Source organism: Gammaproteobacteria bacterium, assembly GCA_016200485.1.
Taxonomy (GTDB): Bacteria; Pseudomonadota; Gammaproteobacteria; order Tenderiales; family Tenderiaceae; genus JACQEP01.
In genome coordinates, this window is the sequence record JACQEP010000007.1 from 173,015 (window position 1) to 216,119 (window position 43,105).

Below are 43,105 nucleotides of genomic sequence, written 5' to 3' on the forward strand. Positions count from 1 at the left end.
TCCGGAAAAGTTGCGCCAGCATCGAATTCTGATTGATGGCGATCTGGAGCATGACCGCGGTTTATTGCTGCAAATATTTACCAAAACGGTGATCGGGCCTATCTTCTTTGAGATCATTCAGCGCAAAGGCAATGAAGGTTTTGGTGAAGGAAATTTCCGCGCCCTGTTCGAATCCATCGAGCGCGATCAAATCAAGCGAGGAGTCATCTGATGGGGCGCGGGATCAATTTGCCACGGAGTGAAGGCGCCAGTTCACGCCAAGCGCATGTCGACTTGCCGCAGGGGACGTATGAGCGCGAATTGGGGCGCGAAGGATTCTTTGGGCCGGCGACGGAGATGTATCATCGCCATCCGCCGACGGCATGGATAAAGTTTGAAGGTCCGTTACGTCCGCATGCTTTTGACACCACAAAACTCGCCAATGCCGGTGAAGATTCGTTCTGGCAAGCCGCCGGGTTGCTGGCCAATGCCCATACCCAAATTCGATTGTGGCGCATGCAAGGCAAGATGGATCATCTGGTGCGCAATGCCGATGGCGATGAGCTGCTGTTTCTTCATCAGGGCAAGGCCGAATTCTTTTGCGATTATGGCCACCTTTCTGTGACTGAAGGTGATTATATTGCGATTCCGCGCGGCACGATGTGGCGGATCGAAGCGGATGGACCGTTGATTGCGTTGGCAATCGAAGCTACTAATGGCAGTTACTCCCTGCCGGAAAAAGGAATGGTGGGGCATCACGCGATCTTCGATCCAGCGGTATTGGATACGCCGCACATTAATGATGCGTTCAAGCAGCAACAGGATGAGCGTGAATGGCGCGTGGTCGTTAAGCGGAGCAATCAGTTGACCACAATTACCTATCCCTTTAATCCGTTGGATGCTATCGGCTGGTGTGGGACATTAATGCCGTTGCGGGTAAATTGGCGGGATATCCGGCCGCTGATGAGCCATCGTTACCACTTGCCGCCTTCAGCGCACACCACTTTTGTCGCGCAGCGATTTGTGGTCTGTACCTTCTGTCCGCGGCCGATGGAAAGTGATCCCGGCGCGTTGAAAGTGCCGTTCTTTCATAGCAATGATGATTTCGACGAAGTGATTTTTTACCATCAGGGCGAGTTTTTCTCGCGCGACAACATTCATCCCGGCATGATCACGTTTCATCCCTCTGGCTTTCCGCATGGTCCACACCCCAAGGCGCTGGCGGCGGGAGTACAGGCAAGCCGTAAAGATACCAATGAAGTGGCGGTGATGATTGATACGCGTGATGCATTAGGAATGCTGCCATCGGCCAGCAGCATCGAATGGACTGACTATGCCGATTCATGGAAGGAATCAAAAAAATGAAACTGGGTACCCTTAAGGAAGGAGGGCGCGACGGTACCTTGGTAATCGTGGATCGTGATCTACAGCGCTATTGCAAAGTATCGGTAATAGCAGGAACGCTGCAACAGGCGCTGGATAATTGGAAAATGGTCGCGCCGAAACTGGAACAGCAATATCATGAACTCAATAACGGGCGCATCAAAGGCGAGCCCGTCAATTTCAAACAGTTTGCCGCGCCATTGCCGCGCGCCTATCAGTGGCTGGATGGTAGCGCCTATCTGCCGCATGTCGAGCGCGTACGCAAGGCGCGTGGCGTCGACATGCCACCGAGTTTATATGAAGACCCGCTGATGTATCAGGGTGGTTCGGATCAGATGCTGGGGCCGCATGATCCGATGACTGGCGATGAAACCTGGGGTATCGATTTCGAGGGTGAACTGGCAGTCATTACCGATGATGTGCCGCCAGGGGTTGGTCGCCACCAAGCCGCGACGCATATCAAGTTATTGGCACTGGTAAATGATGTCTCGCTGCGCAATCTTATTCCTGCGGAATTGGCCAAGGGCTTTGGCTTCCTTCATGGAAAACCGCCCACTGCCTTTGCGCCGGTAGTGGTTACGCCTGATGAGCTGGGAGATGCCTGGCGCAATAATAAAGTTCATCTGCGCTTACAAACGATGCTCAATGGCCAATACTTTGGCGATCCCGATACCGGCGAGAATATGCAGTTCGATTTTGCACAGCTGATTCAGCATGCTGCCAAGACGCGTCCGCTGGGCGCCGGAACGATCCTTGGCTCTGGAACCGTATCGAATGCCGATCAGGCGCGTGGTTATTCCTGCATCGCCGAAAAACGTATTGTAGAGAAGCTCGAAACGGGCGAATCCAAAACGGTGTTTCTCAAGCATGGCGATCGCGTGCGGATGGAGATAATCGATCAGCAAGGGCATTCGGTATTTGGCGCGATAGAGCAGGTGGTGCAGGTATGTCAGAACTAGCACTCTATACGTATTTTCGCAGTTCAGCAGCCTATCGGGTGCGGATTGCACTTAATCTCAAGGGTTTAAGTTATGAGCCGCATTTTATTCATTTGATAAAAGCATCAGATGACCAATGGGCGGAGTATCGCAAAATCAATCCTCAAGGCTTGATTCCGATGCTTATTGATAAAACTGCGGATGCTTCAATTCCACAATCACTGGCGATACTCGAATATCTGGAAGAATGTTATCCAACACCATCTCTGTTACCAGTATCGCCTGCCGAACGGGCCTTTTCACGCTCGCTGGCCTTGCTTGTCTGTTGCGAAATTCATCCGCTCAATAATTTGCGGGTCTTGGGATATTTGAAAGACATATTTCATATCGACGAAGCAGCGAGAATGACTTGGTATCGGCACTGGATTGCAGAAGGGCTGGCATCGTTTGAGGCTCGCCTTGCTGCGCGCAAGCCGCTGGGACCGTATTGTTGCGGTGATGCGCCGACAATGGCGGATGCGTGTCTCATCCCGCAACTCTACAACGCGCAGCGCTTTGATTGTGACTTGACGCTATATCCGATTTTGAAAAAGATTAATGCCAATTGCATGGAGCTGGAAGCCTTTAGCAAGGCCGCCCCCGAGAATCAGCCTGATCACGAATAAAGAGAGGGTTTGTTTATGTCAGACACCGCCATTTACGCATTTGCCAAGAAAAATGGAATCGAAGGGCTTACCGAGTCGACATTAAAAGCCATTATGACGCAGGAGTCGGGCTATAGCCTTGAGAAGGCACGAAAGTTCCTAAAATTCCAGGGACGTATCGATCAGGAAATGCTGCGCCATCGGGTGATTACCCATAATGAATATTGCGCCTGGTTTGAGCAGGGAGCGCAGAATAAAGAACAGATCAAGGCCTTTGTGGCGCAGTTTTCGACATTCTCAAATCTGTTCTTGATTGCCCAGCTTAAAAAAACCATCAATGCCGACACGCTGGACGGGATGCGCGCCTCGAAAGAAATCCTCGCCAATGAGATCGGCGTCGTCTTTAACCACAGCAAACCCGGTGCTGCACGGGTGGCGGAAGGTGTTGATCCAGAGATTGTCTCGACCGAGGGCACAGTCGAAGGCGGGACATTCCGCTTCAAGGCGGCGCATTTTGAATGGTTGTTGCACATGGCCGAAAAACTTGGCATGACATTTAACGATATCGGAAAACGACGTCATGGTACCAAGCCGACTTTATTCTTCTGCGATGAGCTGGCCAGGCTTTATGGCAGCGAAGACTACATGACCTCGCAGGCCGCAAGTTACGCCGTTGAAAATTGGGCTGCAGCCGGTTTCTGGGACCAATTGGTGGAGGGGTTTGAGAAATACAATCATAGCAACGGTGCCGCGCTGCCACTCGGATTTTTTGTCTGGCATGCCAAGATCGAGGCGCAACATGCGGCGCACACTCAGGAGGAGCTGGAGGAGTTATATTTCTCGCGCGCTATTGATGAAGAGAAATTCATTCGTGACGGTAATGAAATGTTGGAAGGTGTGGCTGCCTTTTGGGATGGTCTGGAGGAACAAAGAAAGAAATTAACTCATTAGCAAGTTGATAAAACACTCCCTATTTCAGGGAGAAGGCTGGGGTGAGGGGGCTATAGTAGGGGCGGGTTTTAAACCCGTCCCTACATGAATGATTCCCTTATCAGAGTTTTCATGTAGGATCAAAGTATCACTAGCAAAGGACTGCACTTATGGAACGCGTCACTGCAAAGCGCGCTATTTCTACTCTCTTATTGGGTATGCTTGTATTGGTTGCCAGTGCCGTCGCAGCCGAACTGACCGGCACCGAAATCATGCAGCGTGCATACGAATCAAATCGTATTGATGATCAAATCGCAACACTGACCTTTACGTTTATCGATGCCGACCATGCCGAAAAAAAGGTTGTGTATACCATGGCGTGGAAAAATAGCCGCGGCCAGGATGGCTACGACAATAAGGCCATGTTCTTTACCGAAGATCCGCCTGACAGGAAAGGCATTGCGTATTTAGGCTGGCTGCGTCCGCTCGGCAGCTCAGCGCAGGATGACGAATGGATTTATTTACCTGAAATGCGCATGGTGCGGCGCATTGCCAAGCGGGGGCCGCATTATACCCATGATGATGAAGAGTTTGGCCATTCATTGCTTGAACGTGATCATTTGCAACCAAGGCCTGTTGAGCTTGACGATCATCAGCTATTGAAGATCGAAGTCGTAAATGGCGTTAACTACTACGTGGTTGAGAGCCGGCCAAAACAACAAGGGTTTGCTTATCCCTACCGCAAAGTGATTTCCTGGGTTGAACAGGAAACACTACGTCCGATGCAAGTGCATTACTTTGATATGGAGGATAGTCCAGCCCTGGATATTAGTTTCGAGTGGATTCAGATTGACGGCAAGTGGATCTGGAAACGAGTGACTGCCATTGAGCCCACTCTTCATGCCAAGACAATCTTGGAAATCAGTGACGTTAAGATCAATTCAGGGCTGAGCGACAGCATGTTTACATCCCGTCTCCTAATGCGCGGATTTGTGCGGCCTTAACAGTCATTGAAAAATACTTAGTCCCTTCTCCCTGGGGGGGGAGAGGGTTAGGATGAGCGAATCATTCATATAGGGACGGGTTTAAAACCCGCTCCTGCCCCGCTGAAAGGCTTGCAAAAAAATATCCCGTGACTCCTGTCATTTGGCGGTTAATGCGTTGTCCTCAAAATGAATCCCCTTCGAGCCATGGCGCATGAAGGTACGAATGTTCGCATGGTCATCGCCGTTAGGATTCCTCAAGACATCTTCCCGATAAAATTTCCCATAGCAGGCCAGTGTTTCGCATTCATTCAGCTTGTTTAACTGGGCAAAGGCAAAGATCCGGCACGAGCCTTCGTTTTTGCCGGCCTCATTGATTACCGCATCGCCACCCACGCCATTGGTAAAGCGGGTGGGGGTGTAATCGTAATGCGCATTGATAACGGCGATCACATCATTGAATTCAATAGTCTCGGGATGTTGTTTGAGTCTGGTGAGAAGTTCTTGAATCGACATGGCCGAATTATTTTCCCTTGAGATGTTTGATTAAGAAGCTGTCCAATTGATTGGCGAATGCCTGCCGGTCGCGCTGGCTGAGCACACTAGGGCCGCCAGTATGGATGCCGCTGCCGCGCAGCTCATCCATGAGATTACGCATCGCCAGCCGTTGTTTAATCGTATCCTCGGTGTAAAGTTCACCCCGGGGATTGAGCGCGTGGCCGCCTCTTTTAATCACTGCCGCCGCCAGCGGAATATCGGCCGTGATCACCAGATCACCCGCGCCCACCTGGCTCACAATTTCGTCATCCGCGACATCAAAGCCTGATGCCACCTGCAAAGTCTTGATGAACTGTGATGGCGGCGTGCGCAAGGGCTGATTGGCAACCAGAATCAGTTGCACCTGCGTCCGTTCGGCAGCACGGTACAGAATATCCTTGATCACGCCGGGGCAGGCATCGGCATCGACCCAAATGCGCATATGAGATTCTCTATGTGTTGGAAGCTGCGCGGCGAATTATTTTTAAAACTTCAGTGTTGGCATTGATGTGTGTTAGCTCAATGTCAGCGTGAGCGTTTTTGAAAACCCGAAACACCTCGTCGGCAAAGGCTTGGCCGATGGAGTCCACGCCTTCGAAGTCCAATACCACACGCTTGAATCGCTCCACTCTGCTTAATATGCGTTTGGCTTCAGAGCGGGAGACGAGTTGTTCGCCCTCGTAAAGAGCGAGTCTCACCGGTACGATTGTTTTATCGAAATGATAGTCATCAGGGCCACTGCTGAATTCATCAAATATTGTTTTCAGGTTCTTTTCGCTGCCTGTGGATATCTCCATAATAACTTCGGTGCCCTTCGTCAATTTTTCTTTGTGCAACAGATAATCTTGGTCGTGGTGATCATCATGGGTAAATGCCAAATCACCCGAGAGAATAAAGAAAGTGTCGAAGGCTCTTGAGGTAAAGAAGATGCCTTCGCCGGTGTGATTGACAGGATCGGTGGTCAGCTTGCCCTTGCTCAGCTCCAGCAGTGACTCGCGAGGGTCGGGAAGATGTAACAATCTGGCGATGCGGAGAAATATCCCTTCGCCGTCGTCCGCGATCATGATGGAAACCTGGGATTCTGTGCGCTCGGCGTTGACGGTGATTGTGCTGCCTTCGGAGTGGTCGATGGCGTTGTTGAATATCTCCGTGAAACCATAATGACAGATGTCCTCGATATTTTTTGGCAGGCCATTGAATACAAAATAAAAGTCACGGCGGTAGGCGGTGGATTCATCGATGGCGCGAATATCGTAAGTTGCGGTGTGCCAGCGATGTGGGCCAAGCGAGTACTTGCGGGCACGAGTGCTGCCCTCGGCGCTCAGATAGCGGTGTTTGACCAGATGGCTAAGGTGGCCATGCACGGCCTGACGGCTGATGCCAAACAGGGCGGTCGCGGACTGAAGATAATCCAGCCGTCCGGACTTGATGGCTTCCAACAAAAACAGGCGTACAGCCGTCGCTTTTTGGGTTTTAGCTAAAGGTGAGTACATGGCCTGATTGTAAAGTTTTTGCCGGAGGTGGGAGTGGTATTGTAAAGTTTTTTGTTAGTTATTGTAAAGTTTTTGGGTGCCGGGCCCGTCCCATGCCCCTTCTGGCCAAGGGTTTACCGTTTCAACTTCGCAACGCCGCCGCTATGGCCCATCAATAAGGGTCCCGATCCTGAGGCCCCGCTATCTGGTCTATAGGTTCCGAGCGTAAATACAGTGACAACATTCGGCGCAATGCGCTTCGAGACTGTGAAAGTATTCAATTTTCTGGCTATACAAGCACGAAAAATCAAATGGTTACAAACCAAAAACTGTCGTTTTTACCAATACTTTCACAGTCTCTTCGCTATTGGCGCCCTACCATTTCACTGCCATTGCACCTTACGCGTGTTTTCCACACTGAACTTCGGCGGCAAGACGCTCAAGGTTCTGCTCGTTGGCGGAGGCCACGAACTCGGCTATGCGCTGGTAGTGCTCAACAGTGTCAAAGGTCTGACGCCACTTCACCTCGGTGCCGCTAGCCTTTGGTTGGAGCTCGATGGTCAGTATGAAGTGATGTCCGGACAGGTGCTCGATCTCGAAGATATTGTCGGCTTCGATGCGGGTGAAGCGGCTCTCATTCGGATAGTCCTTACCATCCGGCCCGTGCATTGTTAGAAGCCACTTTCCGCCGGGACAAAAGTCGAACTGGTGAATCGAGTTGGTGAAGCCTGCTGGCCCCCACCATCTGGCAACGCGAGCAGGATCACTCATCGCAGCAAAGACCTCGGAAGGGCTAGCTGAGAGCAACTTACTTCTGGAGTCTGAGCGGTTCTTCAATGGTTCCATCTGATGCCTCTCGTGGCTGCTGTGGGTCGTGTCGCCTAACGAGGCTGTAGAAAACTGTTTTTGCGAAATTCATAAAAAATTCAGCCTCCTCAGAAGCGCTGTACTCAACGATCTCATGTTAAACAATGGTTTTGGCATCCCTAAAATCACAAAAAATTCGGTTTCTTGGAGTTTTTCTACAGCCTCAACGCCGGAGTTCAGCGTCCCTTGGAGCGCGTTGTTAGCGCGCACAGTTTGTAGACAGCATATTCACGTCGCATCTGTAGCCATCTTGGCGCGCCGGGTCAATTCTTTCGCGCTTGGCTCGGCCTGGCTAAGCGAGCCAAGCTGAATATCTCCAGCTGGAACATAGGTGCTCATCACAACGCCAGTTGTTGAAACCTTCGAAGCCACGAGCCGCAGTGCACATGGCCTTGCACCATTTCCAAACAATCGCTTTCCACGGCCAAGAACTACCGGGTACGTCCATACGTTGTATTCGTCAATGAGCGATGCGGCGTGTAGCGTCTGAATCAGATTGCCGCTGCCGATGATTTGAAGGTCGTGTCCGGGCTGAACTTTGAGCGCGGTTATGGCTGAAACGATGTCACCGCCAAGTACCGACGAATTGTTCCATTGCAATGACTTCAAAGTGCGGGACGCCACATGCTTTTTTGCCGCAGTGAGCGTCCTCGCAATCGGGTCATCCTCTGGTTGGTAAGGCCAATATGCCTCGAATATTTCGTAGGTTTTACGACCGAGTACAAGCTCTCGATCTTTACCATCGAAACCTGACGCAGAAAGATCCATCCCTGCGTCCCCGAAAGCGAACAACCAACCACCTAACGTGAAATTTCCGGTTGGATCTTCGGTCGGTCCTCCTGGTGCCTGCATGACACCGTCCAGTGATGTAAATGTGGACGCAATGAGTTTCCTCATATAACTCTCCTGCGATTGCATGACATTGTGCGCGCTAACGCAATGCTCGGCAGGCGAAGCTCCGCTGGAGCGGAGGGTTAAGTAAGTTTTCGATATTAACGGAGTCTAGCCCCATGATTACAATAGTTGTGGCGCCGTACAACGCCGCAAGCGCGGAATCCAACAGCACGCTTTGACAGCGGTGCTCACTATCCGCGGCGATATCGCGCCGCTTGTCGACCTGGCTTGTCAGTTGCTAGTGGATTTGGCGACGAACTTGATATGAAAAGGGTCCTTCGGTGGACCGATAATGGGCCCCTCCAATTGGCACGGATGTGCGTTCCCCTCACTGTCCGTGCAACTTCCGCTGCACGATGCATGCTCTGGGTTGTCGTTCTCTGTCTTGCACGAACTAGTCGTCGCACCAATGCAACCGCAGGCCATGAAGCCGCCGATGCCTCCGTTCTGTTTCAGCAGCACAAAACCATTGTTCTGCCCGCCAGCACCCTCGACTACCTGGATTTTCACACCGGAAGCCAACCTCAATTCGTTCGGTCCGACCACTTCATAGTCGGGCGTCTTTGTACCAACCTCCACCGGAGCCATCACCACCTCGGTCATGGTCGGTGAAGATTGCTTGGCACAGCCGCCAAGAGCACCCAGTATTACCGCCATCGCCACAAGCTTTTTCAAGTTGGTGTCCTCCGATTTTACTCTGCAATACGATCCTGTTCTCTAGGAAGATAGTCTTCCTTTTCATTAAGTCAACGAGTGATAACAGGGCAGCCCAATCGTCCCGTATTATTTTTCCAGCTTTTGCTACTTTTCCCAGTATCTGTTCCGCGCATAACGTCGCAAATTCAGCCGACCCAAGACCGCAGAGCGACGATAGGAGCGGCGCGGTCTTGGGTCGGCTGAATTTGCCTTGTTATGTTGCAATTTTCTACCACTGTTCTTTCCCGACTAGAATAACGTCCAGTTCCTTTAGTAAGTCTTCACCGCTTTCATCTAAGTGGTTTTTTCTCATTGATGAGCATAGTTTCACGAATATTTCCGAATTTTCTTTAGAACTCATATTGGCTCCAGCCTCTTCAAATCTTGCTAATGCCAAAATGACTTCTTTTGAACCATAAACACAAATTCTACTCTTTGCATTAGCTGCTCTAGAAAAGAGCCGTGCCAATTCACTTTTATTACTTCTATCCACATGCACGCTTTGCGAAATACACTCAAGGTAGTCAACATATGCATTGGTTTTTGATACCAAAGCTTGTTTCTTATTTTCTGACTTTTTAGCGTGGTAACTCTGGATTTAAGCGCCAACGACTATACCAATGATTGGAAAAATTGATGTCAATATGCTTAATGATTCGCTCACGGTGATTAACTCATTTTTGCAACATAACAGTGTAATAGATAGATTCCGGAATATTGGAATAGACGGAATCCGTCTATTATGGTTACTGGTGCTGGCTTAGTGCCCATACTTTCCCTGGTAGTTGCCCTCATATGGCCATCTGAAATCCCATATTCCGTTAATTGTAATCAACAGCTTAGAGAATCCGATCGCGCGCCGTCAAGCTGTTAGGGGGTGGCTGTGGACTTTTAAAACGGGTGTAAGTTGGCCAATGCTATACGGAACGATCGTGAAGGGGGCTGCCAAAGCCCTAAGCGAGCTTTGGCAGCCAGTTCTATGTCAACGTTTCAACTTCGCAAATGCCGCTGCCATCGCCGACTCCGGCGCAGTAGCGGGCTTCACCTGTTTGGGCACTGGTTTACCCGCAGGGCGGGCTCCGCCCAAAGATTCGGCGCGTGGTTCGCTGACTTCTTTTTTCATGCTTAAACCGACTCGCCGCCGTTGCAGATCAACTTCCATCACGCGTACTTTGACTACGTCACCCGCTTTAACTACTTCGTGCGGGTCTTTGACGAATTTGTCGGCGATTTCGGAGATGTGTACTAAACCATCCTGATGCACACCGATATCGACAAAGGCGCCGAAGTTGGTGACGTTGGTGACGACGCCTTCGAGCATCATGCCGGGTTTGAGATCCTTGAGATCTTCGATGCCTTCCTTGAAGGTGGCGGTGGTGAATTCGGGGCGCGGGTCGCGGCCCGGTTTGTCGAGTTCGTTGAGGATGTCGCGCACCGTCGGTTCGCCGAATTTTTCATCGGTGAATTTTTTCGGATCGAGTTTTTTCAAAAAGCTGCTGTCGCCGATCAGCCCGCGCAGATCGCGGTTCGATTGCTCGGCGATGCGTTGCACGACGGGATACGCTTCCGGATGCACAGCGGAAGCATCGAGCGGATTTTTGCCGTTCATGATGCGCAAGAAACCGGCGGCTTGTTCGAAGGCCTTGGGGCCGAGGCGTGACACTTTGAGTAATTGCTGGCGATCGCTGAAGGCACCGTTTTGGCTGCGATAATCGACGATGTTCTGCGCCAAGGTGCTGTTAAGTCCGGCGATGCGCGCCAGCAGCGCAACAGATGCAGTATTCACATCAACGCCCACCGCATTGACGCAATCTTCAACTACGGCTTCCAGTGAGCGTGCGAGCTGTGTTTGATTGACGTCATGTTGATATTGGCCGACGCCGATGGATTTTGGATCGATCTTCACCAGTTCTGCCAGCGGGTCTTGCAGACGGCGGGCGATGGAAACGGCGCCGCGCAGCGTAACATCGAGATCCGGAAATTCACGTGCTGCGAGCTCAGAGGCGGAATAAACAGAAGCACCCGCTTCGGAGACCATGATCTTGGTCAGTTTCAGTTCCGGATGCAGTTTCATTAAATCAGCCGCGAGTTTGTCGGTCTCGCGCGAGGCGGTGCCGTTGCCGATGCTGATCAGATCGACATTATGTTTTTTCGCCAGCAAGGCCAGCATGTGGATCGATTGATCCCACATGTTTTTCGGCGCGTGCGGGTAGATCGCTGTCGTGTCGAGCACCTTGCCGGTGTTGTCGACAACGGCGACTTTAACGCCGGTACGCAAGCCAGGATCGAGGCCCATCGTCGCACGCGGGCCAGCAGGTGCGGCGAGCAACAAATCTTTCAGGTTACGAGCAAAGACGCTGATCGCTTCAGTCTCGCCCTGCTCGCGCAATTGGCGCTTGAGTTCCATGTCGATGTGCATGGAAAGTTTCACGCGCCAGGTCCAGCGTACGGTTTCTGCCAGCCAGCGATCGGCAGCGCGACCTTTGTCCTGAATGCCAAAACGTTCGGCGATCATTACTTCGCCGACACTGCTTTGTGCTTCCGGCGCATCAATTTCCAGGGTCATATTTAATATGCCCTCAGTGCGGCCGCGGAACATGGCCAGTGCGCGGTGCGAGGGAACGTTTTTGATCGGTTCGCGCTTGTCGAAATAATCGGAAAATTTCGCGCCTTCTTGTTCCTTGCCCGAAACAACACTGGAATACAATTTGCCGTGTTCCCAGGCGTAGTTGCGCAGGCGGCCGACGAGTTCGGCGTCTTCGGCGAAACGCTCCATCAGAATTTGGCGTGCGCCATCGAGCGCTGCGGTGGCATCGGCCACGCCTTTATCGGCATCGATATAGCTGGCAGCGCTGGCCTGCGGGTCCAGCGTCGGATCATTAAGCAGGGCATCGGCCAGCGGCTCCAGTCCGGCCTCGCGCGCGATCTGAGCCTTGGTGCGGCGCTTAGGCATGTAGGGCCGGTACAGGTCTTCGAGCCGAGTCTTGGTGTCGGCGGTCAGGATGTCGGCCTTGAGGGTGGGGGTCAGCTTGCCCTGTTCCTCGATCGATTTGAGCACGGTAGCGCGGCGCTCTTCCAGCTCCCGCAGGTAACCCAGGCGTTCATGCAGGGTACGGAGCTGGGTGTCATCCAGGCCGCCGGTGACTTCCTTGCGATAACGGGCGACGAACGGGACGGTCGCACCCTCGTCCAGCAGCTGGACTGTGGCAATCACCTGGGCTTCGCGCACGCCGAGTTCTCCGGCGATCCGTTGTTCAATGCTGAGCATGCTAAATATCCTTATTTTACAGATAGTTGTGTTGTGGCTGAGGGTTCTTGCTTACAGGCATTATACCGGAGGCTGGGATGACCACCAGGCCTCAAATACTCGCTATGTAGACCATTTCACTATTCCGTGATGTAGGTCACAGTTCTTGTATAAAAGATATGGTCTTATGAACGTGGACCAATAAAGTAACCTAAGGAGGTTAGCCATGGATCCCCAAGATATTTCTTTCTTATCAGTTCTGATCGCTTGCCTGGTTCCGGTTGTAATTGCTGTTCTCGCTGTGATGGCTGACGAGCATGATGCCCAACACGGAGGCTGGCATAAGAAACACATTTAGCAAACAGCTAAATCGTTTGAAAACAGGCCTTAGGCGCGGGTAGTCGCCTGAGGCCTTGTCTTTTCTGCGCTAAGAAATTCCCCCTGTAGCCTGTAAGCCCGCATGAGGCGAATGTCCTTATTCCATTTCGTTTTGTCGAAATGCATCACCTGGCGTTGATGTGTAAGATAGTCGCGATAGAGGTGAATCATGTCCCGTAAACCATCCACCAACAAGCCAGGCGTTCAACGCCGGCGTTTGGAACAGCTGGCCAGTGAATTCCAGAAGCAGTATGTCATTCCCCATTGTGCGTCGTGCTCACGACCGTGCTGCATGTTGACCGATGTGGTGCTCGAATTTGAATGGCCACATTTTGTGTCGATTTATAATATTGCTGCGTCGCAGCGCGAATTTGACAAGACATTGCGTGATGGCAGTGGTCCGCAATATGTGCGCAAGATGGATGGCATCTACTATACGCACGGCTCACCATGTCCTGGTTATGATCAGCAGGCAAAAACATGCAAGCTGTATGGCAGTGATCTCAAGCCTGAGAATTGCAGTGATTTTCCGGTGTATCGTGATGGCGATGTTTTAATTGCCGATACGCGCTGTGAAGCGGTGGATATCACCGATTTGTTGCGCTATTTACGACAAGCGCTACCAGATTTTGAAATGCGCAATGTGCCTGATGAAGAGTTTCCGGTGATTAACCGAATTAGCTTTCGCACCAAACGGTAAATTGATGTGAGTGAGTAATATGCGCATGATATTTTCTGAGTGCAATACTCAACTAATGGTCTATAATCATATTAAGAAGGAGGCAGAAGATCCACAACGAACCGATAGGAGGTGTGCCATGGAAATCACATCATTTTGGGTGATATTGGCGATGTGTCTGGTTCCGGTAGCGTTTGCAGCATTTGCTGTTGAAGTTGACGAGCTTCTTGCCATGCACTATGGCTGGCACCAAAAACACATCTAGTTAACAGGCTGTTTCATACTGGGCCTTGGATGCCGAAAGGCGTCTGGGGCCTTGCAGCGCTAAGATATCTTGTTCCCTGCCGCTTGTAAGTCAGCATGATAAGACGAACGTACCAGTGGTCCGCTGGCGATATGGCTGAATCCCAATTCCTGCGCGACTTGTTCCAGTTCTGCAAATTGTTGCGGAGTGACATAGCGCTCAACAGGCAAGTGATGGCGGCTGGGTTGTAGATATTGTCCGATGGTCAGCCGGTCGCAGTCATGGGCACGCAAGTCGCGTAGCACTTCAATGATTTCATCATCGGTTTCGCCGAGGCCAAGCATCAAGCCAGATTTGGTTGGAATCGATGGATAACGCCGCTTGAATTCTTTGAGCAATTGTAGCGAGCCTTGATAATCGGCGCCGGGGCGTGCCTGTTTATATAAGCGTGGCACGGTTTCCAGGTTATGGTTGAAAACATCGGGTAACGACTGGCCCAGTATTTCAAGCGCAATTTCCATCCGTCCGCGAAAATCCGGCACCAGGATTTCAATTTGGATCTTGGGCGAGGCGGTGCACACGGCTGCAATGCAGGCAGCAAAATGTGCGGCACCGCCATCGCGTAAATCGTCGCGATCGACCGATGTGATCACTACATATTTCAAATTCATCGCGCGTATCGTTTCAGCCAGATGTGCGGGTTCATTGGCATCAAGCGGATCAGGGCGGCCATGGGCGACATCGCAGAATGGACAGCGGCGGGTGCAAATACCGCCCATGATCATGAACGTCGCCGTGCCATGATTAAAACATTCGCTCAGATTGGGACAGGAGGCTTCTTCGCAGACAGTGTGTAATTTTGCGCTGCGTAATAGTTCCTTCATGCTCTGCACCTCAGCGCTGGTCGCGGCTTTAACGCGGATCCAGTCTGGTTTTGCCAGCGGCGTATCTTTAGGGATCACTTTAATCGGGATGCGCGCAGTCTTCGACTCACCTTTCAGTGGTCCCAGTTTGTCGCGGTAGTGATCGTTGTCGCTCATGTGTTAGTTATCGCCAGTTGCGATCGAAAAATTAGTATCAGTGTAACCAAGCCGTTGCGCCAGCAGCTGGCATAGGGGCTGGCTTATGTCGTCGATGGCATTGGGCCCGCTAAGATCGCTAAGTTGCGTCACTTCCAGTCCTTGATAACCACAGGGATTAATGCGTTGGAAGGGCTCAAGATCCATGTTCACATTCAGTGCAAGGCCATGATAACTACAGCCGCGGCGCACGCGCAGGCCGAGGGCGGCAATTTTCTTTTCGTCGACATACACGCCAGGTGCATCGCGGCGGGCATGGGATTCGATTTGATAATCGGCCAGCAAATTGATCAGCGCTTGTTCGATATGTTCCACCAGCGGCCGGATGCCGAGATTACGGCGCCGCAGATCCAATAATAAATACACCACCAGTTGGCCGGGGCCGTGATAAGTGACTTGGCCGCCACGATCAATGTTGATAATGGGGATCTTGCCGGGGGCAAGCAGGTGTTCGCGCTTGGCGTTGAGACCCAGGGTGAATACGGGCGGATGTTCCACCAGCCACAGTTCATCGGTTGTTGCGGCATCGCGCTTGTCGGTGAACGACTGCATCGCTCGCCAGACGGGTTCGTAATCGGAAAATCCAAGTTGGCGAATAAGAAGTGTATTGCTGGTCACGGCTTAAAAGACCATGAGAATGCGTTCGTGTGCAGTGAGGGCTAGATAAATCGCATCCAGCTGTTCGCGGCTGCGCGCGGTAAAGGTCACGGTCACGGAAAGATATTTGCCGTTGGTGGAGGCTTTAGTCTGTACGGCCGCTTCGCTTAAATCCGTAACATACTGTCGAATCAGGCTCACGACCAGGGCATCAAAATCGGCGCTGGCCAGCCCCATGGCCTTGATGGGGAATTCGCAGGGAAACTCTAACAGGGTATCGGGGCGTTGTTGCATGTTTAATGCGCGCGACCGGCGGCAACTTCATTTTTGTAGTCTTGATACAGCGCCAGCATGCGTGCCCACATCGGGCCGGGGCGGCCATTGCCCACCTGCAGATCATCAACGCGCGTAACAGGCAGGATTTCCTTGGTCGAGCTGGTCATCCACACTTCGTCGGCGCTCGCAAGATCATGCGTTGTTAATGGGCATTCAGCATGTTCGATGTTGTTGGCGGCGGCCAGCTCCAGGATCAGATCGCGGGTGATACCGGGCAACAGAAAGGGGCCCTTGGGCGGCGTTTTCACCACATTATCTTTGACGATGAACAGATTGCTGGCCGCACCTTCGGTCACTACGCCGTCACGTACCAGGATCGCTTCCTGGGCGCCGGCGTCGATGGCCTGTTGTCGCAGTAATACATTGGGCAACAGCGTGATGGCCTTGATGTGACAATAACGCCAGCGGATATCTTCCACGGTGATGGTGCTGATGCCGTTTTCAAGAATATTTTGTGGCACCGGCGACAGCGGGTTGGCCATGGCATAGATCGTGGCCGGGGTGTTGGCCGGGAAGGCGTGATCGCGGGGTGCGACACCGCGTGTCACCTGAAAGTAGACCGATAAATTGCCGCCGTTGTTACGTTCGACCAGCGTTTGCAGCAGGTGTGTCCACTCGGTGATGGTGAGTGGATTCGGAATGCGAATGCCGTCGAGACTGTTTTGCAGGCGTGCGAGATGCTCATTCAGGCGAAACAAACGTCCGCCATAGACGGGAATGACTTCATACACGCCATCGCCAAAGACAAAGCCACGGTCCAGTGCGGGGACCATGGCTTTCGACTGTGGCAGGAACTCGCCATTGAGATAAACAATTCGATCGGCAGGATTCATCGATATATGCTTATTCAAGCATCAACAGCGCTTTGTCTTTCAGACGGGTAAATATCCCGCCCTCTTCAATCTGTTGCAACGAAACCAGCGGTACCTCGGTAATGATCTTGTCGCCAAGGTTGACGATGACACTGCCGTAAGCGGCGCCTTTTTGCACCGGCGCCATGATGGTAGGTTTGATTTTCATGGCGGCTTTGAGCTGGCTGTATTGGCCGCGCGGAATGGTGATGTAAAGTTCGCGCGCGATGCCTAAGGGGAGTTGTTGTTCGGCGCCTTGCCAGACGCGTATCGTGGCCAGGGTTTCTTGCGAGGAATAGAGACGATGGGTTTCATAGAAGCGGAAACCGTAGCCCAGTAGTTTCTGCGATTCGCGGGCACGAGCGTTATCGTCAGCTGTGCCGAGCACTACGGAGATCAGGCGCATGTCATCCTGCTTGGCCGAGGCCACCAGGCAAAAGCCGGCAGTTTCGGTATGGCCGGTCTTGATGCCATCGACCGTGGGATCCTGCCACAACAGTTTGTTGCGGTTCATCTGTGTAATGCCGTTATAGGTAAATTCCTTGAGCGCATGCCAGGCGTAATGTTCGGGGAAGTCGCGAATCAGGGCGCGTCCCAGGCGCGCAATATCCAGCGCGGTACTGTAATGCTGCGGATCGGGAAGGCCGGTAGCGTTCATGAAATGGGTATGGGTCATGCCCAATTTTTGTGCGGCTTGATTCATCATTGCGGCGAAAACTTCTTCGCCACCCGCGACATGTTCGGCCAGGGCGATGCTGGCGTCATTGCCTGATTGAATGATCATGCCTTTGAGCAACACTTCCAGTGGGATGCGATTACCGACTTCAACGAAGGAGCGTGAACCTTCCATGCGCCATGCCTTTTCGCTGATCAATACCTGGTCGTCGAGTTTGACTTTGCCCGCTTTGAGTTGAGAAAACACAATATAAGCCGTCATCATTTTTGTGAGACTGGCCGGCTCCATTCGTTCTTCGGCGCGATTGGCAGCAAGAATGCGCCCACTGTGAAAATCAACCAGGGCATAAGCACGTGCTTCGATGGCCGGTGGCGGCGGTGCACTTAGATCAGGTTCTGCTTTGGCCAGTGGTGACAGGCATAAGGCAGCGACCAGGAGGGTTGCTTGTTGCAATAAAGAGTGAATTCGACGGCTGCGAATAGCAAGAGCTTTGATCATGGTTGAAAGTGTTTGCTTGAGAGTTGAGAGAGAAATCGGTAACCCATTAACTACTATTTGAGTCTATTTTATCGGCAATGTTCCGCGAATTATACCGCGTTCGAGGGTCAATCGGCGATGACTTTGGTTTTGGTAATCCCGATCGCGGCCAGTTTGGTGGCCAGTTGCTCTACTTCCACCTCATTCGTCAGGGGGCCGATGCGGACCCGGTAAAAGGTTTGCGGCAGGTGGTTGCTCTCGGTGACCTGGATCGGTAGCGGAGCAAGCATAATCAATTGGTTACGCAGGTTTTCGGCATTCAGGCGTGAGCTGAAGGCGCCCACCTGCAGGTACATGTTGACGCTGGGCGGGGCAGGTGTGGCAGCCGCTGTTTCCAGTTGCGCCGGTGGTTCCGGGGTGGTGGTCGTCGGCGCTGGAACAAGAGCGATTTCGACGTCTGCATTGGCCATGACCGTTGCCGGAGTGGCGCCAGCGGGCTCCACGGTGCGGATTTCGACATCGCCGGTCCCGGTCTTGGTGATGCCGAGCTTCAAGGCGGCGACGTAAGACAGGTCGATGATACGGCCCTCGTGAAAGGGGCCGCGATCATTCACGCGCACCACGATTTTGCGGCCGTTACGCAGGTTGGTGACTTCGACATAACAGGGGATGGGCAGCGTTTTGTGGGCAGCGGTCATGGTGTACATGTTGTAAGGTTCGCCACTGGAGGTGCGCTTGCCGTGGAATTTGGTGCCGTACCAGGAGGAGATGCCGCGTTCAACGAAGCCGGTGCTGCTCTTGAGAATTCGGTATGGCTGGCCATAGACCGCATAAGTCTCAGGATTGCCGTACTTGCTCAGCGGTTCAGCTTGCTGAATGGCGTCTGGAATCTGATCGACATCGATTTGCGCCATTTGCGCGCTATCCGGCGCACTGTCTTGATCGTTGCTCTGGCCGGTCGAGCCCGTGCGTGGCAGCGGGCCGCTACAGGCGCTCAGCAGTAATAACAGTGTGGCGCCGAGTGTGATGGGGAAATAAAAGGTTTTCACGCTACATTTTGCAGCGTGAAGGGTGGTATCTGATGGTCCACGGAACACCTTCGCGTTCATTTGCGGTTTTCGCGGATAAAACCCATGGTCAGGATTATAGCGCAGGCTCAGCCACGGCTTGGCGTTGCAGCTGATCGGCATCGCGGATGCTTTGGCTCAGTTGATAAACCGCCATGGCATACAGAGGGCTGCGATTGTAGCGGGTGATGGTGTAAAAATTCTGCAGACCGAGCCAGTATTCATTGCCTTCAGCGGCTTGCAGGGTGATCAGCGCTGCCTTGGTGGTGTCGGGAAGTTGGGGGGCAATGCTATAGCCTTTGCTGCGCCATTCGCCGAGCGTGAGCTTCGGTTTGAGATCGGTGCTTTCAGCAGTGGCGGTTGGATTTTCAGTCGGGAAGGTTACCAGCGGCTGGTTGCGCTCCCAGCCATTGGTGGCCAGATAGTTGGCGACACTGCCGATGGCGTCAGCCGGGCTATTGATAATGTCGCGCACCTTGTCGCCATCGAAATCAACCGCAAACTTGCGATAACTGCTGGCAATGAACTGTCCGTAGCCCATCGCTCCGGCATAAGAGCCGGTAAGCGCCAGCGGATCGAGCTTGTTTTCGCGGGTGAGCAATAAATATTGTTCCAGTTCCTTGCGGAAGAATTCGCCGCGCGGCGGATAGTCAAAACCCAGCGTTACCAGTGCGTCGAGGATGCGAAATTTTCCGGCATGGCGGCCATAACGAGTTTCAACACCGATAATGGCGGTGATGACTTCGGCAGGCACGCCGTATTCCCGCTCCGCGCGCTGCAAAATGTCACGATGTGTGGCCATGAATTCCGCGCCTTCCTTGATGCGGGCGTCGGTCAGGAATATCGGGCGGTATTCGAACCAGGGTTTGCCCTCGGCGGGACGGGTGATGGCGTCAATGGCGTCCTGGCGGAATTCGGATTGCGCCAACACTTGTTCCAGCGCGCGGCGCTCAAAGCCGTGTTGTTGGGTGACGCGATTAATGAATTCCTGCACCTCTGGGCGCTGCACATCGGTGGCGTGGGCGTTGACGGCGAGCGCGGAAGTGAGGCAAAAACAGGCGAATAATAAACGGTGCATGCTGCAAATAGTTCCTGAAATTAAGTAGTGACCAGACGACGATGGGTCTGGATCGACATTAGGATACCGAAGCTGGCCAAAATGGTCATCATCGACGTGCCGCCGTAGCTGATCAGCGGCAGCGGGACGCCGACCACCGGCAATAAACCCGATACCATGCCTATATTAACGGCTACATAGACAAAAAAGGTGAGCGTCAGGCTGCCGGCCAGGATGCGATTGAAGGTGTCCTGAGCCTGGGCAGCAATATAAAGGCCGCGCAGGATAATGAAGAGATACACCCCGAGTAGCAGGATAATGCCAATCAAACCAAATTCTTCGCCAAAGACGGCGAAAATAAAGTCGGTGTGCCGCTCCGGCAGATATTCAAGCTGTGATTGCGAGCCGTTGAGCCAGCCTTTGCCATAGAGGCCACCGGAGCCGAGCGCAATCTTGGATTGGATGATGTGGTAGCCCGAGCCAAGCGGATCGTGTTCGGGGTCTAAAAAGGTAATGATGCGCTCGCGCTGATAATCATGTAGCCCAAAAAACCAGACCAAAGGTGCCAGTGCCGCAAGCGCGACGCCGATGCCGGTGACCAGACGCCATGAAATACCGGCCAACAACAGGACAAACACGCCGGAGGAGGCGATCAGCAGGGCGGTGCCGAGATCGGGTTGTTTGACGATCAATCCCACCGGCACCAAGATCAGCGCCACCGTAGCGGCGATTAACTTGAAGGTGGGGGGCAGGCTGCGATCCGCCAGGAACCAGGCGAGCATCATCGGGAGCGCCAGTTTCATGAACTCTGCAGGCTGAAAACGAAACAGACCAAGATCCAGCCAGCGTTGAGCGCCCTTGCCGATGGTGCCCACCACCAATACCGCTATCAGCGTGATGACGATGAAACCGTAAATCCAGGGTGCCCAGCGTTCCATGTGATAAGGCGGAATCTGGGCGACGATAAACATTACACCAAAGGCGAGCAGCATGCGCACGGCATGGGCGAGTACCATATCGATGTCGCCGCTGGTGGCGCTGTAAACGACGAAAAAACCGATAAACGCCAGTGTCAACAAGCCGTAAAGCAGTGGCTTGTCCATGTGCATGCCCGGCACAATGAATTTATGGCGGCGGCCGGGCTCAACCCAGGCGCCTGAATCGCGAGTGCCGAGACTGCTCATGGTTGATAGCCCTCCAGATAAGCATCAATGATGGCGGTGGCCACAGGCGCGGCGGCGGTGCTGCCGTGGCCACCGTTTTCGACAATCACGCCGACAGCGATTTTAGGTTTGTCGGCGGGGGCGAAGGCGATAAACAAGGCGTGGTCGCGCAGGTGTTTGGCGACGTCAGCTTCCACGTATTTCTGGTTTTGCGCAATACCAAACACCTGCGCGGTACCGGTCTTGCCCGCAATTTGGTAGGTGCGTGGTTTGGCCTGGCGATGGGCGGTGCCCTGCGGTGCCTCGATGACGCTGACCATGCCACGGGTGACGGCGGCCCAGTTGTCAGGGTTGTGAATCGCGGCGGGGGCGGGCATGGGTTCGGGGCGGACGATCAAATCCTCTTTTTCCATACCTTTGACATGATCGAGTAAGTGCGGCTGCACCGGACGTCCCCCGTTGCCAAGGATGGCGGTGGCGACGGCCATCTGCATGGGGGTGACCAAATTATAACCCTGGCCGATGCCAACGCTGAGCGTTTCGCCACCATACCAGGGTTGATTCATTGTTCTTCGCTTCCAGGCGCTGGAAGGCAGAATACCTTTCAGTTCACCGCCAACGTCGATGCCAGTGCGGCGGCCAAAACCAAAGCCCTGGAGGAAATCGGCCATGCGATCGATGCCCAGCGATTGCGCCAAATCATAAAAATAGACGTCACAGGATTGAGAAATGGCTTTTTCGAGATTGACGGTGCCGTGGCCTTCTTTTTTCCAATCACGATAACGGCGCGAATCGCCCTTGAGGCTGAACCAGCCACGACAGAAGACTGCACTTTCAGGGGTGTGTTCGCCAAGCTCCAGACCAGCGAGAGCAACAAAGGGCTTGAACGTCGAGCCTGGGGGGTATTGGCCTTGCAAGGCGCGGTTGTACAGTGGCCGTGATGGAGATTCTTGCAGTGCCTTGTAGGTATCGGCATCGATACCGTTGACGAACAGATTGGGATCGAATTCACCTTTGCTCACCAGCGCCAGCACTTCGCCGCTGGTCGTGTCGATGGCCACAACCGCACCGCTTTCCGGGCCCATGACGTCGCTGGCGATTTGCTGCAGACGCATGTTGAGTGTGAGCACCACATCCTTGCCGGGCGTGGGTGGCGTGCGATCCAGTACCCGCACCATGCGGCCGTAGGCGTTGGTTTCGATGTTTTGATAGCCAACCTTGCCGTGGAGAATGTCTTCGTAGGCCTTCTCGACACCATTTTTACCCATGTGAGTCGAGGCGGCGTAGTTTGCCTGGTCGATTTTCTCCTCATCCTTTTCGCTGATGCGACCCACATAGCCGACGGCGTGCGCGGTCAGTCCTGCGAACGGGTAGTAGCGCTGGAGTTTGGCTTTAATTTCTACGCCTGGCATTTTGTGCAAATCAATCGCAACGGCGGCGACTTCCTCATCGCTGAGATTATCGCGGATAGCAACAGGCTGGAAACGAACGCGCTGTTTATAGCGATCGCGGAAGCGTTTCAGATCGCGGGCGCTGATCTGAATTTTTTTCCCCAGAATGACGAGCGTCGCTTCCAGCTCCTTGATGTGTTCCGGCACGATCTCCAACGAATAGGCGGGGCGGTTCTCGGCAAGAATGACACCATTACGATCGTAAATCAGGCCGCGTGTCGGATCGACAGGGACCAGGCTGACGCGGTTATTCTGGGAGAGGGTCGAATACAATTCATGGGAATAAATTTGTAAATAGATCAGACGTACGATAATGATAAAGATGACGATGCCAATAGAAACGGCGGCGAACAACGCCCGGCTGGTGAACAGCTGACCTTCGCGAATATGATCCTTGATGGTGATTCTAGCCATGGCGTTCTATCAACTCGCCGTACTGCGTGGTTTGATCAATGTTGAAATCGTCGAGATCGCCGCGAATCATTTGACACCGAAGTGGCGGCGCAAGTCTCTCAGGATCAGATAAACCCAAGGCCATAGCAAAGCGCTGCTGAGTGCGGGCAGCCAATATATCCAGCTTTGATGCTTTACTCCGGCAACACCATTGGTCCACAGCACCAGCATCTGGTTTAGCACGATCAGCGCCATCACGCTCAATGCCTGCTGCCACATCGGGTAGACGCGAATCTGTTGATGGACCTTGACGGCGAGAAAACTGATCAGCGCCATGCTCAGCGCGTGCTGGCCAAGCATGGTGCCTCTGAGTATGTCGGCGAACAGGCCGACGAGAAAGCCGGTACCGACGCTGACGCGATGCGGCAATGCGATTGCCCAGTAGATCAGCACCATGGCGATCCATTCCGGACGGAACAGGACGACCCAGTCCGGTAACGGGATGATGGTCAGCATCATCGCGACGAATAGCGTGGCGATGATCACGATACGGCCATGAGGGCGGCCAAGTTGAGCCATTAGCGTTGCCCTCCGGTCGCTGGCGGGGTCGGGACCGAAGCCGGTTTTTGTGCTGCAGGTGCCGAGGGTGCCGTTGCAGGCTTGGTCGCCGTGGGCGATGTGCTCTTGCCCTGCGTGACAGTGACTGCCGGCGTTGCGGTAGTGTTGTTGACACCGGGTTTTGTGTTGCTGCTCTGTGGCGGAGCCGGTTTCGAATTGATGTTGCTTGCGGCGGCCGATCCCGTTGTGGCGGGCGCAAGATTCTGAGTAGTAGTGGCTGGCGTGTTTGCGGGTGATTGGCTTTGAGTGCCTGCTGCATCGCTGGCAGGCGTGGTTGCAGTGGTTGCCGTACTCGTTGCCGGTTTCTGCGGTTGCAGGTTGGGCCATACCAGCAGCACTTCATTGTTGCGTTCCAGTTCCGCGCTAGGTTTGGCAATAACTTGTGCAAACGATTCGCCAGGATCCTTTTTGACCCTGGTAATAACACCTACGGGATAGCCAGCGGGGAACCGGCCGCCGAGACCACTGCTGACCAGAAGATCGCCGACAACGACATCGGCATTGGTCGGGAAGTGTGGCAGCTCCAGTTCATCGCTGGTGCCCGTGCCAACGGCAATGGCGCGCATGCCGTTACGATTGATCGACACCGGAATCGCATGATTGGGGTCGGTGATCAAAATGATGGTGCTGGTCAGAGGCGTTACGTGGACGACCTGCCCCATGATCCCTTTGGCGTCAAGCACAGGCTGTCCTTCATAGATGCCGTGCTGGCTGCCTTTGTTGAGTACGATATGGCGGCTAAACGGTTCCAGATCAACGGAAAGCAGTTCCGCGATCAAGACTTTTTCACTGACTTCGCGGGAGGAATCCAGCATCCGCCGCAAACGTACATTTTCCGCTTCCAGTGCGGCAAATTTTTGGAGACGGGCGCTGAGCAGTAATTGCTGGGTTTTAAGGCTGATGACTTCCGATATCAGTTTTTCGCGAGTCGTAAAACTTTCGCCCATCCATTCGCTCGCAGCGCCGGGCAACGTAACCATGTATTCCATGGGATAAACAGCCAGCGACAAGACCGAGCGCACTTCCTTCAATACATGCATGCGGTGATCCAACGTCATGATCAATACGGAAAATAACACGCATAAGACGAGACGCGTGTTGAGCGATGGGCCGTGAATAAATAAAGGTTTAATGGTTTACCCCGGGTATGAAAACGAATTGTCCGCGAATGAACGCAAATAAACGCGAATGGATTATGGCCGCGTAATTCAGGGCATCGTACCCGGATTGTGCCCAGGACGACGCGACGCTGAAATACCCAATTCTCCAACTCTCATTTGCGTTTATTTGCGTTCATTCGCGGATAAACTTAGGTAAAAAGCATTACTCGATGGAGAAAATCTCCGAGCCACCTTCATCGATCATTTCCAGTGCCCGGCCGCCACCACGGGCAACGCAGGTCAGCGGATCTTCCGCGACAATGACTGGCAAGCCGGTTTCTTCCATCAGCAACTTGTCCAGGTCACGCAGCAAGGCGCCACCGCCGGTGAGCACCATGCCGCGTTCGGCGATATCGGCGCCCAGGTCAGGCGGCGTTTGCTCGAGCGCGGTTTTGACGGCGCTGACGATGCCGGTCAATGGTTCTTGCAGCGCTTCGAGGATTTCATTGCTGTTCAGGGTGAAGCTGCGTGGCACGCCCTCGGAGAGATTGCGGCCCTTGACCTCGATTTCCTTGATTTCCTTGCCCGGGTAAGCGGAGCCGATTTCATGCTTGATGCGCTCGGCGGTGCTTTCACCAATCAGGGTGCCGTAGTTGCGGCGCACATAGTTGATGATGGCTTCGTCAAAACGATCACCGCCGATACGGACCGAAGCCGAATAGACAATGCCGTTCAGCGACAGAATCGCCACTTCGGTGGTACCGCCACCGATGTCCAATACCATCGAGCCGCGGGCCTCGCCTACGGGCATTCCCGCGCCAATGGCAGCCGCCATCGGTTCTTCGATCAAATACACCTCGCGGGCACCTGCACCGGCGGCTGATTCCTTGATCGCACGGCGTTCGACCTGGGTGGAACCGCAAGGGACGCAGATCAGAACCCGTGGGCTGGGGCGGAAAAAACGGTTTTCATGCACTTTGTGGATAAAGTGCTGCAACATCTTCTCAGTGACGGTGAAGTCGGCAATAACCCCATCTTTAAGAGGGCGAATGGCGACAATGCTGCCTGGCGTGCGACCAATCATGCGTTTTGCCTCCATCCCGACCGCCGCAATGCTTTTTGGTCCGCCAGGACCGCGGTCCTGGCGGACGGCGACGACGGAGGGTTCGTTGAGGACGATTCCCTGGCCGCGCACATAAATCAATGTGTTGGCCGTGCCAAGGTCGATCGAAAGGTCGTTGGAGAAAGCTCCGCGCAAGCGTTTAAACATTGAAATACACCATCCCTAGGGAAGAGAATAAATAAAGAAGCGAACTTTACCGTAATTTAACAATTCATCCATGCTTTGGGCAAGCCGCCAAGTATGATACCTTTTGCAGCTTTATCGGCAACCTAGGTCGCGGAGTTAAGTCATGAGTTTAAATCGCAGCGAAGTGGAGAAAATTGCCCATTTGGCCCGTCTGGATATTTCCGAGGCCGATGTCACGGCATACGCGCACAGTTTATCAGACATTCTGGGCTTAGTGGCCCAGATGGATGCAGTTAATGTCCATGGCGTGACGCCGATGGCGCACCCCCTCGATGCCGTGCAGCGGCTGCGGGCCGACGAGGTGAGCGAAACCAATCAGCGCGAGAAATTCCAGGCGATCGCCCCGCAGGTGGAGGCCGGGTTGTATCTGGTACCCAAGGTCATCGAATAATCACGAACACAGCCACGGATTGTGATAAGCCATGCATGAGAAAACGATCAAGCAACTTGCCGACGATTTACGTAACGGTAAGTTTTCCAGCGAAGAATTGACGCGCAGCTACCTGGCGCGGATTGAAAAATATGACGATCAGCTGAACAGCTATGTCACCGTTACTGCTGAGCAGGCCTTGGCGGAAGCGCGCGCTGCAGATGCCGCGCGCAAGGCAGGCAAGGCGGGATTGTTGACCGGTGTGCCCATCGCGCAAAAAGATATTTTTTGTACCGAGGGCGTCAAGACTACATGCGGCTCGAAAATGCTCGATAATTTCATCGCCCCTTATGACGCCACTGTCGTCAGCAAATTCAAGGCGGCGGGCATGCCGATGCTGGGCAAGACCAATATGGACGAATTCGCGATGGGTTCGTCCAATGAAACCAGCTTCTATGGCCCGGTAAAAAATCCGTGGGATGTGCAAGCCGTGCCTGGCGGTTCTTCCGGGGGCTCGGCAGCAGTCGTGGCGGCGCGTTTGGCACCGGCGGCAACGGGGACCGACACTGGCGGTTCGATTCGTCAGCCTGCCGCGTTGTGTGGCATCAGCGGCATTAAGCCGACGTATGGCCGCGTATCGCGCTACGGCATGATCGCGTTCGCATCGAGCCTCGATCAAGGCGGGCCGATGGCGCGTACAGCCGAAGACTGTGCGTTGTTGCTGAGTGTGATGGCAGGTTTCGATCCGCGTGATTCAACTTCCGTTGAAGCGCCAGTGCCGGATTATGCGGCGCACTTAAATGATTCTATTGCCGGACTGAAGATCGGTTTGCCAAAAGAATATTTTGGCGAGGGGCTTGATGGTAGCGTGGTCAAGGTAATCGAATCAGCCATCAATGAATACAAAAAACTCGGCGCTGAAATTGTCGAAGTCAGTTTGCCGAATACGTCGTTAGCGGTGCCCGCCTATTATGTGGTCGCCCCTGCGGAGTGTTCATCGAATCTGTCACGCTTTGACGGTGTGCGTTTCGGATATCGCTGCAATAATCCGAAAGATCTGGCGGATCTCTATAAGCGCTCGCGCGGTGAAGGGTTTGGCGCCGAGGTCAAGCGGCGTATTATGATCGGTACTTATGCGTTATCCGCCGGTTATTACGACGCCTATTATCTGAAGGCGCAGAAAATTCGACAGTTGATCAGCAATGATTTCAAGCAGGCGTTCGAGAAAGTGGATGTCATCATGGGGCCAACATCGCCGACAGTGGCGTTCAATCTGGGTGAAAAAACCGATGATCCCGTGACGATGTATCTGTCTGATATTTATACCATCGCCGTTAACCTTGCCGGTTTGCCCGGGATGTCGATTCCAGCTGGATTTGTCGGCCAGCGGCCGGTAGGTTTGCAACTGATCGGCAAATATTTCGATGAGTCGCGGCTGCTCAATATCGCCCATCAATATCAGCAGGCGACCGATTGGCATCAGCGCGTGCCAGAGGGATTTAAGTAAAAGCCATTAACCGCGAAGGCCGCGAAGTAACGCAAAGATGGCTCAAGCTTAATAACGCGGGGTTTTATAAATAATTATTTTGAGTTAATCGCTAACGGTGGAGATTTTGTGGTGCGATCGAAGGGAGTTGAGTGTTTCTTTGCGTTACTTCGCGGCCTTCGCGGTTAATTAAAGAGGAAATAAAAATGCAATGGGAAGTCGTCATCGGTTTGGAAATTCACGCACAGCTTGCGACCAAAACCAAGATTTTTTCGGGTGCAGCCACGGCGTATGGCGCGGAGCCGAATACGCAGGCGTGCGCTGTTGATCTGGGGATGCCTGGTGTTTTGCCGGTACTGAATAAAGAAGCTGTGAGGATGGCAGTGAAGTTTGGTCTCGCCACTGGTTGTGAGGTGGCCAAGCGTTCAGTGTTTGCGCGCAAGAATTATTTCTATCCCGATCTGCCCAAGGGCTATCAAATCAGCCAATATGAATTGCCGGTGGTTGCGCGCGGCAGTATTGATGTTGAAATGGAAGATGGCTCTACCAAGACCATCGGTATTACCCGTGCCCATCTCGAAGAAGATGCCGGTAAATCGCTGCACGAAGACTTTCATGGCTTGACCGGGATCGACTTGAATCGCGCCGGCACACCGTTGCTGGAAATTGTCTCCGAGCCGGATATGCGTTCCGCCAAAGAGGCGGTGGCCTACATGAAAAAAATCCATTCATTGGTGCGTTATCTCGAAATTTGCGATGGCAACATGCAGGAAGGATCGTTCCGTTGTGATGCCAATGTCTCGGTGCGGCCCAAGGGGCAGCATGAATTCGGTACTCGTGCCGAGTTGAAGAATCTCAATTCGTTCCGCTTCGTTGAGAAGGCGATCAATTTTGAAGTTGAGCGCCAAATTGAATTGATCGAGGGCGGCGGTTCCGTGGTGCAAGAGACGCGTCTTTATGATTCGGACAAGCATGAAACCCGTTCCATGCGTTCCAAGGAAGAAGCCTTCGATTATCGTTATTTCCCGGATCCTGATTTGCTGCCATTGGTGATCGATGAGAGGTTTATTGGTGACGTGAAAAGCACGTTGCCCGAATTGCCCAATGCCAAGAAAGAGCGTTTTATGTACGAATTCGGGATGTCGCCCTATGAGGCGAGCGTGTTGACCAGTTCGCGTGAGCTGGCTGATTTTTACGAGGCGACGGAAAAGGCGGCCGATGGCGAGGCCAAGCTGGCGGCCAACTGGGTGATGGTTGAGTTGTTGGGCGCGCTTAATAAAGTGGGGCGTGAAATCACAGACAGTCCGGTGAGCCCACAAATGCTCGGCGGCATGATCAAGCGGATGACGGATAACACTATCTCAGGCAAGATCGCCAAACAGGTATTCGAGGCGATGTTCAATGGTGAAGGCGATGCCGATGCCATTATCGAGAAAAAGGGGCTGAAACAAGTAACCGATACCGGTGCGATCGAGAAGGTAATCGATGAAGTCATGGCGGCGAATGCCAATTATGTTGCCGATTATCGCGCGGGCAAGGAGAAACTGTTTGGTTTCTTTGTCGGCTTGATCATGAAGGCCTCACAGGGCAAGGCAAATCCTGGGCAGGTCAACGAAATACTCAAGAAAAAGCTACAAGGCTGAGCGCATGTCCTCGCTCCGTTTCTGGAACGAGGACAAATCTTCGACGTTGTTGTATACGCGCACTTGGTTGCGGCCGCTCTGCTTGGCCTGATAAAGGGCGCGGTCGGTGCGAGTCAATAAATTATTAAGGCTGTGTTCAGCGTCATCGGTCGGCAGCATTGAGCTTACCCCACAACTTACCGTCATATTAATGATGTGGCCCTTGTGCGTAATCAGATGCTCGCAGGTGGCGCTACGTATCTTCTCGGCCAGTGTTGCGGCACCGTGCGGGTCACTGCTCAGTGATAAAATCAAAAACTCTTCCCCACCCAAGCGGTAAATGAAGTCATTGCCGCGTGATTGTGAGGTCAATATCTTGGCGAAGTCGCGGAGCGCCTGATCGCCTGCTAGATGGCCGTAGCGATCATTGAGCTGTTTGAAATGATCCAGGTCGCAAATGATTGCGGTAATGATACGATTATCGCGCCGGGCCTGGGCTTGCAGCTTGGGAAAGATATCGATCAGGTGGCGGCGATTATAGAGGCCCGTCAAGGTGTCTGTGATTGCTGACATTTGCAATTCCTGCTGCACACGATTGATTTCATTTTGCTTGTCGCGCAGGGCTTCAATCATATCGGCGAAGTTATTGTAAAGCACATCCAATTCGGTGTGGGTCGGGATACATTCAACTTTGGGTAACTGTCCTTCGGTGACCTCGTGGGTCATGGCAAGCAGACGGTTGAGAGGTTTGTTAAAACCACGAATGACTACAAATCCGGCTATCAGGATCACGCAAATCCCGATCACGAGCAGCAGCAAGGTCCTTTGTCCTTGATGAATCAGTGTCTGAATGAGGCGGGTTTCCGTGGCGCCATGCCAGATTTCGGGAAGGTGGTGATTATTATTGGGCAGCTTAATCTTGAATACGCGATAAATATCGGTCCCCAATGAGACATGATTGTTTTCAGGTGAAAAGTTGGCACCGATCAAGGCGGATTTAGTGCTGAAGATGACTCGTTTATTATCAACAACGAATAAATCACTGTCAGCGATCTTCTCGTGCCAGCGGCTAAGACTTTGGGTGATGTTTCGACCCAGGACCATAGTGCCCAGTCTTTGGCCGCGATAATAAACCGGTTCGGTAGCGATCAAGGTTAGTGTGTCTTTGTCGAACTGAAAAAAGGCGGCGCCTGAAGTCGACGCGGGTTGGTTGGATAGCTGGTGCGCCAATAGGCTGTTGTTTTCATCGCTAATGATTTGGCCGTCGCGGCCAATGACCAGGCGCTGCATTGCGGGTAGCCAGCTGAAGGTCTGATTCAATAAGCGCTGCAAGGGCTTGTGATCGCCTTGTGTAAGCGCTAGATATAAATATTCCTGCAACCGCGTTTCCTGGCTTAGAAGGCGCACATAGTTAAGTTGTTCTGCGCGGTGTTCCTCGAGCTCAAGTTGGTAGATGCGAGCGGCGTTGCTCAAATATGCGTTCGATTCTTCCAGAATGCGATTGCGTGCGTATTGAAAGGAATAAATTAATGTGGCTGCCAGAAATGAAATCAATAGCAATGCGTAGATGATCAGTCGGGAGCGGTAAGTCCTGGGTAAGATCGACTTCATGTGATATTTAACCCGCGCCTCTCAATGTCAGTTACCTGTTAACGATAGCCTATTTATTACTCCAAATCGACGGAGAAAGCATGATCAAAATTTAAGGAAACAAGTCTATTCCAGCGAGATTTGAATGGAAGATACAGTGCCTTTATCGAGACGGAACGCAGCTATTTCGAGAACACCTTGAGTATTCAGGGAAATGATGAGATAGGGGGTGTCAGGATACTGCGCTTCCTGCAAATCAATTAGCGACGGTGTGGCGGCGGTGTGTGGATGTGAATGGTAGATGGCGACTAGCTCTTCGCCGCATTCGCGCATTTGCCGCAGGGTATCGATTTGGCCTTTAGGATTCATGACATAGCGTTGCGCGGGGTTGGCGGCACAGTTGCTGACAGGATAACAATGCCAGGCGTGGCCCTCTTTGCCGCCAATCAAGCCGCAGATTTCCGCTTCCGGCGAGTGTTGCGCCTGCGCCAGGATGGTGTTTACCAGCGGCCGCGGTAACGTTAGATGGCTAAGGGTTCTCTGCATGTGGTGCATCCATCTGCTTGATCGAATTAATCAGAGGCTCCTTAAGTGTGTTGTCCGGCGCTAACCCGCGCCTGACCGCCATAATCATTGTAGCCTATGACTTCCCGGTATCCGGCGGCCTTGAACAAGGCCGCCACGGAATCGCGTTGATCGTAGCCATGCTCCAGCAGTAACCATGCTTCCGGGTGCAGATTCCGGGGCGCTTGCTGAATAATGTTGCGTAGTGCTGCCAAGCCATCGCCGCCGGAGGTGAGGGCGGTATCCGGCTCAAATGGCAGGTCGCCTTGCTGGAGATGTGCATCGTCGGCAGCAATGTAGGGTGGATTCGAAACAATCATTTCAAATGCTTCAGTGCCCAATGCGGCACACCAGTCGCCGTGACGAAATTCAATGTTGTGGATGCCGAGGCGCTGGGCATTGCCTTTGGCGACGGCAAGTGCATCCTGGCTGAGGTCGGTGGCGATAATATGACAGCGCGGCCGCTCATGGGCGATGGCCAACGCAATGGCGCCGCTGCCCGTGCCCAAATCAGCAATTTGCCATTTGGCATTACGCGGGATGCGCACCAAGGCTTGCTCAACCAGAAGTTCAGTTTCGGGGCGCGGAATCAGCGTTGCAGGGCTAACCTGCAACTCCAGTGACCAGAATTCACGTCTGCCGGTGATGTACGCAATCGGTTCGCCGCTGGCGCGGCGGGCAATAAATTCGGCAAACTGGGTGCGCGTGACGTCGTCGAGCAAATGTTCTGGCCGGGCGCGCAACCAGGTACGGTCGCGGCCGCAGGCGTGTGCCAGTAATACCTCACTTTCGAGTTGCGGTGAGGGTGACGTTTTGCCAAGCAATTGGCTGGCGTGTTGCAATGCGGTCGCAATCGTAATAGCGCAAGTGCCGGCATCGGGATAGGAAATACAAAGACTATTTTTCATTACAGTGCCTTATTCGCCGATGGCTGCCAACAGATCGGCCTGATATTCCTGGATCAATGGCTCGATCACGGGGTCGAGATTGCCGCCGACGATGTCATCGAGCCTGTAGATTGTCAGGTTGATGCGGTGATCGGTGATGCGGCCTTGCGGGTAGTTATAAGTGCGGATACGTTCCGAACGATCGCCGGTGCCGACCAGTTGGCGCCGAGTCTGGGCCTGTTCAGAGGATTGTTTTTCCTGCTGTGCCGCCAGCAATTTTGCTTTTAACAGTGACATGGCGCGGGCACGATTCTTGTGCTGCGAGCGTTCATCCTGGCACTCAATCACGATGCCGCTGGGCATATGGGTGATACGGATGGCGGATTCGGTCTTGTTGACGTGTTGGCCGCCCGCGCCGCTGGCGCGGTAGGTATCCACTTTCAAATCCGCAGGATTAATATCAATCGCTTCAAGTTCATCGGCTTCGGGCAAAACCGCGACCGTACAGGTCGAAGTATGAATTCTGCCTTGCGCTTCGGTTGCAGGTACCCGCTGCACGCGATGCGCGCCAGATTCAAATTTCAGGCGCGAATAGGCGCCATTGCCAATGATGCGGCTGATGACTTCCTTGTAGCCGCCATGTTCGCCCAGGCTTTCACTAATAATTTCCACCTGCCAACGCTTGGTTTCCGCGTAGCGGGAATACATGCGAAACAAATCACCGGCAAAGATGGCGGCTTCGTCACCGCCGGCGCCGGCGCGGATTTCCAGAAAGATATTTTTGCTGTCGTTGGGATCGCTCGGCAGCATCAGCTTTTGCAATTCCTGTTCGAGTTCTGCTGCGCGTGCCTGGGATGATTTCAATTCATCCTCGGCCATGGCACGCAGATCGGCATCGCTTTCCTTGAGCATTTCCTCGGCGGCGGCGCTGTCATCAAGCGTCTTGCGATATTGCTCAAAACAAGCGACCACCGGATTGATCTCAGCATATTCCTGCGACAAGGCGCGGAATTTCTTTTGATCGGCGATCACGTCGGGCGCGGCGAGGAGGGCATTGATCTCCTGCAGCCGCTCAGAGAGATTCTCCAGTTTGCTGCGGATGGAAGCTTTCACAGTAAGTTAATTGTTTCCGGGTTTTTTAAGATCGAAAAGTTCGCGCGCCGCTTGGAGTAATTCAATGCGACCTTCTGCGCTTGCCTGGCGCAAGTGAGTGCTAGGCGCATGGGTTAGCTTATTGGTTAAAGTATATGCCAGCTTTTGCATGACTTCGGCGGCGTTTTCGCCTGCGGCCAGGCGTTGCAAGGCCTTGTGCAATTCGGCTTCGCGGATGTGCTGCGCCTGGTCGCGGTAATCACGGATGGTGGATACTGCATTCAGCGATTGCAGCCAGCTCATGAAGTGCGTGACCTGAATGTCGATGATCTCTTCTGCCTGACGTGCGGCCTCTTGCCGTGATTTCAGGCCTTCATCGATGATTTCTTGCAAGTCATCGACGGTATACAGATACACATCTTCCAGTGAGCCAACTTCGGGCTCGATGTCGCGTGGCACGGCGATATCGATCATCAGAATCGGCTGGTGTTTGCGTTTTTTAACTGCGCTTTCAACGGCGCCCTTGCCCAGGATCGGTAGCGGGCTGGCGGTGGACGAAATCACAATATCGGCCTCGGCTAAATGTGCCGGGATGTCGCCGAGGGCGATGGCGTAGGCGTTGAATTCGGCGGCCAGGATGTGGGCGCGTTCCACGGTGCGGTTGGCAATGATCATGCGCCCGATGCTGTTGCCTTGCAGATGACGTGCCGCAAGCTCAATGGTTTCGCCGGCGCCGATGAGTAGCGCGGTTTTATTTTCCAGTTCACCAAAGATTTGTTTGGCCAGGCTGACCGCGGCAAAGGCAACCGAGACTGGGCTGGAGCCGATGGCGGTGTCTGTGCGCACCTGTTTGGCGACGGAAAAGGTGTGTTGGAACAGGCGCGATAGGAACTTGCCGACCGTGCCCGCCTCCAATCCTTTGGTGTAGGCATCTTTGATCTGCCCCAGGATTTGTGGTTCGCCCAGGATCAGAGAATCCAGGCCGCTGGCCACGCGCAGCACATGGCGGACCGCCAGTTGATCGGGATGGACATACAGGTAGGGGCGAACTTCCTCGGGTTTCAGCTTATGGTAATGCTCAAACCAGTCGATAATAACGTTACCGTTGTTGTCGTTGCTGCGGCACAGCAGCTCGGTACGGTTGCAGGTGGAAAGAATGGCCGCCTCGCTGACGCCAGGGGTCGAGGTAAGCTCACGCAACGCACAGGCGAGCGCATCCGGCGAGAACGAAACGCGTTCCCGAATGTTGACCGGAGCGGTCTTATGATTGACGCCGACTGCGAGCAGCCCCATGAACTTTGATGTAAAAACCCAGGTCGAATAGGCGAATGATTTTGCGGCATATGGCCGATAATGACAAGTGTAGCAATAGGTTATCTGCCTCGGGATGGGGTGGCTAGTTTGGGGATTAATTCGAGTATAATAGCCCGGGTAACTCTGTTGGAGCGAACCGGGGCAGGGAAGAGGCTTATGCGCATCAAATCAGTGTCGACGGCGTCCGTATCCGTATTTTTAGCGGTTTTTCTTGTTATTTCAATGCTTTCCGGCTGTGCGGCAGTCCCGGCGCAGCACTCGGTTGCCGCTAATAATGTCGAAGATTTACCGGCCCCGGTGTTGCCCCCGTTGCCGAAAGTTGAGCTGACTGCAGACCTGCTGGGAGATTTCCTGATCGCCGAGGTGGCGGTCCAGCGGGCCCAGTTTGAGGTCTCGGCCGGACTCTATAGCCGTCTGGCCAAACAGACCCGTGACCCCCGGATTGCCGAACGAGCTACCCGTGTCGCCGTGTTCGCCCGCAATTATGAAGCGGCGCTGGAAACCGGTCAGTTGTGGGTGGAGCTTGATCCGGCCTCCATGGAGGGGCGACAGATTTTGACCGCCTTGCTGGTCAAAGCGGGCGATTACGACACAGCGTTAGGTCACCTTGAAGCCCTGCTCAAGGATGCCGAGGGTGATGACAGCCGTTACATGCTGATCATTCGCTTGTTGGGACGGGAGCAGGATAAAGACGGCGCACTGAAGGTCGTGGAGAAATTTCTGGCGCGTCACCCGCAGGATAGCGCCGGTCTTTACGCCTATGCGCAATTGGCGCTGCGTGATGGCAAGTTGGCTGAGGCCGAGCGAGTCATCGATCAATTGCTGCAATTGAAACCCGATTGGCCGCAAGGCGTGGTGTTGCGCACGCGCGTGTTGCAGGCGACCAACCGTGAAAGCGAGGCGCTGACGTATCTTGGCAATGTCGTGCAACGGCATAGTGATAGTATCGAATTGCGCGTTGCTTATGGCCGGATGTTGGTGGATGCCGGCCGCCCCGATGACGCATTGGTGCAATTTCAGCGGGCGTTGAAGCAGGATGCCGAAAATCAGGACATTCTGTTCGCGGCGGCGCTGGTTGCCTTGCGGGTTGAGAATATCGATCTGGCGCGTGATTATTTTCTCCGCTTGAACAAGATGGGCGGTCGCATCGATGAGACCAGTTATTATCTCGGCCGCATCGACGAGGAAAAAGGCAAGCCCGAAGAGGCGATCCGTTGGTATGCCCAGGTTGAACAGGGCGAAAACTATTTAACCGCGCAGGTGCGGAGTGCTGTCTTGCGGGCGCGGCTGGGGGATATTGAGGATGCGCGTGCGCATCTGCATGCCATCGAAACCCGCAGCCCGGGGCAACGCCTGCGCATCTTCCTGGCCGAAGGTGAAATCCTGCGCGATCAGGGGCAGGATCAAGAGGCGCTGGTGGTATATAACAGTGGTCTGGAAGAAATTCCCGGTAATACCGAATTGCTCTATGCGCGAGCCATGGTGCAGGAAAAGCTCAATCGCATTGATTTGCTGGAACGCGATTTACTCACCATACTCGAACGCGAGCCGGATCATGTCGATGCGCTGAATTCGCTGGGTTATACCCTCGCCGATCGTACGACGCGTTATGAGGAAGCCTTGAATTACATCAAACGTGCATTTGAGTTGCGTCCCAATGCCTCGCACATTCTCGATAGCATGGGTTGGGTGCAATATCGTCTTGGCCACACCGATGAGGCGATACAGTATTTGCGTCGCGCCATGGATGCCAACTACGATCCCGAAATCGCCGCCCATCTGGGCGAAGTGTTGTGGGTCAAGGGCGATCAAAAAGGTGCACGTTCTATCTGGGATGAGGCCTTGCAGAAATCGCCGCAGAACAAGCTGCTGATGGATGCGATCCAGCGTTTGCAGCATAAGTGATTAACATCCAACGCGGAGACGCAAAGACGCAGAGAAAACCTTGTTAACCGCGAAGGACGCAAAGGAACATGAAGGAAATTATGTGGAATTTTCCCCTGCTGTCCATGATGCGCGGTATCGCCCTTGTTCGCGGTTTTCTTTGAGTATCTTTGCGTCCTTCGCGGTTAATTTTTATTTCTCCTCTGCGTCTTTGCGTCTCCGCGTTGCGAGCGCATGGATGCGCGAGGTGGGGCAACGCAGGGAGTGGTTGCCGAGATTTTCTCACTTTTCCCGGATTTGGATCTTGACCCCCGCGGCGCTTTTGTCCGCCTGCGCAGTTTCCCCGCCCCAATTCCAGATCGATACCACTCCGCAATGGCAAGCGCGTTTAGCGGAGCTTGAGGCCGTTGCGCGCTGGACGCTTAATGGTCGAGTGTCGATTTACGATGGTAAGCAGGCGTGGCACGCCAACCTGATATGGCAACAAGACGGATCGGCGTTCGATGTGCGTTTCAATGGGCCGTTGGCGTCAGGTGCCGTGCATCTCTTTGGTAATGAGACAGAAACCACGCTCCAGCTTCCCGATCAAGTGATGCATGTGGCGCCGACACCAGAGATGTTGTTGCAACGCGAGATAGGTCTGTGGCTGCCGGTTGGGCACTTGCAGTATTGGTTATTGAGCCGGCCCGATCCGGCGTATCCGCTAACGGGTGAGTGGGATCAAGCGGGACAGTTGGCGCGGATGACTCAAGATGGCTGGGAGATCGAATATCGTGAATACACGACCGCGACGAATCCCGTCTTGCCGCGTAAAATTGAAATCACCCATTCGCAATTACGTGTCAAAATCGTTATCGATCAGTGGCGGGTAGGATAACCCTGTGTTGACTTCGAGCCATTGGCCGGCGCCGGCCAAGATCAATCTCTTTTTACATATCACCGGCCGCCGGGCGGACGGTTATCACCTGTTGCAAACCGTATTTCAGTTTCTGGATTACGGCGATGAGCTGGATTTTGAGCTGACTGGCGACGGTGCGCTGCAACGCCAGGGCGATGTCTTGTCCGGAGTGGTGCCAGAGCAGGATTTAATCCTGCGTGCCGCCCGCGCCTTGCAGCAAGCCACTGGCACTCAATTCGGGGCCGTGATTACCCTGCGTAAGCGTTTGCCCATGGGCGGCGGCCTGGGTGGCGGCAGTTCCGATGCCGCGACCACGCTGGTGGCGTTGAATCACCTGTGGCGGACCGGTTTATCGCTCGACCAGCTGGCCGAGCTTGGTCTGCGCCTGGGGGCGGATGTGCCGGTCTTTGTCCGGGGTCAGGCTGCCTGGGCCGAGGGGGTGGGCGAGCTGCTTATGCCGCTGCCCGATCTGCCCACTCCTTGGTATTTGGTCATTGTCCCCGACTGCCAAGTCTCCACGGCGGAGATATTCTCAGCGCCGGAATTGACACGGGACGCGCAAGCCCTCAAAATACCGGCCTTTCTGCGCGGACAGGGGGGTAATGTCTGCGAGCCGGTGGTGCGTAGCCGCTACCCGGAAGTGGCGCAAGCCCTCGACTGGTTGTCCCAGTATGCCCCGGCGCGCATGAGCGGTACCGGCGCCTGTATTTTTGCGGCGTTTGAAACCGAGGCGCAGGCCCAGGCAATAGTTCGGCAGCTACCGGCCGCATGGCGGGGGTTTGTCGCCAAAGGATTAAATGAATCGCCCTTGCGGCGGCGCTTGGCGGTTGAGGCATCCTCCCGCGAGTGTATAAAGAGTTTGCGTTAGCGGTTGCGATACTGGGGTGTCGCCAAGCGGTAAGGCACTGGATTTTGATTCCAGCATTCCCAGGTTCGAATCCTGGCACCCCAGCCACTTATCCATCATAGTGAGGTGATGTGTGTCTGACAGCAAGATGATGGTATTCACGGGGAATGCCAACCCTCAGCTTGCCCAGGCCGTGGTTAAATATCTCGATACCGCGCTTGGCAAGGCGGTGGTCAGTCGCTTCAGTGACGGTGAAATACTGGTTGAGATCATGGAGAACGTGCGCGGACGCGACGTCTTCATCATCCAGCCGACCTGTCGTCCCACCAACGACAATTTGATGGAGCTGTGCGTGATGATCGACGCCATGCGCCGGGCCTCTGCCGGACGCATCACTGCGGTCATCCCGTATTTTGGCTATTCACGCCAGGATCGACGGCCGCGTTCAGCGCGCGTTCCGATTACGGCACGTGTGGTGGCCGATATGCTGACGGTGAGCGGTGCCAATCGCATCCTCACGGTGGATTTACATGCCGACCAGATTCAGGGCTTTTTTGATCTGCCGGTGGATAATATTTATGCCTCTCCGATATTGCTGGGCGACATCTGGCGCCGCAAAGAGATGAATGAGCGGATGGTGGTGGTATCGCCGGATGTCGGTGGCGTGGTGCGGGCGCGAGCCCTGGCCAAGCGCCTTGACGATGCCGAGCTGGCCATCATCGACAAGCGCCGCCCGAAACCGAATGTGGCGCAAGTGATGAATATTATCGGCGAAGTCGAAGACCGCACCTGCGTGCTGATTGATGACTTGGTCGATACCGCCGGTACTTTGTGTCAGGCGGCGAAGGCATTGAAAGAGAGTGGCGCCAAGAAAGTGGTGGCTTACTGTACGCATCCGGTGCTGTCCGGTGCGGCGGTGAGCAATCTTGAGGCCTCGGCGCTGGATGAATTGGTAGTGACCGATACCATTCCGCTGACGGCGGAAGCGATGGCCTGTTCGCGGATCCGGCAGTTGAGCCTGGCGGCATTATTGGGTGAAACCATTCGCCGTGTCAGCAACGAAGAGTCAGTGAGTTCACTGTTTGTTGAATGATTGTAATTACTCACCACAGAGGCACGGAGGGCACAGAGATTTTTTGTAATAGTGAATGAGTAGGTTGGTGTTGTGTATTAACACCGCTGAATATCACTTCTCTGTGTTCTTTGTATCTCTGTGGTGAATAAATATGTTAAAGAATTCAGGCTGTGTGGATGAGAGTCCGCAGCATTGAAAGGTTGCCAATACCTGGTCGCGGGTGAGGCGAAATAGTTAAGCGTAATTTGGAGAAACTTATGGGCGCTGTGAAAATTGTCGTAAATGCAGAAGCGCGCGCTGATGTGGGGAAGGGTGCGAGCCGCCGCCTGCGTCACGCCGGAAAAGTACCTGCCGTGTTGTACGGTGGTAACAAACAACCTGAGTCTGTGCTGCTCAGTCACAACGAAATGTTTTTGAAGGCAGATGACGAGGCGTTCTATTCCCACATTCTGACGATCAACGTCAAGGGTGCCACGCAAAAGGCAGTGGTCAAGGATGTGCAATGGCATCCCTACAAGCCCATCATCATGCACATGGATTTTCTGCGTGTTGATGAAAGCACCGTCATCCGCATCCATGTGCCGGTTCACTTCGTGGGTGAAGACACCGCGCCGGGCGTTAAGGCCGGCGGTATCGTGTCGCACCAGATGACGAATGTTGAAGTCAGCTGTCAGGCTGGGAACTTGCCTGAATACCTGGTCGCTGATGTTTCCAAGCTGGAAGTCGGCGAAGCAGTGCATCTGGCCGACCTGAAACTACCAGCAGGCGTTGAAATTCCTGAACTGGCGCACGGTCCTGAGCATAACCTGTCGGTGGCGAGCATTGTGTTGCCACGTGCAGCGGTAGCAGAGGAAGAAGAAATAGCAGCACCTGAGGCCGAAGCGGCTGAGGGTGAGGAAGAAGGTAAGGCCGAGTAATTCCGGTCACCGTTCCTTCTGGGATGGAAAAGCCGGCGTTGATGATCGAGATTGCTCTGATTGTGGGTCTGGGAAATCCAGGCGCGCAATATGAGCAGACCCGTCACAACGCCGGCTTTTGGTTTGTAGACGCCATTGCTCACGCGCATCGCGCCACTTTTCGCGGTGAGCCAAAGTTTGCGGGTGATATCGCCAAGATCACGCTGCAAGGTCGTGATGTCTGGTTACTCAAGCCCAATATCTTCATGAATCGCAGCGGCCAAGCCGTTGCCGCATTGTCACGGTTTTATAAAATCGCGCCCGAGCAAATCCTGGTGGTGCATGATGAGCTGGATCTTGATCCGGGTATTGCACGTCTCAAGCAAGGCGGTGGTCATGGTGGCCACAATGGATTGCGCGACATCGTGGCGCAACTCGGCAGCAGTGAGTTCAAGCGCTTGCGGATTGGCATTGGCCGGCCGCCGGCGGGCCATGATGTCAGCAATTTTGTGCTGAGTCGCGCAGGCAGTGAAGAGCAGCGGCGGATGGACGATGCCATCGCTGCGGCGCAAGAGGTGGTGCCGTTAGTGATCGGCGGTGATTTTGAAAAGGCGATGAATCGTTTGAATGCGCGGAAGTAATATTGTTTACCACAGAGGCACAGAGTACACAGAGTTGTTCATAAGGTTCCTAGGCAGGATGGCACTTGCTAATCTCTGTGCCCAATGCACTTCGTGGGGCGGCTCTGGTGAGCAGATAGGAAAATAATTTCGGAGGTTGCAATGGGTATCAAATGCGGCATCGTCGGTCTGCCCAACGTCGGTAAATCGACACTGTTCAATGCGCTGACCAAGGCCGGCATCGAAGCGGCGAACTATCCGTTTTGTACCATTGAGCCGAATGTCGGCGTGGTAGGGGTGCCCGATCCGCGTCTGGACGCGTTGGCGAGCATCGTCAAGCCGCAGCGCGTGTTACCGACCACGATTGAATTCGTCGATATCGCCGGTTTGGTGGCAGGCGCCTCCAAAGGGGAAGGCCTGGGAAATCAATTCCTGGCCAATATCCGCGAGACCGATGCTATCGCCCACGTGGTGCGTTGTTTCAGCGATGACAATGTCGTTCACGTTGCCGGTAAAGTGTCGCCGCTGGATGATATTGAAGTCATCAATACTGAACTCGCTCTGGCCGATCTGGATAGCGTCGACAAGGCGATTCAGCGTCTGACTCGCACTGCCAAGGGCGGCGACAAAGAGGCCAAGGCCAGACTTGTCGCCTGTGAAAAAGTTCGGGTGGTGCTTGATCAGGGCAAACCTGCTCGCGCCGCCGGGCTCGATGCCGAAGAACGTGTTTTGTTGCGCGAGCTGCATCTGCTTACCATCAAGCCGACCATGTATATCGCCAACGTCGCCGACGATGGTTTTGAGAACAACCCCTATCTCGACCAGGTGCGCAAACTGGCCGCAACTGAAGAGGCGATCGTGGTGCCGGTGTGCGCCGCGATCGAATCCGAGCTATCGGATCTGTCTGATGAGGAAAAGGTCGAATTCCTCAAAGAAATGGGGCTCGACGAGCCCGGTCTCAATCGCGTGATCCGCGCTGGGTACTCTCTGCTTGGGTTGCAGACTTACTTCACTGCCGGGGTCAAAGAAGTTCGCGCCTGGACCGTCAAGGTCGGTGCCACCGCCCCTCAGGCTGCCGGCGTCATCCACACCGACTTCGAACGGGGTTTTATTCGCGCCGAGGTTATTGCCTATGACGACTTCGTCAAATTCAAAGGTGAACAGGGCGCCAAGGATGCTGGCAAGTGGCGGTTGGAAGGTAAGGAATATATTGTCAAAGACGGGGATGTCATCCATTTCCGCTTTAACGTTTAGTTGCAAACCTGTTGCGCCGAGCCAGGGTTTTATTAGCCTTGACAGGCGGGGGGATAACCCGGAAAATGCGCCTTCCCCTGCCCCAGGCGGGGCACCTGCGGTAAGTTCTTGAATTGGCTACGTAGCTCAGCAGGTTAGAGCACATCACTCATAATGATGGGGTCCCCTGTTCGATTCAGGGCGTAGCCACCATATTCTCCATGTGTATCTCATGATACCTGCCGGAGCCGCCCTTGGCGGTGGCTCTGTATTCAATTGTGCAGTAGGGGCGATTCATGAATCGCCCCTGCGTCGCGAAGCCTTGTTCGGCAGCGTTATCGCGGCTTATTAATCCCTCGGCTGAGTTGTTTGTTCCTCCTTGTTCAGCATACGGCTCGTACATCTCACACATTGCAACACTCATTTTGTCGTTGCAAAGCCTGTGTAGTCGTCTAGTTTTGGTAGTGGGTGGGAATTTCTTCTTAAACGAGTCTCGTATATTAGCCTGTGATTATGCGCTTCATGCGGCAGTGGTTGCGCCCGCTAACGACGCTGTAGAAAAACCCCATTCTGAAAACCTGTTTCAGCTTTGGGTGGATTTTTTTCAAAACAAACCGTTGTCTTCATTTTCGGTTTCCTGTTTTTCTAAAATAATTTCATTGCAAACCTGCCTGATCTGGCA

42 protein-coding genes and 2 tRNA genes (1 of these 44 only partly in view) are annotated in these 43,105 nt (G+C 53.8%); 19 read left to right on the forward strand and 25 right to left on the reverse strand.

The features are described 5' to 3' along the window. From hppD to HY272_04330, 6 genes are all read left to right on the forward strand, one after another. Positions 1-211, forward strand: partial view of a 4-hydroxyphenylpyruvate dioxygenase gene (gene hppD, locus HY272_04305; GenBank protein MBI3771906.1) — the 3' portion only. Its footprint begins 842 nt before the window's first position; only the last 211 of its 1,053 coding nucleotides appear in the window; its start codon lies off the left edge, out of view; it ends in the stop codon at positions 209-211. Beyond that, on the forward strand, positions 211-1,344 hold the full coding sequence (locus tag HY272_04310; protein MBI3771907.1) for a homogentisate 1,2-dioxygenase: 1,134 nt from the start codon (positions 211-213) through the stop codon (positions 1,342-1,344). Before hppD ends, HY272_04310 begins: the two co-directional genes overlap by 1 nt. Further along, positions 1,341-2,321 carry a fumarylacetoacetate hydrolase family protein gene (locus tag HY272_04315; protein ID MBI3771908.1) on the forward strand — a complete coding sequence of 327 codons (981 nt, stop codon included), beginning with the start codon at positions 1,341-1,343 and terminating at the stop codon, positions 2,319-2,321. The genes HY272_04310 and HY272_04315 overlap by 4 nt, the downstream gene beginning before the upstream one ends. Next, complete coding sequence (gene maiA / locus HY272_04320) at positions 2,309-2,965, forward strand: maleylacetoacetate isomerase (GenBank protein MBI3771909.1); 657 nt, start codon at positions 2,309-2,311, stop codon at positions 2,963-2,965. The genes HY272_04315 and maiA overlap by 13 nt, the downstream gene beginning before the upstream one ends. 15 nt (positions 2,966-2,980) lie before the next feature. Further along, positions 2,981-3,895 (forward strand): hypothetical protein, encoded by a 915-nt coding sequence (locus HY272_04325; protein ID MBI3771910.1) that lies wholly within the window; start codon positions 2,981-2,983, stop codon positions 3,893-3,895. A gap of 149 nt (positions 3,896-4,044) precedes the next feature. Then, positions 4,045-4,878, forward strand: coding sequence for an outer membrane lipoprotein-sorting protein (locus HY272_04330; protein MBI3771911.1), 834 nt, complete (start codon positions 4,045-4,047; stop codon positions 4,876-4,878). Between the two features lie 138 nt (positions 4,879-5,016). Here HY272_04330 and HY272_04335 read toward each other — a convergent pair whose 3' ends face one another. The 8 genes from HY272_04335 to HY272_04370 form a co-directional block, all read right to left on the reverse strand. Beyond that, positions 5,017-5,373: a HopJ type III effector protein gene (locus HY272_04335; protein ID MBI3771912.1), complete on the reverse strand. Its 357-nt coding sequence runs from the start codon at positions 5,371-5,373 to the stop codon at positions 5,017-5,019. A 7-nt stretch (positions 5,374-5,380) separates the two neighbouring features. Next, a complete protein-coding gene (locus HY272_04340) occupies positions 5,381-5,836 on the reverse strand; it encodes a YaiI/YqxD family protein (GenBank protein MBI3771913.1) in 456 nt (151 codons plus the stop codon). A 10-nt stretch (positions 5,837-5,846) separates the two neighbouring features. Further along, entirely contained in the window at positions 5,847-6,887 is a 1,041-nt protein-coding gene (locus HY272_04345; protein MBI3771914.1) for a DUF4325 domain-containing protein, read from the reverse strand. Positions 6,888-7,265: 378 nt separating this feature from the next. Beyond that, on the reverse strand, positions 7,266-7,712 hold the full coding sequence (locus HY272_04350; protein ID MBI3771915.1) for an SRPBCC domain-containing protein: 447 nt from the start codon (positions 7,710-7,712) through the stop codon (positions 7,266-7,268). A gap of 249 nt (positions 7,713-7,961) precedes the next feature. Next, positions 7,962-8,630, reverse strand: a complete 669-nt coding sequence (locus tag HY272_04355) for a dihydrofolate reductase family protein (protein ID MBI3771916.1) — start codon at positions 8,628-8,630, stop codon at positions 7,962-7,964. A 228-nt stretch (positions 8,631-8,858) separates the two neighbouring features. After that, the gene (locus tag HY272_04360) at positions 8,859-9,302 is read right to left on the reverse strand and encodes a hypothetical protein (protein MBI3771917.1); all 444 of its coding nucleotides are present in this window, start codon (positions 9,300-9,302) and stop codon (positions 8,859-8,861) included. A 250-nt stretch (positions 9,303-9,552) separates the two neighbouring features. Further along, entirely contained in the window at positions 9,553-9,876 is a 324-nt protein-coding gene (locus HY272_04365; protein MBI3771918.1) for a hypothetical protein, read from the reverse strand. A 429-nt stretch (positions 9,877-10,305) separates the two neighbouring features. After that, positions 10,306-12,591, reverse strand: a complete 2,286-nt coding sequence (locus HY272_04370) for an RNA-binding transcriptional accessory protein (protein ID MBI3771919.1) — start codon at positions 12,589-12,591, stop codon at positions 10,306-10,308. A gap of 526 nt (positions 12,592-13,117) precedes the next feature. Between HY272_04370 and HY272_04375 the strand changes: the two genes are divergently transcribed. Then, positions 13,118-13,648, forward strand: coding sequence for a YkgJ family cysteine cluster protein (locus HY272_04375; protein ID MBI3771920.1), 531 nt, complete (start codon positions 13,118-13,120; stop codon positions 13,646-13,648). Positions 13,649-13,951: 303 nt separating this feature from the next. On the opposite strand, the gene lipA is transcribed toward HY272_04375, so the two are convergent. The 12 genes from lipA to HY272_04435 form a co-directional block, all read right to left on the reverse strand. Then, on the reverse strand, positions 13,952-14,911 hold the full coding sequence (lipA, locus tag HY272_04380) for a lipoyl synthase (GenBank protein MBI3771921.1): 960 nt from the start codon (positions 14,909-14,911) through the stop codon (positions 13,952-13,954). A gap of 3 nt (positions 14,912-14,914) precedes the next feature. After that, the gene (gene lipB / locus HY272_04385; GenBank protein ID MBI3771922.1) at positions 14,915-15,568 is read right to left on the reverse strand and encodes a lipoyl(octanoyl) transferase LipB; all 654 of its coding nucleotides are present in this window, start codon (positions 15,566-15,568) and stop codon (positions 14,915-14,917) included. A gap of 3 nt (positions 15,569-15,571) precedes the next feature. Beyond that, positions 15,572-15,841 (reverse strand): DUF493 domain-containing protein, encoded by a 270-nt coding sequence (locus HY272_04390; protein ID MBI3771923.1) that lies wholly within the window; start codon positions 15,839-15,841, stop codon positions 15,572-15,574. A 2-nt stretch (positions 15,842-15,843) separates the two neighbouring features. Then, the gene (dat, locus tag HY272_04395; GenBank protein ID MBI3771924.1) at positions 15,844-16,716 is read right to left on the reverse strand and encodes a D-amino-acid transaminase; all 873 of its coding nucleotides are present in this window, start codon (positions 16,714-16,716) and stop codon (positions 15,844-15,846) included. 10 nt (positions 16,717-16,726) lie between these two features. After that, complete coding sequence (locus tag HY272_04400; GenBank protein ID MBI3771925.1) at positions 16,727-17,908, reverse strand: D-alanyl-D-alanine carboxypeptidase; 1,182 nt, start codon at positions 17,906-17,908, stop codon at positions 16,727-16,729. A gap of 107 nt (positions 17,909-18,015) precedes the next feature. After that, positions 18,016-18,996, reverse strand: a complete 981-nt coding sequence (locus HY272_04405) for a septal ring lytic transglycosylase RlpA family protein (protein ID MBI3771926.1) — start codon at positions 18,994-18,996, stop codon at positions 18,016-18,018. A gap of 34 nt (positions 18,997-19,030) precedes the next feature. After that, the gene (mltB, locus tag HY272_04410) at positions 19,031-20,032 is read right to left on the reverse strand and encodes a lytic murein transglycosylase B (protein ID MBI3771927.1); all 1,002 of its coding nucleotides are present in this window, start codon (positions 20,030-20,032) and stop codon (positions 19,031-19,033) included. A gap of 20 nt (positions 20,033-20,052) precedes the next feature. After that, positions 20,053-21,195 carry a rod shape-determining protein RodA gene (rodA, locus tag HY272_04415; GenBank protein MBI3771928.1) on the reverse strand — a complete coding sequence of 381 codons (1,143 nt, stop codon included), beginning with the start codon at positions 21,193-21,195 and terminating at the stop codon, positions 20,053-20,055. Next, entirely contained in the window at positions 21,192-23,039 is a 1,848-nt protein-coding gene (mrdA, locus tag HY272_04420; protein ID MBI3771929.1) for a penicillin-binding protein 2, read from the reverse strand. Before mrdA ends, rodA begins: the two co-directional genes overlap by 4 nt. A 66-nt stretch (positions 23,040-23,105) precedes the next feature. Beyond that, positions 23,106-23,597, reverse strand: coding sequence for a rod shape-determining protein MreD (gene mreD, locus HY272_04425; GenBank protein MBI3771930.1), 492 nt, complete (start codon positions 23,595-23,597; stop codon positions 23,106-23,108). Further along, positions 23,597-24,769, reverse strand: coding sequence for a rod shape-determining protein MreC (mreC, locus tag HY272_04430; protein MBI3771931.1), 1,173 nt, complete (start codon positions 24,767-24,769; stop codon positions 23,597-23,599). The genes mreD and mreC overlap by 1 nt, the downstream gene beginning before the upstream one ends. 190 nt (positions 24,770-24,959) lie before the next feature. Next, positions 24,960-26,006, reverse strand: coding sequence for a rod shape-determining protein (locus tag HY272_04435; protein ID MBI3771932.1), 1,047 nt, complete (start codon positions 26,004-26,006; stop codon positions 24,960-24,962). A gap of 142 nt (positions 26,007-26,148) precedes the next feature. Here HY272_04435 and gatC point away from each other — a divergent pair, with 142 nt between their 5' ends. From gatC to gatB, 3 genes are all read left to right on the forward strand, one after another. Then, complete coding sequence (gene gatC, locus HY272_04440) at positions 26,149-26,436, forward strand: Asp-tRNA(Asn)/Glu-tRNA(Gln) amidotransferase subunit GatC (protein MBI3771933.1); 288 nt, start codon at positions 26,149-26,151, stop codon at positions 26,434-26,436. A 31-nt stretch (positions 26,437-26,467) separates the two neighbouring features. After that, a complete protein-coding gene (gene gatA / locus HY272_04445; GenBank protein MBI3771934.1) occupies positions 26,468-27,922 on the forward strand; it encodes an Asp-tRNA(Asn)/Glu-tRNA(Gln) amidotransferase subunit GatA in 1,455 nt (484 codons plus the stop codon). Positions 27,923-28,107: 185 nt separating this feature from the next. Next, positions 28,108-29,544, forward strand: coding sequence for an Asp-tRNA(Asn)/Glu-tRNA(Gln) amidotransferase subunit GatB (gene gatB / locus HY272_04450; protein ID MBI3771935.1), 1,437 nt, complete (start codon positions 28,108-28,110; stop codon positions 29,542-29,544). Here gatB and HY272_04455 read toward each other — a convergent pair. The 5 genes from HY272_04455 to HY272_04475 all read right to left on the reverse strand — a co-directional run bounded on the left by HY272_04455 (position 29,533) and on the right by HY272_04475 (position 34,949). Beyond that, on the reverse strand, positions 29,533-31,134 hold the full coding sequence (locus tag HY272_04455) for a sensor domain-containing diguanylate cyclase (protein ID MBI3771936.1): 1,602 nt from the start codon (positions 31,132-31,134) through the stop codon (positions 29,533-29,535). The two genes, gatB and HY272_04455, sit on opposite strands and share 12 nt — an antisense overlap. Before the next feature lie 105 nt (positions 31,135-31,239). Beyond that, entirely contained in the window at positions 31,240-31,659 is a 420-nt protein-coding gene (locus HY272_04460) for a M67 family metallopeptidase (protein MBI3771937.1), read from the reverse strand. Positions 31,660-31,700: 41 nt separating this feature from the next. After that, on the reverse strand, positions 31,701-32,585 hold the full coding sequence (prmC, locus tag HY272_04465) for a peptide chain release factor N(5)-glutamine methyltransferase (protein ID MBI3771938.1): 885 nt from the start codon (positions 32,583-32,585) through the stop codon (positions 31,701-31,703). A gap of 9 nt (positions 32,586-32,594) precedes the next feature. Beyond that, positions 32,595-33,677, reverse strand: a complete 1,083-nt coding sequence (gene prfA / locus HY272_04470) for a peptide chain release factor 1 (protein MBI3771939.1) — start codon at positions 33,675-33,677, stop codon at positions 32,595-32,597. A 6-nt stretch (positions 33,678-33,683) separates the two neighbouring features. Beyond that, on the reverse strand, positions 33,684-34,949 hold the full coding sequence (locus HY272_04475) for a glutamyl-tRNA reductase (protein MBI3771940.1): 1,266 nt from the start codon (positions 34,947-34,949) through the stop codon (positions 33,684-33,686). A gap of 177 nt (positions 34,950-35,126) precedes the next feature. Here HY272_04475 and HY272_04480 point away from each other — a divergent pair, with 177 nt between their 5' ends. The 9 genes from HY272_04480 (at position 35,127) to HY272_04520 (ending at position 42,636) form a co-directional block, all read left to right on the forward strand. Further along, positions 35,127-36,875, forward strand: a complete 1,749-nt coding sequence (locus HY272_04480) for a tetratricopeptide repeat protein (protein MBI3771941.1) — start codon at positions 35,127-35,129, stop codon at positions 36,873-36,875. Positions 36,876-37,158: 283 nt separating this feature from the next. After that, entirely contained in the window at positions 37,159-37,731 is a 573-nt protein-coding gene (gene lolB / locus HY272_04485; protein ID MBI3771942.1) for an outer membrane lipoprotein LolB, read from the forward strand. Positions 37,732-37,735: 4 nt separating this feature from the next. After that, positions 37,736-38,620 (forward strand): 4-(cytidine 5'-diphospho)-2-C-methyl-D-erythritol kinase, encoded by an 885-nt coding sequence (gene ispE, locus HY272_04490; protein ID MBI3771943.1) that lies wholly within the window; start codon positions 37,736-37,738, stop codon positions 38,618-38,620. A gap of 12 nt (positions 38,621-38,632) precedes the next feature. Continuing rightward, positions 38,633-38,707 (forward strand) — tRNA-Gln (locus HY272_04495). Between the two features lie 40 nt (positions 38,708-38,747). Further along, entirely contained in the window at positions 38,748-39,692 is a 945-nt protein-coding gene (locus HY272_04500) for a ribose-phosphate diphosphokinase (protein MBI3771944.1), read from the forward strand. Positions 39,693-39,931: 239 nt separating this feature from the next. Next, positions 39,932-40,591 carry a 50S ribosomal protein L25/general stress protein Ctc gene (locus HY272_04505; GenBank protein MBI3771945.1) on the forward strand — a complete coding sequence of 220 codons (660 nt, stop codon included), beginning with the start codon at positions 39,932-39,934 and terminating at the stop codon, positions 40,589-40,591. Between the two features lie 41 nt (positions 40,592-40,632). After that, complete coding sequence (gene pth, locus HY272_04510) at positions 40,633-41,211, forward strand: aminoacyl-tRNA hydrolase (GenBank protein MBI3771946.1); 579 nt, start codon at positions 40,633-40,635, stop codon at positions 41,209-41,211. 141 nt (positions 41,212-41,352) lie between these two features. Further along, positions 41,353-42,444 (forward strand): redox-regulated ATPase YchF, encoded by a 1,092-nt coding sequence (gene ychF, locus HY272_04515; protein MBI3771947.1) that lies wholly within the window; start codon positions 41,353-41,355, stop codon positions 42,442-42,444. Between the two features lie 115 nt (positions 42,445-42,559). Further along, positions 42,560-42,636, forward strand: a tRNA-Met gene (locus HY272_04520). Positions 42,637-43,105 lie beyond the last annotated feature (469 nt).

Coding starts and splice junctions, on each gene's coding strand:
- HY272_04310 (MBI3771907.1), top strand. CDS start 211: ATGGGGCGCGGGATCAATTTGCCACGGAGTGAAGGCGCCAGTTCACGC.
- HY272_04315 (MBI3771908.1), top strand. CDS start 1,341: ATGAAACTGGGTACCCTTAAGGAAGGAGGGCGCGACGGTACCTTGGTA.
- maiA (MBI3771909.1), top strand. CDS start 2,309: ATGTCAGAACTAGCACTCTATACGTATTTTCGCAGTTCAGCAGCCTAT.
- HY272_04325 (MBI3771910.1), top strand. CDS start 2,981: ATGTCAGACACCGCCATTTACGCATTTGCCAAGAAAAATGGAATCGAA.
- HY272_04330 (MBI3771911.1), top strand. CDS start 4,045: ATGGAACGCGTCACTGCAAAGCGCGCTATTTCTACTCTCTTATTGGGT.
- HY272_04335 (MBI3771912.1), bottom strand. CDS start 5,373: ATGTCGATTCAAGAACTTCTCACCAGACTCAAACAACATCCCGAGACT.
- HY272_04340 (MBI3771913.1), bottom strand. CDS start 5,836: ATGCGCATTTGGGTCGATGCCGATGCCTGCCCCGGCGTGATCAAGGAT.
- HY272_04345 (MBI3771914.1), bottom strand. CDS start 6,887: ATGTACTCACCTTTAGCTAAAACCCAAAAAGCGACGGCTGTACGCCTG.
- HY272_04350 (MBI3771915.1), bottom strand. CDS start 7,712: ATGGAACCATTGAAGAACCGCTCAGACTCCAGAAGTAAGTTGCTCTCA.
- HY272_04355 (MBI3771916.1), bottom strand. CDS start 8,630: ATGAGGAAACTCATTGCGTCCACATTTACATCACTGGACGGTGTCATG.
- HY272_04370 (MBI3771919.1), bottom strand. CDS start 12,591: ATGCTCAGCATTGAACAACGGATCGCCGGAGAACTCGGCGTGCGCGAA.
- HY272_04375 (MBI3771920.1), top strand. CDS start 13,118: ATGTCCCGTAAACCATCCACCAACAAGCCAGGCGTTCAACGCCGGCGT.
- lipA (MBI3771921.1), bottom strand. CDS start 14,911: ATGAGCGACAACGATCACTACCGCGACAAACTGGGACCACTGAAAGGT.
- HY272_04390 (MBI3771923.1), bottom strand. CDS start 15,841: ATGCAACAACGCCCCGATACCCTGTTAGAGTTTCCCTGCGAATTCCCC.
- dat (MBI3771924.1), bottom strand. CDS start 16,716: ATGAATCCTGCCGATCGAATTGTTTATCTCAATGGCGAGTTCCTGCCA.
- HY272_04400 (MBI3771925.1), bottom strand. CDS start 17,908: ATGATCAAAGCTCTTGCTATTCGCAGCCGTCGAATTCACTCTTTATTG.
- HY272_04405 (MBI3771926.1), bottom strand. CDS start 18,996: ATGAACGCGAAGGTGTTCCGTGGACCATCAGATACCACCCTTCACGCT.
- mltB (MBI3771927.1), bottom strand. CDS start 20,032: ATGCACCGTTTATTATTCGCCTGTTTTTGCCTCACTTCCGCGCTCGCC.
- rodA (MBI3771928.1), bottom strand. CDS start 21,195: ATGAGCAGTCTCGGCACTCGCGATTCAGGCGCCTGGGTTGAGCCCGGC.
- mrdA (MBI3771929.1), bottom strand. CDS start 23,039: ATGGCTAGAATCACCATCAAGGATCATATTCGCGAAGGTCAGCTGTTC.
- mreD (MBI3771930.1), bottom strand. CDS start 23,597: ATGGCTCAACTTGGCCGCCCTCATGGCCGTATCGTGATCATCGCCACG.
- HY272_04435 (MBI3771932.1), bottom strand. CDS start 26,006: ATGTTTAAACGCTTGCGCGGAGCTTTCTCCAACGACCTTTCGATCGAC.
- gatC (MBI3771933.1), top strand. CDS start 26,149: ATGAGTTTAAATCGCAGCGAAGTGGAGAAAATTGCCCATTTGGCCCGT.
- gatA (MBI3771934.1), top strand. CDS start 26,468: ATGCATGAGAAAACGATCAAGCAACTTGCCGACGATTTACGTAACGGT.
- gatB (MBI3771935.1), top strand. CDS start 28,108: ATGCAATGGGAAGTCGTCATCGGTTTGGAAATTCACGCACAGCTTGCG.
- HY272_04455 (MBI3771936.1), bottom strand. CDS start 31,134: ATGAAGTCGATCTTACCCAGGACTTACCGCTCCCGACTGATCATCTAC.
- HY272_04460 (MBI3771937.1), bottom strand. CDS start 31,659: ATGCAGAGAACCCTTAGCCATCTAACGTTACCGCGGCCGCTGGTAAAC.
- prmC (MBI3771938.1), bottom strand. CDS start 32,585: ATGAAAAATAGTCTTTGTATTTCCTATCCCGATGCCGGCACTTGCGCT.
- HY272_04475 (MBI3771940.1), bottom strand. CDS start 34,949: ATGGGGCTGCTCGCAGTCGGCGTCAATCATAAGACCGCTCCGGTCAAC.
- HY272_04480 (MBI3771941.1), top strand. CDS start 35,127: ATGCGCATCAAATCAGTGTCGACGGCGTCCGTATCCGTATTTTTAGCG.
- HY272_04500 (MBI3771944.1), top strand. CDS start 38,748: ATGATGGTATTCACGGGGAATGCCAACCCTCAGCTTGCCCAGGCCGTG.
- HY272_04505 (MBI3771945.1), top strand. CDS start 39,932: ATGGGCGCTGTGAAAATTGTCGTAAATGCAGAAGCGCGCGCTGATGTG.
- pth (MBI3771946.1), top strand. CDS start 40,633: ATGATCGAGATTGCTCTGATTGTGGGTCTGGGAAATCCAGGCGCGCAA.
- ychF (MBI3771947.1), top strand. CDS start 41,353: ATGGGTATCAAATGCGGCATCGTCGGTCTGCCCAACGTCGGTAAATCG.